Origin of the sequence: Arthrobacter sp. AL12, assembly GCF_029960645.1 — a bacterium.
In the GTDB taxonomy this organism is placed as follows: Bacteria; Actinomycetota; Actinomycetes; order Actinomycetales; family Micrococcaceae; genus Arthrobacter.
In genome coordinates this window covers 1-56606 of sequence record NZ_JASBQY010000012.1, presented here as the reverse complement: position 1 = coordinate 56606, position 56606 = coordinate 1, and the positions used below count along the sequence as shown (strand labels likewise).

The 56606-nt window shown below is 67.7% G+C and carries 52 protein-coding genes and 2 pseudogenes (1 of these 54 running past the window's edge); 30 read left to right on the top strand and 24 right to left on the bottom strand.

The genetic code is table 11. From position 1 onward, the window contains the following. A pseudogene (locus QK291_RS13450) lies at nt 1-1590 on the bottom strand (hypothetical protein) (it extends 96 nt beyond the left edge of the window). Between the two features lie 332 nt (nt 1591-1922). Here QK291_RS13450 and QK291_RS13445 point away from each other — a divergent pair. After that, nucleotides 1923-2282, top strand: a pseudogene (locus tag QK291_RS13445) (deaminase); the annotation flags it as partial. Nucleotides 2283-2803: 521 nt separating this feature from the next. Here the strand turns inward: QK291_RS13445 and QK291_RS13440 are convergent. Then, nucleotides 2804-4783 carry an FAD-binding monooxygenase gene (locus QK291_RS13440; protein WP_282382694.1) on the bottom strand — a complete coding sequence of 660 codons (1980 nt, stop codon included), beginning with the start codon at nt 4781-4783 and terminating at the stop codon, nt 2804-2806. 270 nt (nt 4784-5053) lie between these two features. On the opposite strand from QK291_RS13440, the gene QK291_RS13435 reads away from it, so the two are divergent. From QK291_RS13435 to QK291_RS13410, 6 genes are all read left to right on the top strand, one after another. Beyond that, on the top strand, nt 5054-6586 hold the full coding sequence (locus tag QK291_RS13435) for a fumarylacetoacetate hydrolase family protein (protein WP_282382691.1): 1533 nt from the start codon (nt 5054-5056) through the stop codon (nt 6584-6586). After that, complete coding sequence (locus QK291_RS13430) at nt 6579-7259, top strand: GntR family transcriptional regulator (protein ID WP_282382690.1); 681 nt, start codon at nt 6579-6581, stop codon at nt 7257-7259. The genes QK291_RS13435 and QK291_RS13430 overlap by 8 nt, the downstream gene beginning before the upstream one ends. Nucleotides 7260-7333: 74 nt before the next feature. Further along, nucleotides 7334-8848: a 5-carboxymethyl-2-hydroxymuconate semialdehyde dehydrogenase gene (gene hpaE / locus QK291_RS13425; RefSeq protein ID WP_282382689.1), complete on the top strand. Its 1515-nt coding sequence runs from the start codon at nt 7334-7336 to the stop codon at nt 8846-8848. 130 nt (nt 8849-8978) lie between these two features. Further along, nucleotides 8979-10064, top strand: coding sequence for a 3,4-dihydroxyphenylacetate 2,3-dioxygenase (gene hpaD, locus QK291_RS13420; protein ID WP_282382688.1), 1086 nt, complete (start codon nt 8979-8981; stop codon nt 10062-10064). A gap of 2 nt (nt 10065-10066) precedes the next feature. Next, the gene (gene hpaH / locus QK291_RS13415) at nt 10067-10852 is read left to right on the top strand and encodes a 2-oxo-hept-4-ene-1,7-dioate hydratase (RefSeq protein WP_282382686.1); all 786 of its coding nucleotides are present in this window, start codon (nt 10067-10069) and stop codon (nt 10850-10852) included. After that, the gene (locus tag QK291_RS13410; RefSeq protein WP_282382684.1) at nt 10837-11667 is read left to right on the top strand and encodes an HpcH/HpaI aldolase/citrate lyase family protein; all 831 of its coding nucleotides are present in this window, start codon (nt 10837-10839) and stop codon (nt 11665-11667) included. The genes hpaH and QK291_RS13410 overlap by 16 nt, the downstream gene beginning before the upstream one ends. 54 nt (nt 11668-11721) lie before the next feature. On the opposite strand, the gene QK291_RS13405 is transcribed toward QK291_RS13410, so the two are convergent. From QK291_RS13405 to QK291_RS13390, 4 genes are all read right to left on the bottom strand, one after another. Further along, on the bottom strand, nt 11722-12291 hold the full coding sequence (locus QK291_RS13405) for a GNAT family protein (protein ID WP_282382683.1): 570 nt from the start codon (nt 12289-12291) through the stop codon (nt 11722-11724). A gap of 414 nt (nt 12292-12705) precedes the next feature. Then, the gene (locus QK291_RS13400; protein WP_282382681.1) at nt 12706-13338 is read right to left on the bottom strand and encodes a hypothetical protein; all 633 of its coding nucleotides are present in this window, start codon (nt 13336-13338) and stop codon (nt 12706-12708) included. Nucleotides 13339-13358: 20 nt separating this feature from the next. After that, on the bottom strand, nt 13359-14099 hold the full coding sequence (locus QK291_RS13395; RefSeq protein ID WP_282382680.1) for a hypothetical protein: 741 nt from the start codon (nt 14097-14099) through the stop codon (nt 13359-13361). Between the two features lie 364 nt (nt 14100-14463). Beyond that, nucleotides 14464-15636: an acetate kinase gene (locus QK291_RS13390; RefSeq protein ID WP_282382678.1), complete on the bottom strand. Its 1173-nt coding sequence runs from the start codon at nt 15634-15636 to the stop codon at nt 14464-14466. 209 nt (nt 15637-15845) lie between these two features. Here QK291_RS13390 and QK291_RS13385 point away from each other — a divergent pair, with 209 nt between their 5' ends. Then, the gene (locus QK291_RS13385) at nt 15846-16124 is read left to right on the top strand and encodes a hypothetical protein (RefSeq protein ID WP_282382677.1); all 279 of its coding nucleotides are present in this window, start codon (nt 15846-15848) and stop codon (nt 16122-16124) included. Between the two features lie 33 nt (nt 16125-16157). On the opposite strand, the gene pta is transcribed toward QK291_RS13385, so the two are convergent. Beyond that, a complete protein-coding gene (gene pta, locus QK291_RS13380; RefSeq protein ID WP_282382675.1) occupies nt 16158-18269 on the bottom strand; it encodes a phosphate acetyltransferase in 2112 nt (703 codons plus the stop codon). Nucleotides 18270-18418: 149 nt separating this feature from the next. Here pta and QK291_RS13375 point away from each other — a divergent pair, with 149 nt between their 5' ends. The 5 genes from QK291_RS13375 (at nt 18419) to QK291_RS13355 (ending at nt 22610) form a co-directional block, all read left to right on the top strand. Further along, complete coding sequence (locus QK291_RS13375; RefSeq protein ID WP_282382674.1) at nt 18419-18754, top strand: hypothetical protein; 336 nt, start codon at nt 18419-18421, stop codon at nt 18752-18754. A gap of 181 nt (nt 18755-18935) precedes the next feature. Next, the gene (locus QK291_RS13370; protein WP_282382673.1) at nt 18936-19463 is read left to right on the top strand and encodes a hotdog fold thioesterase; all 528 of its coding nucleotides are present in this window, start codon (nt 18936-18938) and stop codon (nt 19461-19463) included. A gap of 16 nt (nt 19464-19479) precedes the next feature. Continuing rightward, complete coding sequence (gene paaK, locus QK291_RS13365; protein ID WP_282382672.1) at nt 19480-20808, top strand: phenylacetate--CoA ligase PaaK; 1329 nt, start codon at nt 19480-19482, stop codon at nt 20806-20808. Between the two features lie 82 nt (nt 20809-20890). Continuing rightward, a complete protein-coding gene (locus QK291_RS13360; protein ID WP_282382671.1) occupies nt 20891-21496 on the top strand; it encodes a TetR/AcrR family transcriptional regulator in 606 nt (201 codons plus the stop codon). Nucleotides 21497-21752: 256 nt separating this feature from the next. Continuing rightward, nucleotides 21753-22610 (top strand): DUF427 domain-containing protein, encoded by an 858-nt coding sequence (locus tag QK291_RS13355; RefSeq protein WP_282382670.1) that lies wholly within the window; start codon nt 21753-21755, stop codon nt 22608-22610. Nucleotides 22611-22870: 260 nt separating this feature from the next. Here the strand turns inward: QK291_RS13355 and QK291_RS13350 are convergent, their stop codons facing one another. Together QK291_RS13350 and paaZ are read right to left on the bottom strand one after the other, a co-directional pair. After that, nucleotides 22871-23278, bottom strand: coding sequence for a VOC family protein (locus tag QK291_RS13350; RefSeq protein ID WP_282382669.1), 408 nt, complete (start codon nt 23276-23278; stop codon nt 22871-22873). Between the two features lie 173 nt (nt 23279-23451). After that, nucleotides 23452-25563: a phenylacetic acid degradation bifunctional protein PaaZ gene (gene paaZ, locus QK291_RS13345; RefSeq protein WP_282382666.1), complete on the bottom strand. Its 2112-nt coding sequence runs from the start codon at nt 25561-25563 to the stop codon at nt 23452-23454. Nucleotides 25564-25725: 162 nt separating this feature from the next. Here paaZ and QK291_RS13340 point away from each other — a divergent pair, with 162 nt between their 5' ends. The 3 genes from QK291_RS13340 to QK291_RS13330 all read left to right on the top strand — a co-directional run bounded on the left by QK291_RS13340 (nt 25726) and on the right by QK291_RS13330 (nt 28852). Next, a complete protein-coding gene (locus tag QK291_RS13340; RefSeq protein WP_282382665.1) occupies nt 25726-26142 on the top strand; it encodes a hotdog fold thioesterase in 417 nt (138 codons plus the stop codon). Between the two features lie 559 nt (nt 26143-26701). Further along, complete coding sequence (locus QK291_RS13335) at nt 26702-27409, top strand: DUF4397 domain-containing protein (protein ID WP_282382663.1); 708 nt, start codon at nt 26702-26704, stop codon at nt 27407-27409. Nucleotides 27410-27643: 234 nt separating this feature from the next. After that, nucleotides 27644-28852 carry a globin domain-containing protein gene (locus tag QK291_RS13330; RefSeq protein WP_282382661.1) on the top strand — a complete coding sequence of 403 codons (1209 nt, stop codon included), beginning with the start codon at nt 27644-27646 and terminating at the stop codon, nt 28850-28852. A gap of 23 nt (nt 28853-28875) precedes the next feature. On the opposite strand, the gene QK291_RS13325 is transcribed toward QK291_RS13330, so the two are convergent. After that, on the bottom strand, nt 28876-31476 hold the full coding sequence (locus tag QK291_RS13325) for a hypothetical protein (protein ID WP_282382658.1): 2601 nt from the start codon (nt 31474-31476) through the stop codon (nt 28876-28878). Between the two features lie 9 nt (nt 31477-31485). Continuing rightward, nucleotides 31486-32166, bottom strand: a complete 681-nt coding sequence (locus tag QK291_RS13320; protein WP_282382807.1) for a tyrosine-protein phosphatase — start codon at nt 32164-32166, stop codon at nt 31486-31488. 287 nt (nt 32167-32453) lie between these two features. Between QK291_RS13320 and QK291_RS13315 the strand changes: the two genes are divergently transcribed. Continuing rightward, nucleotides 32454-33305, top strand: coding sequence for a GDSL-type esterase/lipase family protein (locus QK291_RS13315; protein WP_282382655.1), 852 nt, complete (start codon nt 32454-32456; stop codon nt 33303-33305). A 37-nt stretch (nt 33306-33342) separates the two neighbouring features. Here QK291_RS13315 and QK291_RS13310 read toward each other — a convergent pair whose 3' ends face one another. Then, on the bottom strand, nt 33343-33966 hold the full coding sequence (locus QK291_RS13310) for a GNAT family protein (RefSeq protein WP_282382653.1): 624 nt from the start codon (nt 33964-33966) through the stop codon (nt 33343-33345). A 96-nt stretch (nt 33967-34062) separates the two neighbouring features. On the opposite strand from QK291_RS13310, the gene QK291_RS13305 reads away from it, so the two are divergent. Beyond that, nucleotides 34063-34503: an SRPBCC family protein gene (locus QK291_RS13305; protein ID WP_282382650.1), complete on the top strand. Its 441-nt coding sequence runs from the start codon at nt 34063-34065 to the stop codon at nt 34501-34503. A 24-nt stretch (nt 34504-34527) separates the two neighbouring features. Then, a complete protein-coding gene (locus QK291_RS13300) occupies nt 34528-34761 on the top strand; it encodes a DUF6480 family protein (RefSeq protein ID WP_282382648.1) in 234 nt (77 codons plus the stop codon). A gap of 12 nt (nt 34762-34773) precedes the next feature. Here QK291_RS13300 and QK291_RS13295 read toward each other — a convergent pair whose 3' ends face one another. The 5 genes from QK291_RS13295 to QK291_RS13275 all read right to left on the bottom strand — a co-directional run bounded on the left by QK291_RS13295 (nt 34774) and on the right by QK291_RS13275 (nt 39092). Then, a complete protein-coding gene (locus tag QK291_RS13295; RefSeq protein WP_282382645.1) occupies nt 34774-35721 on the bottom strand; it encodes a 3-hydroxyacyl-CoA dehydrogenase family protein in 948 nt (315 codons plus the stop codon). 2 nt (nt 35722-35723) lie between these two features. Continuing rightward, on the bottom strand, nt 35724-36542 hold the full coding sequence (locus tag QK291_RS13290; RefSeq protein ID WP_282382642.1) for an enoyl-CoA hydratase/isomerase family protein: 819 nt from the start codon (nt 36540-36542) through the stop codon (nt 35724-35726). After that, a complete protein-coding gene (locus tag QK291_RS13285) occupies nt 36542-37771 on the bottom strand; it encodes an acetyl-CoA C-acyltransferase (RefSeq protein ID WP_282382640.1) in 1230 nt (409 codons plus the stop codon). Before QK291_RS13285 ends, QK291_RS13290 begins: the two co-directional genes overlap by 1 nt. Nucleotides 37772-37959: 188 nt before the next feature. Beyond that, nucleotides 37960-38634 carry a pentapeptide repeat-containing protein gene (locus QK291_RS13280; protein ID WP_282382637.1) on the bottom strand — a complete coding sequence of 225 codons (675 nt, stop codon included), beginning with the start codon at nt 38632-38634 and terminating at the stop codon, nt 37960-37962. Further along, nucleotides 38634-39092 carry an SRPBCC family protein gene (locus tag QK291_RS13275; RefSeq protein ID WP_282382634.1) on the bottom strand — a complete coding sequence of 153 codons (459 nt, stop codon included), beginning with the start codon at nt 39090-39092 and terminating at the stop codon, nt 38634-38636. Before QK291_RS13275 ends, QK291_RS13280 begins: the two co-directional genes overlap by 1 nt. A gap of 144 nt (nt 39093-39236) precedes the next feature. Here QK291_RS13275 and QK291_RS13270 point away from each other — a divergent pair, with 144 nt between their 5' ends. Together QK291_RS13270 and QK291_RS13265 are read left to right on the top strand one after the other, a co-directional pair. Continuing rightward, entirely contained in the window at nt 39237-39413 is a 177-nt protein-coding gene (locus tag QK291_RS13270) for a CsbD family protein (RefSeq protein ID WP_224047463.1), read from the top strand. 191 nt (nt 39414-39604) lie between these two features. Further along, on the top strand, nt 39605-40354 hold the full coding sequence (locus QK291_RS13265) for a dienelactone hydrolase family protein (RefSeq protein ID WP_282382623.1): 750 nt from the start codon (nt 39605-39607) through the stop codon (nt 40352-40354). A gap of 141 nt (nt 40355-40495) precedes the next feature. On the opposite strand, the gene QK291_RS13260 is transcribed toward QK291_RS13265, so the two are convergent. The 5 genes from QK291_RS13260 to QK291_RS13240 form a co-directional block, all read right to left on the bottom strand. Further along, nucleotides 40496-41956 (bottom strand): amino acid permease, encoded by a 1461-nt coding sequence (locus QK291_RS13260; RefSeq protein WP_282382621.1) that lies wholly within the window; start codon nt 41954-41956, stop codon nt 40496-40498. 297 nt (nt 41957-42253) lie between these two features. Then, nucleotides 42254-43909: an ABC-F family ATP-binding cassette domain-containing protein gene (locus QK291_RS13255; protein ID WP_282382619.1), complete on the bottom strand. Its 1656-nt coding sequence runs from the start codon at nt 43907-43909 to the stop codon at nt 42254-42256. Nucleotides 43910-44072: 163 nt separating this feature from the next. Further along, a complete protein-coding gene (locus QK291_RS13250) occupies nt 44073-44948 on the bottom strand; it encodes a metal ABC transporter permease (protein ID WP_282382617.1) in 876 nt (291 codons plus the stop codon). A 3-nt stretch (nt 44949-44951) separates the two neighbouring features. Continuing rightward, nucleotides 44952-45800 (bottom strand): metal ABC transporter ATP-binding protein, encoded by an 849-nt coding sequence (locus tag QK291_RS13245; RefSeq protein ID WP_282382615.1) that lies wholly within the window; start codon nt 45798-45800, stop codon nt 44952-44954. Continuing rightward, entirely contained in the window at nt 45797-46771 is a 975-nt protein-coding gene (locus tag QK291_RS13240; RefSeq protein ID WP_282382613.1) for a metal ABC transporter substrate-binding protein, read from the bottom strand. The genes QK291_RS13245 and QK291_RS13240 overlap by 4 nt, the downstream gene beginning before the upstream one ends. Before the next feature lie 52 nt (nt 46772-46823). Here QK291_RS13240 and QK291_RS13235 point away from each other — a divergent pair, with 52 nt between their 5' ends. The 5 genes from QK291_RS13235 to QK291_RS13215 all read left to right on the top strand — a co-directional run bounded on the left by QK291_RS13235 (nt 46824) and on the right by QK291_RS13215 (nt 51239). Further along, complete coding sequence (locus QK291_RS13235) at nt 46824-47585, top strand: CPBP family intramembrane glutamic endopeptidase (protein ID WP_282382611.1); 762 nt, start codon at nt 46824-46826, stop codon at nt 47583-47585. A 115-nt stretch (nt 47586-47700) separates the two neighbouring features. Beyond that, nucleotides 47701-48141 carry a VOC family protein gene (locus tag QK291_RS13230; protein ID WP_282382609.1) on the top strand — a complete coding sequence of 147 codons (441 nt, stop codon included), beginning with the start codon at nt 47701-47703 and terminating at the stop codon, nt 48139-48141. Between the two features lie 21 nt (nt 48142-48162). Continuing rightward, the gene (locus QK291_RS13225) at nt 48163-49128 is read left to right on the top strand and encodes a 1,4-dihydroxy-2-naphthoyl-CoA synthase (RefSeq protein ID WP_282382607.1); all 966 of its coding nucleotides are present in this window, start codon (nt 48163-48165) and stop codon (nt 49126-49128) included. Nucleotides 49129-49154: 26 nt separating this feature from the next. Further along, nucleotides 49155-50309 carry an AMP-binding protein gene (locus QK291_RS13220; RefSeq protein ID WP_282382606.1) on the top strand — a complete coding sequence of 385 codons (1155 nt, stop codon included), beginning with the start codon at nt 49155-49157 and terminating at the stop codon, nt 50307-50309. A gap of 48 nt (nt 50310-50357) precedes the next feature. Beyond that, nucleotides 50358-51239 (top strand): 1,4-dihydroxy-2-naphthoate polyprenyltransferase, encoded by an 882-nt coding sequence (locus QK291_RS13215; RefSeq protein ID WP_282382604.1) that lies wholly within the window; start codon nt 50358-50360, stop codon nt 51237-51239. A 724-nt stretch (nt 51240-51963) separates the two neighbouring features. Here the strand turns inward: QK291_RS13215 and QK291_RS13210 are convergent. Both QK291_RS13210 and QK291_RS13205 read right to left on the bottom strand, forming a co-directional pair. Then, nucleotides 51964-52719 carry a GAF and ANTAR domain-containing protein gene (locus QK291_RS13210; protein WP_282382602.1) on the bottom strand — a complete coding sequence of 252 codons (756 nt, stop codon included), beginning with the start codon at nt 52717-52719 and terminating at the stop codon, nt 51964-51966. A 307-nt stretch (nt 52720-53026) separates the two neighbouring features. Then, nucleotides 53027-53338, bottom strand: coding sequence for a DUF4229 domain-containing protein (locus tag QK291_RS13205; RefSeq protein ID WP_282382600.1), 312 nt, complete (start codon nt 53336-53338; stop codon nt 53027-53029). Between the two features lie 82 nt (nt 53339-53420). Between QK291_RS13205 and QK291_RS13200 the strand changes: the two genes are divergently transcribed. The 4 genes from QK291_RS13200 (at nt 53421) to QK291_RS13185 (ending at nt 56502) form a co-directional block, all read left to right on the top strand. Next, a complete protein-coding gene (locus QK291_RS13200) occupies nt 53421-53846 on the top strand; it encodes a PLD nuclease N-terminal domain-containing protein (protein WP_282382599.1) in 426 nt (141 codons plus the stop codon). 133 nt (nt 53847-53979) lie between these two features. Next, on the top strand, nt 53980-54477 hold the full coding sequence (locus QK291_RS13195) for a GNAT family N-acetyltransferase (RefSeq protein ID WP_282382597.1): 498 nt from the start codon (nt 53980-53982) through the stop codon (nt 54475-54477). 157 nt (nt 54478-54634) lie between these two features. Beyond that, nucleotides 54635-55456: an MBL fold metallo-hydrolase gene (locus QK291_RS13190; RefSeq protein WP_282382595.1), complete on the top strand. Its 822-nt coding sequence runs from the start codon at nt 54635-54637 to the stop codon at nt 55454-55456. Nucleotides 55457-55587: 131 nt separating this feature from the next. Continuing rightward, complete coding sequence (locus QK291_RS13185) at nt 55588-56502, top strand: hypothetical protein (protein ID WP_282382592.1); 915 nt, start codon at nt 55588-55590, stop codon at nt 56500-56502. Nucleotides 56503-56606 lie beyond the last annotated feature (104 nt).

Sequence of the window (56606 nt, the reverse complement as noted above, 5' to 3'; positions counted from 1 at the left end):
GGAGAGGAGCATGTCCGGCCGCTCAAATTCCATACCGGTAACGTGGCAGAGCAGCTTTGCGCCGGAGGGATTGCCGTCGTCGTCGAGCATTGGCAGGTCAATTCCGTCGTCGGTGCGCCGCAGATAGAACCGGCCGCCGGTCGCGACCGCCATAAGCGGCGTAGCGACGACGGCAATGGCGACGGCGAAGATCGGCGAGAACGGGGCGATCCCGGAACCGAACGCCCCGAAGAACATGGCTATTGAAATACCGGCCGAGAGTGTCAGCGAGACGACGCCGACAGGGTTCCAGTTGTAGAGCATGCCGCGGCGGAATTCAGGCTGCTTGGGCGAGAGCTTCAGGACGTATTTGTTGATGGCAATGTCTGTCGCGACGGTCACGATCCAGGCCATTCCGCAGTTCGCGTAGAAGCCCAGGATGGTGTTCAGGAACTCGAACATGTTGAGTTCCATGAGCGCGAGGGCGATCACCAAGTTGACGATGACGAAGACCAGCCGCCCCGGATAGGTCCTGGTGACTCGGGTGAAGGAGTTCGTCCAGGCCAGCGACCCGGAGTAGGCGTTCGTGACGTTGATCTTGATCTGCGAGATGACCACAAGGATCACGGCCAGGGCCAGTGCGAGCCAGCCCGGCATCATCTGCTCGTACACACCCAGGAACTGATGGACGGGTTCGTTGGCTGTGGCTGATGCCGCAGGATCCAGCGTGGCGATGAGGTAGACGGTGATGAAGAGCCCGACGGCCTGCTTGACGGCGCCGAACACCACCCAGCCGGGGCCGGCCAGGATGACGGCCCTCCACCAGGCCACCCGGTTCTCTGCGGTCTTGGGCGGCATGAAGCGCAGGTAATCGATTTGTTCGGCGATTTGGGCGATGAGCGAGAGGCAGACGCCGGCAGCGAGCATCACGGAGGCGAGGTTTGCGCCCGTGCCTGCCCCGTTCTCGCCCTCGTAGGCGAAGAACGTCCCGATGGAATCGGGGTTCGTGATCACCAGGTAGGCGAAGGGAATGACCATCAGGATGAGCCACAACGGGGTGGTCCAGACCTGCAGCTTCGAGAGCACTTTCATTCCTTAGACCACGAACGGGATGACGATCAGGGTCGATGCGGCGTAGCCGATGGGTTTCGGGACCCCGAGTCCGAGTTCCAGGCCCTGGGCCATGATGGACCCCTCAAGAGCGAAGAAGATGAACGTGAACGTCGCAAAAATGACGTTGGTGATGACGGACCCGTAGTAGCCAAAGCCGGAGCCCCGCGTGATGAGGTCCAGGTCCAGGTTGTAGCGGGCCGCGTAGTACGCGAGCGGAATACCGGTCACGAAGATGATGAGTGCGGCGACAGCGATGCCCAAGAGGGCATTTGTTGTTCCGTGGGCTATGCCGATGTTTGCCCCGATGGAGAAATCGGCAAGGTAGGCGATTCCTCCCAGTGCGCTGGTGGCCACGACCCCGGGGGCCCATTTGCGATACGAGCGTGGGGCGAACCTGAGCGTGTAATCTTCAAGGCTTTCCTTGGTTGCTGCGCGGGCATCGGTATCTGCCGGTGCCGGAAGTGTGGGGGCACTGGTGTGCTGCGTGTCCGTGGACATGGTCCGACCTTTCACGTGGGTGGAGCATCAGAAGGAAGCCGACGGAAGGACGACCATCTCAGCGGGTTCACCGGACCACCCAGGGCGCCCCGATCACCGCTGCAGGCCACACGCCAAATGACGGGCGGCCTGCGGCCCATCCTGCCAAGCCCATGTTTCGGATTCGTTCCCGCCAGCGAACATTCCTGTGTCGGTCCGGAGCCGGAGTGCTCGGACGCGCAGTGGGCGCGTGCCGGGACGTCGCTACCCGTTGCTTCGCAGCGGGTTCGTGTGCCAGCCTCGAAGTGATCCCGTCGCCGGGGCGACGACGGGCGACAGAGGAGGAGTACGGCATGGGACTCATCCATATCGACCTGTTCACCACGCTCGACGGCGTCGCCCAGGCGCCCGGCGGACCGGACGAGGACACTAACGGTGGTTTCGCATTTGGCGGCTGGCAGGCGCCTCTCATCGACGAGGTCGTCGGCGAGCAGGTCACCTTCGGGATGGCGGGGATGGACGCGCTACTGCTTGGGCGCCGGACCTACGACATTTTCTCCGGGTACTGGCCGCACGCAGACGGGGACATCGCGCGGCTTTTCAACCGCATCCCGAAATACGTGGCCTCGCGCCGGACACCGGCCCTCGAGTGGGCCGGCTCCACACTGCTTGGTCCTGAGGTCGTCGCCGCCGTGCGCGAACTGCGCGACCGGCCGTCGACCAGGCGGCCGGGGACCGGGCGGGCTTTCGACCCGCCGGGCTAGCTGCCTTCCCGCTGGCTCCGCGGGTTGTCCCAGGCCGTCTTTAGGCGTTGGGGGCTTTACTCAACGTCGGCCCCGCCCTGTGCGGCCACCGCAATTTTGCTACGCGTCCGGGCCGGCGATGCTCAGAAGACCCAGTGCTACGGAATACCCGTAGCGCAGAGCCGTATCCGTGCCACAGGACGTTTACCGCCGCCGAAGAGCTTGGACGAGCCTTTCGTGGGCTGGATTCGTCCCTACTTCCCGGGCGATGCCGCACCGGAGCAGAAATTCGCTGCGGTTCCGGGCAGGCGACGCGCAAACAGACAAGCGCTGCGGGGATCCCCGTAGCGCTGGTCCGGCCGCGCGTCATGGGACGTTTACCGCAGCGGAATTGGGCACGGAAAGGATCGCATGCGGCGTCCTGGGCGGAAAGCAGGCGCCGGCGTTGATGCACGCCGGCGCCTTTTCGTGGGCGGAGGGGTTTCCGGTGCCTACCCCACCTGGCCCAGGGACTCGGGGACGCGCTGGCCGGCCTGCAGCAGGGGTGCGAAGAACGCGCCGAGTTCCGCCGTTGCCGTCAGCGGCAGAACGTTCGCCACGTACTGGTCCGGGCGCACCACCACGACGACGCCGCCGCGGTCGAGACCGCGCAGCTCGAAGATGTCCGCCGACGGATCGGCGGCGTAGACCTTCTCGTAGTCGGTGAGCTGGAACGGACCCACCGAGGGCTTGAACACGGCCGGCACGGTGCCGATGTCGATGCTCGTGTGCTCCTGCTGGTAGATCACCTTCACGTCGAACCACGTGTCGCGGTCGGCGCCCTCGGGGGTTGCGGCGAGCGGGGAGTCCGGCGTGTTTGCGATCCATTCGGCGAAGTCGGCGAGGGGCGACGCCGAACCCGGCGTCCCGGCGTCGGGCGTTGCGGCTGCAGTGGCTGGCATCCCGGCGGTCCCGGCGGCGGCCGCGTTGGCGTCGGCGAAGACGTAGATGCGCCACCGGCCGTCCGCCGTGGCGTGGTGTCCGAGGTGCAACGGGTTGGTGTCGCAGACCCGCACCACGGGCGCGGACTTGAAGCGCTTGCCGACGGGGAAGCCGGTGGCCAGGTCCTGGTGGTCGGCCTCGGCGATGAGCATCGAGGGGGTGTACTGGGTCATGAACCCGGCCGGGAACTCCGCGGTGCTCACGTAGAAGTCCTCGAGCTCGGAGGGGCTGTTGAACTCCTCCGGCTTCTTCGCCATGAGCGTCGACCACTCCTTGTCGAAGTCGATGAGGTTCTTGGCGATGACCTGGCGCTCGGCCGAATAGGTGGACAGCAGGCTCTCCGGGCTGCGGCCCTCCAACACGTGCCCGAGCTTCCAGCCCAGGTTGAAGCCGTCCTGCATGGAGACGTTCATACCCTGGCCGGCCTTGGCGCTGTGCGTGTGGCAGGCGTCGCCGGTGATGAACACCCGCGGGGTGCGGGTGCCCTGCTGCTCCGGCAGAACGTCGTCGAACCGGTCGGTGAGGCGGTGCGCGACCTCGTACACGCTGTTCCAGGCGACGTTGCGAACGTCGAGCGTGTAGGGGTGCAGGATCTCGTTGGCCTGGGCCATGATCTGCTCGATGGTGGTGCTGCGCACGGCGCCCTTGTCCTCCTTGTCGACCTCGCCGAGATCGACGTACATGCGGAAGAGGTGGCCGCCCTCGCGCGGGATCAGCAGGATGCTGCCGCCGGTGCCGGACTGGATGGCGCACTTGGTGCGGATGTCGGGGAAGTCGGTGACGGCGAGGACGTCCATGACGCCCCAGGCGTGGTTGGCCGCATCGCCCGCGAGGGTGCAGCCGATCGAGTCCCGGACACGGCTCTTGGCGCCGTCCGCGCCGACGACGTACTTCGCCCGGACGGTGCGCTCCCGGCCGGCGTCGGGGCCTGCGGTGTGGACGAGGGTGACGGTGACGGGGTACTCCGCGCCGTCGTCGACCTCCAGGCTGCGGAACTCCAGGCCGTAGTCGGGGGCCATGCGGGTGGGCGCGTTGGCCATGAACTCGGCGAAGTAGTCCAGGACGCGGGCCTGGTTGACGATGAGGTGCGGGAACTCGCTGATGCCGGTGGTGTCGTCCTTGGCGCGGGCGGCGCGGACGATTTTGGCCGGGTCGGCGGGGTCCGGCTTCCAGAAGGCCATCTCGGTGATGCGGTACGCCTCGGCGGTGATCCGCTCGGCGAAGCCGAATGCCTGGAAGGTCTCGACGCTGCGGGCCTGGATACCGTCGGCCTGGCCGATGGGCAGGCGCCCGCCGCGGCGCTCCACGATCCTGGTGGTGATGCCCGGGAACTGGGACAGCTGCGCGGCGGCGACGATGCCCGCGGGGCCGGTGCCCACGATGAGCACGTCGACCTCGTCGGGGAGGTCTGCCGGCCGGTCGATGCCGACGCCGGCCGCGGGCTGGACTCGCGGGTCACCGGATACGTAACCGTGGTGGTGGAACTGCACGGGCTTTCCTCACTTCGTTGTGGGCACTGCGCGGAGTGGCTTCTGCCGGGTGGCACGTCGCCGGGTGGCTTCTTTCGCCGCCGTCGCCGCTGCGTGTTCGATAATAGAACGTGACGTTCAATAATAGAATTTTTGTCTTCTCCAAAACTGTACGCAGATATGACGTGGGTTACAAGCGCCCTCTGGATTCGCCGGAACCGGGGGTTGACGATCCGCGGTTCCTGGGCAATAGTCTTCGTATACGATTTCGTACTCGATGAGGAGTCATTCTTGGAACAGGTCACCGACCAAACCCTGGCAGCGGCCCGCAAGGTCATCGCGGTGCACATCAACTACCCCAGCCGGGCAGCCCAGCGCGGCCGCACTCCCGAACAGCCCTCGTACTTCCTGAAGCCCACCTCGTCCCTGGCCCTAGGCGGCTCGACCGTGGAGCGCCCGGCCGGCTGCGAGCTCCTCGGCTACGAGGGCGAAATTGCCCTGATCATCGGCAAGCCCGCCCGCCGCGTGGCCGTCAAGGACGCCTGGAGCCACGTCGAATGGGTCACCGCGTCCAACGACCTCGGCGTCTACGACCTGCGCTGGGCCGACAAGGGCTCCAACCTCCGGTCCAAGGGCGGCGACGGCTTCACCCCCGTGGGCCCTGGACTGATCGCCGCGGACGCCGTGGACCCCGCCGGCCTGCGGATCCGCACCTGGCACAACGGCGAGCTGGTCCAGGACGACACCACCGGGGACCTGCTCTTCCCCTTCGCCCGCCTGGTCGCCGACCTGTCCCAGCTGCTCACCCTCGAGGCGGGCGACATTATCCTCACCGGCACCCCCGCCGGCGCGTCGGTGGCCAAGCCGGGCGACGTCGTCGAGGTTGAGGTCAGTGCCGGCGAAAGCACCACCGGCCGGCTGGTCACCCTGGTGGCGGAGGGCACGACGCCGTTCGGTGACTTCGGCGCGCAGCCCCGGACCGATGACCTGCAGCGGGAGGAGGCCTACGGTTCCCGCGCGGCGGCCGGTCTTTCCGCCGCTGAGCATGTCCCGTCGGCGGAGGCACCGGCAACGGAGGCGCCGGCAACGGAGGCTCCGGCCGCCGCCGCCGTCGTGCCTGTCCTGACCCCGGAGCTGAAGGCGAAGCTGGAGAGTGTGTGCACGGCCACGCTGTCCTCGCAGCTGCGCAAGCGCGGCCTGAACAACGTCAGCATCGACGGGCTCAGCTCCACGCGGCCGGAGAGGCGGATCGTGGGCCTGGCCCGGACCCTGCGCTACGTGCCCAACCGCGAGGACCTCTTCAAGACCCACGGCGGCGGCTTCAACGCCCAGAAGAAGGCCATCGACTCCGTCAACGAGGGCGAGATCCTGGTCATGGAGGCCCGCGGCGAAAAGGGCACCGGCACCATCGGCGACATCCTGGCCCTCCGCGCGCAGGTCCGCGGCGCCGCCGCCATCATCACCGACGGCGGTGTCCGGGACTTCTCCGCCGTCGCGGCGATGGACATGCCCACCTACTACGCCAACCCGCACCCCGCCGTGCTCGGACGCCGGCACATCCCGTGGGACACGGACATCACGATCGCCTGCGGCGGCACCACCGTGCAGCCCGGGGACATCATCGTGGCCGACGCGGACGGGATCCTGGTGATCCCGCCGGCGCTGGCCGCGGAGCTCGCCGACGATTCCATCGCCCAGGAGCGCGAGGAGGCCTTCATCACCGAGATGGTGCAGCAGGGCCACAGCGTGGACGGCCTCTACCCCTTGAACGCCGAGTGGCGCGCCCGCTACGTGAACTGGGAAGCCGGCAAAGCCAATGAATGACACCGCCAGCGCCAGCGCCAGCAAGTCCGAGCAGGCCTACGCCGCCGTCAAGGCCCGGATCGTCGACGGCTCCTACTCCCCCGGCTACCGGCTGGTGCTCGCGAAGATCGCCGAGGACCTGGGTGTCAGTGTGGTGCCGGTCCGCGAAGCCATCCGCCGGCTCGAAGCGGAGGGCCTGGTGAAGTTCGAACGGAACGTCGGAGCCACCGTCGCAGGCATCGACCCCACCGAATACCTCTACACGATGCAGACCCTCAGCATCGTCGAGGGCGCCGCCACGGCCCTGTCCGCTCCCCTGATCGGGCCGGCTGACGTGGCCCGGGCCCGGGCCGTCAACGCCGAGATGCGCGAATGCCTGGAACACTTCGACCCGGTCCGGTTCACCCGGCTGAACCAGGACTTCCACAGCATCCTGTTCGAGCACTGCCCCAACCCGCACATCCTGGACCTGGTCCACCGGGGCTGGAACCGGCTGGCGTCGCTGCGGTCCTCCACGTTCCGCTTTGTCCCCCGCCGCGCCCACGAATCGGTGGACGAACACGAGGCCCTGCTCCGGCTCATCGAGTCCGCCGCCGACGCCGACGTGATTGAAAAGGCCGCCCGCCTGCACCGCTCCGCCACCCTGGACGCCTACCTCGCCCAGAGCAACGCGGGGTCAGTCAGCGCCCATTAAGGGCCCCGCATGGGCCGCAAGTGTCCCCGCGTTGCACTTGGTAGCGCCGCAATATCAGTTCAGTAAGGAAAACAATGACGTTCACTGCCCCTGAGACCGCCACCCACTACGTTCCGCAGGACCTGACCACGCACATCCAGCACTACATCAACGGCGAATTCGTCGACTCGGTCAGCGGCCAGACCTTCGATGTGCTGGATCCGGTCTCCAACACCACCTACGCCACCGCCGCGGCCGGCCAGAAAGAGGACATCGACCTCGCCGTCGCCGCCGCCCGCGAGGCGTTCACCACCGGCCCCTGGCCGAAGATGAAGCCGCGGGAACGCGCCCGCATCCTGAACAAGATCGCCGACGCCGTCGAGGCCCAGGAGGCACGCCTCGCCGAGCTCGAAACCTTCGACACCGGCCTGCCGATCACCCAGGCCAAGGGCCAGGCGCTCCGGGCGGCTGAGAACTTCCGCTTCTTCGCGGACCTCATTGTGGCCCAGTTCGACGACGCCATGAAGGTCCCCGGTTCCCAGATCAACTACGTGAACCGCAAGCCGATCGGCGTCGCGGGCCTGATCACCCCTTGGAACACCCCGTTCATGCTGGAGTCCTGGAAGCTCGCCCCGGCGCTGGCGACCGGCAACACCGTGGTGCTCAAGCCGGCCGAATTCACCCCGCTCTCGGCATCGCTGTGGGCGCAGATCTTCAAGGACGCCGGCCTGCCGGACGGGGTTTTCAACCTGGTCAACGGTCTCGGCGAGGAGGCCGGCGACGCGCTCGTGAAGCACCCGGACGTGCCGCTGATCTCCTTCACCGGCGAGACCACCACCGGGCAGACGATTTTCCGCAACGCCGCGGAGAACCTCAAAGGCCTGTCCATGGAGCTGGGCGGCAAGTCACCGTGCGTCGTGTTCGCCGACGCCGACCTCGATGCCGCGATCGACTCGGCCCTGTTCGGGGTCTTCTCGCTCAACGGCGAGCGCTGCACCGCCGGGTCCCGGATCCTGGTGGAGCGCGCCGTGTACGAGGACTTCTGCAACAAGTACGCCGCCCGGGCCAAAAACATCGTCGTCGGGGACCCGCACGACCCGAAGACCGAGGTCGGCGCCCTGGTCCACCCGGAACACTACGCCAAGGTGGCCCGGTACGTGGAGATCGGCAAGACCGAGGGCCGGCTGCTCGCCGGCGGCGGCCGCCCGGAGCACTTGCCGGAGGGCAACTACATCGCGCCCACCGTGTTCGCCGACGTCGCCCCCGACGCGCGGATCTTCCAGGAGGAGATCTTCGGCCCCGTCGTCGCGATCACCCCGTTCGACAGCGACGAGGAAGCCCTCGCCCTGGCGAACAACACGAAGTACGGGCTCGCCGCCTACATCTGGACCCAGAACCTCACCCGGGCGCACAACTTCTCGCAGAACGTCGAGGCCGGCATGGTCTGGCTCAACAGCCACAACGTCCGGGACCTGCGCACCCCGTTCGGCGGGGTCAAGGCATCCGGCCTCGGACACGAGGGCGGCTACCGCTCCATCGATTTCTACACCGACCAGCAGGCCGTGCACATCACGCTCGGCACCGTGCACACCCCCAAATTCGGCGCCTGAGCCCGATGCGCTATCACTTACGGCCCCTTCGAGGCCCTGAAAGCAACCACAGCTGATAGCGCAACCGGGGTAACCGGCCCGCCGTCGTCGTACCTCAACCACTGCCCCTCCTCAACGAAGAGAGAACACCATGAGCAACGTCATCCCCAAGCCCTCGGTCCCCGCCCCCGATATTGTCCGCTGCGCCTACATGGAGATTGTGGTCACCGACCTGGCGAAGTCCCGCGCGTTCTACGTGGACCTGCTCGGCCTGCACGTGACCGAGGAGGACGAGAACAACATCTACCTGCGCTCCCTGGAGGAGTTCATCCACCACAACCTGGTGCTGCGCAAGGGACCCATCGCCGCCGTCGCCGCGTTCGCGTACCGGGTGAAGTCCCCGGCCGAGGTCGACGCCGCGGAAGCCTACTACAAGGAACTCGGCTGCCGCACCGAACGCCGCAAGGGCGGTTTCACCAAGGGCATCGGCGACTCCGTCCGCGTCGAGGACCCGCTGGGCTTCCCCTACGAGTTCTTCTACGACGTGGAGCACGTCGAACGCCTCACCCAGCGCTACGACCTGTACTCCGCCGGTGAACTGGTCCGGCTGGACCACTTCAACCAGGTCACCCCGGACGTCCCGCGCGGCCGGAAGTACCTCGAGGACCTGGGCTTCCGGGTCTCCGAGGACATCCAGGATTCCGACGGCGTCACCTACGCGGTCTGGATGCACCGCAAGCAGACCGTGCACGACACCGCGCTGACCGGCGGCAACGGCCCGCGCATGCACCACGTCGCGTTCGCCACGCACGAGAAGCACAACATCATCCAGATCTGCGACAAGATGGGCGCCCTGCGCATCTCGGACCGGATCGAACGCGGCCCCGGACGGCACGGTGTGTCCAACGCCTTCTACCTCTACATCCTGGACCCCGACGGCCACCGCATCGAGATCTACACCCAGGACTACTACACCGGGGACCCGGACAACCCGGTCATCACCTGGGATGTCCACGACAACCAGCGCCGCGACTGGTGGGGCAACCCCGTCGTCCCCTCCTGGTACACCGAGGCCTCCCTGGTCCTGGACCTCGACGGTAACCCGCAGCCCGTCGTCGTCCGCGAGGAAAAGTCCGAGATGGCCGTGACCGTGGGCGCCGACGGGTTCTCCTACACCCGCAAGGACGGGTCCTCCGACGGCGGCCGGACCGGGTTCAAGCTCGGGGCGCAGCTGTAGCCATGCTGGATGCCCAGACGATTGAGGCCATCGCCGATGAGCTGCTGGAGGCCGGCCGGACCCGGACCCCGGTTCCGCTGCTGACCGCACGTTACCCGGGGATGACGGTCGAGGACTCCTACGCCGTGCAGCAGCTGTGGCGGCGCCGGAACGAGGACGCCGGGCGGAAGCTGGTGGGCCGCAAGATCGGCCTCACCTCCAAGGCCATGCAGGCCGCCACCGGCATCACCGAACCGGACTACGGCGCCATCTTCGATGACATGGTGCTGGAGACGGGCTGCTCGGTGGCCTGGGACCAGTACAGCCATCCCCGGGTGGAGGTGGAGCTGGCGTTCGTGCTGAAGAAGGACCTCGCCGGCCCCGGCTGCACCATCTTCGACGTCCTGAACGCCACGGACTACGTCGTTCCGGCCCTGGAGATCCTCGACTCCCGGATTGAAATGGAGGGCCGGACCATCGTGGACACCATCTCGGACAACGCCGCGATGGGGGCCATGGTGATCGGCGGGAACCCGGTCCGCCCGGATGCCGTGGACCTGCGCTGGGTCTCGGCCATCCTCTACAAGAACCAGACCGTGGAGGAAACCGGCGTCGCCGCCGGGGTCCTGGACCACCCCGCCAACGGCGTCCACTGGCTGGCCAACAAGATCGCCGCCCACGGGGACGGCATGAAGGCCGGGGACATCATCCTCGCCGGCTCCTTCACCCGGCCCCTCTGGGTGTACAAGGGCGATACCGTCCACGCCGACTACGGACCCCTGGGGGTTGTCACATGCCGCTTCGAATAGAACTTGCCCGTACCTTCCGGGACGCCCTGGCCAACCAAACCGGCGCTGCGGGCCGTCCGCTGGCCGGGATGTGGGTCTGCTCCGGCAGCCCCCTGGTGGCCGAACTCTGCGCCGGCTCCGGCCTGGACTGGCTGCTGGTCGACGCCGAACACAGCCCCAACGGGCTCGAATCCATCCTGGCCCAGTTGCAGGCCGTCAACGGCTACCCGGTCCATGTTTTGGTGCGGCCGCCGGTGAACGACACCGTGGTGATCAAGCAGTACCTGGACCTGGGCGTGCAGAACCTGCTGATTCCCATGGTGAATTCGGCGGCCGAGGCGGAGGCCGCCGTGGCCGCCACCCGGTATCCGCCCGAAGGCGTGCGGGGCGTCGGGTCCGCTCTGGCGCGCGCCGCACGCTGGAACCGGGTTCCCGATTACCTTGCCCGGGCCTCCGAGACCATCAGCCTCACGGTGCAGATCGAGTCGGTCGCAGCCGTCTCCGTCGTGGAGAACATCCTGGCGGTCGACGGCGTGGACGGCATCTTCCTCGGCCCCTCCGACCTCGCGGCCTCCATGGGGCTGCTGGGCCAGCAGGAACATCCCGAGGTGCGCGCCGCCGTCGAACACTGCCTGGCCGCCGCCGCCGCGGCCGGCAAACCCGCCGGGGTAAACGCCTTCAACCCTGCTACCGCGCACGACTACCTGGCAGCGGGGGCCTCGTTTGTGCTGGTGGGCGCGGATGTGGCGCTGCTGGCCCGCGGCTCCGAGGCGCTCGCCGCCGCGTTCGTCCGGCCCGATGGCGGGGACGGCAGGGACGCGCCGGCCAGCTACTGACTCGCCCCTGCAGTCATCTGACGCATGTGGCCGCTATGGGAACCCGGCCGTGTCCTACGCGGGGTGCCGGGACGTCCATTCGTGCTCGAGCGTGGCGTAGACGACTTCTGTGGCCCACTGGCCCTTGTAGTGCCATTTGTCCACCTGGGTGGATTCCCGCCGCATGCCGAGGCGTTCGCACAGCGCCGCCGAGGCCGTGTTCAGGGCATCGAGCTTGGCGTCGATCCGGTGGAAGTGCAACACCTCGAAGCCCAGCTTCAGCAGGGCCTCGGCGGCCTCCGTCGCGATGCCCTTGCCCCGGGCTTCCGGCGCGAGGCTCCAGCCGATCTCGGCCTGGCCGCAGCCAGGCAGCCATTTCAGCACCACCTCGCCGAGCAGGCCGGGTTTATCCGCGGCCTCGATGGCCAGGCAGATCCAGTCGCCCTCGTTCTGAAAGACGAAGTTGGCGTACTTTCCCACGGACTCCATGGACTTCGTGTAGCTCTTCGCTTCCCCGGGCAGGAACCGGGCGGTCTCGGGCAGCGAATGGTAGGCGTGGTACGCCTCCAGATCCCCGGCCACAAAGCGGCGCAGCACCAGCCGTTCGGTCCGGATCGGAAGCGGGAGGGGCTTAGGTTCCGTCATGCCCCCAACGCTACCCATCGATTGCTCCACAGGCGCCCTTTTGACACCCAAAAGGGCAGTTACGGAGCAACGGATGGGAGGTGTCATTTTCAGGAGTCGCCTGCACTGATGTCAGAAGTCGTCTGCATTGCGATTGTGTGTCCGAATGGGGGATCATCCTCGTACCCTGCCCCGAATGCGGATGAATAGGGCAGCGAGTATCGCCCCGAAGAAGGAGACCGTGAGGATGGCCAAGATCGCCAATGCCGGATTCGTCCACGGCGGCACCAGGTCGCCGGCGAAGACACCTTGGACCGCAACGAGGAGAAAAGACGACAGTGCAGTCAGTTTCAGCCAGAATTCGGCCGGTTTGATTGCCCATTGTCAGTCCCCCATCACTACAGGCCGAGTCTATGGTCCGCTATCCGCCAAGCTTCACGCAGTGGCCCGCCGCAGCGTCTCGCCGGGAATCACCTGAGAGCTTGAGAAGTGCACCCAGTCATCGGTCCGGCCCTCATCGAAAAGGCGGCGTGCCGTCATCTGGCACTCCTGCATGTCTCGTCGTGTGCCGCGCGGGTCGTAGCCGACGGCACCACCCAGAAGAGTTGAATTCACCAGACGGGTCAGGCCAGGCGCGGTCATCACCTCGTACATGGTGTGTCCGCGCAGGAAGGGCCACTTGCCAGTTGGGACCTCGACCAGGCGAAGGTAGGTGTATCCATGGGCGAACATGGTGTTCCCCATCTGCTGGAGCAGCGACAATGACTCATCAGCGCCAAGTGCGAAGTCGGTCATTTTCTGCAGCAGGTCCTGATACTGCTGGCTAAGCACCCTATCCACCGACCCGTCCGTCTTCTGCAGGTACCTGTCGCCGAGTCCACCAGCACCTCCCTGGAGAGTAAGGCGAACCCATGCACGGATTTCCTCAACATCTTCGGCTGCAGGATTGGATAGAAGATACTTCGCCCGTGCCTCATAGTTCTCGGCCACCTGCGGCTGACGGATGATTCGAAGCAGCCCGGAAAACGTCAGCATATCGAGGGCCAGCGAATTTACGTCCGTCGTCATCTCCGACTCCATTTCAGGTGTTATGCGCTGAGGCGCAGGTCGAATGCAATCTCTGCCGTGTCCCACTCCGGACCGAGTGACGCTGCGGTCGGATTCTTCAAGAACTCTTTCAGCGCCTCATCAACGGTCCCAATGTCGCTGACATAGCGGGAGGGAATAGAGCCTTCGATTCGTCCGATCGGGACCTCTACCGATCTGTCCCCTGCTTGCCCGTGGCTTTGCAGGACCGCCCATGAGAAATCATTTTCCGCGTCATGGTTGCGGTGGCACACCAGCTTCGATGGCGGGCTTCCGGCGACTTCGAAACGGGCGGGACCATGTTCCACTACCAAGCGGTGGTGGCGTTCCCCGTCCAAAATATCCAGCTCCTGCTTGGCAACCTTGCGAGCCTCAGTCAGGGTATCGATTCCCCGCCCGTTTACAGTCCACGTGGCTTTCATCTCGGACTTTTTACCCACGAGCCTCCAGGCAACACCGAACTGGGCCCCTGCAAGATAGCCGCCCATCCAAATGAGTCCGGGTTGCCCCAGCAGCATGCCGACGATAACGAACGATACAAGGAACAGGAAGTTCAGCCACTTCCAGGGCAAACCGAAGCGGAATACATAGGTGCTGAGAGCCAGCCCTGCAAGAAGCGGCCCGATGTCCGCTGACACCGACGAGTTCACGCCAAACAGCATGAGGGCCACAGTTCCGGCCAGCACTACCGCACCGAAGATGGAGTAAGACCAGATCTCATTCCGGGTATTCTTCCCCGCCATGCTCAACCCTTTTCCTAGCCCTGATGGTATTTCCCACTCATCGCCCAATCTACTTGGCACTCCAACTCGGACCCCCAAGCCAGGGTGTAAGGCGAGCCCATGTTCTTGAAAACGAAGGATTTCAAGAACAGGTTGATTTGAGAATCGTGGTGTTCGCAGCGAGCTGTTGCAAACGGGCATCATTCTGCGGAAAAACCGCCGTTGGGACGATGTCCAAGAGGGTGGCCCATCGATTGCTCCACAGGCGCCCTTTTGACCCCCCAAAAGGGCGGTTACGGAGCAACCGATGAGAGGGGGCACCATCGATTGCTCCACAGGCGCCCTTTTGACCCCCCAAAAGGGCGGTTACGGAGCAATGGATGGGTTATGGAGCAACCGATGCGGGGTGGCTGACGACGGCGGCCGTGGCCTCGGCGATCGCTCGCTCCTCGTCGGTGGGGACCACGAGGACCGGGATGGCCGAGGAGGATGTGGAGATCACGCGGGGTTCCCTGGATCGCCGGCGGTTCAGGCCGGCGTCGAGCAGCACGCCCAGGGCGCCCAGCCGTTCCGCCACGAGCGCGCGGAACTGGTGCGAGTTCTCCCCGATCCCGGCCGTGAAGACCAGGGCCTTGGCCCCGCCGACCGCCACGTGGTAGCCGCCGATGTACTTCGCGAGCCGGTAGGAGGCGACGGCGAGTGCCATGGCCGCCTTCGCGTTGCCGGCTTCCGCGGCCTCCACCACGGAGCGCATGTCGTTGTTGCCGGCCAGGCCCTTAAGCCCGGACTGGCGGTTGAGCATGGCATCGAGGTCCTCCGGGGACCAGCCGGCCCGGCCGAGGAAGACGAGGATGGACGGGTCCAGGTCCCCGGAGCGGGTGCCCATCACCAGGCCCTCCAGCGGGGTGAAGCCCATCGAGGTGTCCACGGACTCGCCGCCGCGGATCGCCGTGACCGAGGCGCCGTTGCCCAGGTGGGCGATGACGGCGTCGAACTCCTCCAGCGGGACATCCAGCAGCGCCGCCGCCCGGTGCGCGACGTATTCGTGCGAGGTGCCGTGGAAGCCGTAGCGGCGGATCCCGTGGTTCGCGTAGAGCTCCGCCGGCACCGCGTAGCGCCAGGCGTGCTCGGGCAGGGTGCGGTGGAAGGCGGTGTCGAACACGGCGACCTGCGGCATGTCCGGCCACTTCTTGGAGATCGCGCGGATCCCGAGCACGTTCGCCGGGTTGTGCAGCGGCGCCAGCGGGTTGAGCCGCTCGATGGCGCGGGTGATCTCGTTGTTGATCAGGACCGGCTCGGCGAAGCGCTCCCCGCCGTGCACCACGCGGTGCCCGACGGCGTCGAGCACCCGGTTGCCCAGGGCGGTATGGATCTCGGCGTCCACCTGTTCCAGCGCCTCGGCGTGGTCGCGCGGGCCCTCGATCTCGCCGTTGCCCTCGCCGCCGGCGCCCATGCCGATCTTCTCCACGAGCCCTTCGGCGAGCACACTGCCGGCCTCGACGTCGCGGACCTGGTACTTGAGCGAGGACGAGCCTGAGTTGATAACGAGCACGAGCATGGGGCCTCCTACGCCTTGGCTGCTGCGCTGACCCCCGAGGGCGCGCCGGGACGGGCAACACGGAGGAACCTGGCGGGGCGCTCCGTGGGACCCACTATAAATTGCCGGACTATCTTTTGCCGCAGCGGCGAGCGCAGCCATTCGTTGCGTAAGCCGCGGCGGGCGCCTAGAGTCGGCGGAGCAACTTGACCACTCACGAAGGGACTTCCATGACTGACGACACAACGCAGCCCGAGGCCACACAGCCTGTCAGCGCCGAGCCGGAGGGCACGGAGCCGGACAGCGGGTCCGGCAAGACGGATCCGACCGGCGTCGAGGGCGCGAACCCGGCCCTGGACGACACCGGGGACCTCAAGGCCGCCGAGACCGGAGAAGCCCCCGAGGCCCCGGAGAACCTGGAGGACCTGGACCTCACGCCGTCGGGCCTGGCCGATGAGCCCGCCAAGCAGGAAGACCCCGACAGCACGGCGGAGCCGGAAAACAGCTGACCCGGAAAACACTGACTAGACAAGGGCAGCCGACTAGGCAAGGGCGGCCGCGGGTGCCAGCTCGGCGGCGGGCTCCGCGGACTGCGCCTGGATGGCCGTGATGGCCACCGTGTTTACGATGTCCTCCACGGTGCAGCCGCGCGAGAGGTCGTTGACCGGCTTGCGCAGGCCCTGCAGCACCGGCCCGACGGCGACCGCCCCGGAGGACTGCTGGACCGCCTTGTAGGTGTTGTTGCCCGTGTTGAGGTCCGGGAAGATGAACACGGTCGCCTGCCCGGCCACGGACGAGCCCGGCATCTTCGACTCGGCGATGGCGGCATCGACGGCGGCGTCGTACTGAATGGGCCCCTCCACGGCGAGGTCCGGACGGCGTGACCGCACGAGCTCGGTGGCCTGGCGGACCGCGTCCACGGCCTCCCCGGCGCCCGAACCGCCGGTCGAGTAGGACAGCATGGCCACCCGCGGCTCCACGCCGAACTGCGCCGCGGTTTCGGCCGAGGCTACGGCGATGTCCGCGAGCTGCTGCACGTTCGGCTCCGGGTTCACCGCGCAGTCGCCGTAGACCAGCACCCGGTCCGGCATCAGCATCAGGAACACGGACGAGACGATCTTGACGCCGTCGCGCGTTTTGACGAACTCCAGCGCCGGCCGGATGGTGTGCGCGGTGGTGTGGGCGGCGCCGGAGACCATGCCGTCCACCACGCCCAGCTGGACCATCATGGTGCCGAAGTAGCTCCCGTCCAGCATGACCTCCAGGGCCTTGGCCAGGTCCACGCCCTTGTGCGCGCGCAGCTCCGCATATTTCTCCGCGAATCCCTGGCGCAGCTCCGAGGTGGCGGGATCGATGATGTGGATGCCGGAAAGGTCGATGCCCTGGGTGGAGGCGAGCTCCCGGACATCGGATTCGCGGCCCAGCAGTGTCAGCTCGCAGACGTCGCGGCGGTGCAGGATCTCCGCTGCACGCAGGATGCGGACGTCCGTGCCCTCCGGCAGAACAATGTGGCGGCGCTCGGCGCGGGCCCGCTCGATCAGGTCGTGCAGGAACCGCAACGGGGTCATCCGCTCCGGCCGCGGCAGGTGCAGCCGCTCCAGCAGCTCCGCCTCATCCACCCGGCGGGACCAGAGGCCCAGGGCGGAGGCGACCTTGCGGCGGTGCCCGGACCAGATCTCACTGCGGACCTCGGAGACCCGCTTGGCGGTCACGTAGGTGTCGTCCGGGGCGGCGAAGATCGGGAACGGGGCCTGCGCCAGCAGGGAGTAGATGGTGGGGTCCGGGGCCAGGCCGCCGGTGAGGATCAGGGCGGAGGGCACCGGGAACTCCGGCGAGAACGAGGACGCCAGGCAGGCGACGAGCACGTCGGCGCGGTCACCGGGGACGATCACCAGCGCGCCGTCGTCGAGCACGTGCAGGAAGTTGGCGACGCTCATCGCCGCGACCTTCACCGAACGGACGTCGCGTTCCAGGTCCGCGAGGCCGGCCACCTGGCCCATCCCCATGGCGGCGGCAACCTCGCCGGTGGTGGGCCGGGCGATCTCCTCCAGCTCGGGCAGGACGTACACTGGACGGCCGGAGGCGCCCGGGCGGACCGCGGCGGCGATGGCCTCCAGGTCCTCCGGGTCGGCGCGGTTGACCATGATGGCCAGCAGCGTGCACCGCTCGGCGACGAGTTCCTTCCGGGCCACCTCGACGGCGTCGACGGTCTCCGCGACGGTGCGGCCCTTCGCCCCGACGACGGCGACGACCGGGGCGGCGAGGTTGTTCGCCAGCCGGGCATTGAGATCGAACTCGACGGCGGCGTCCTGGCCGGTCAGGTCGGTGCCCTCGATGATCACGACGTCGCAGTGCCGGGACATCTGGGCGAAGATCTCCACGCAGCGGGAATCGATCTCCTCGCGCTTGCCCTCGGCGAGCAGGCTCCGGACCTCGGAGAAGGTCAGCCCGCCGCGGCAGCGTACGTCGTCGAGGTCGAACCGGGCCTTCATCAGCGCCACCATGGGATCCGAGGCGGCGTCGTGGCCGTTGACCACGGGTTTGAAGAAGCCGATCCGGTCCGCGTGCCGGTGCAGGGTGTCCGCCAGCCCGAGGGCTATGAGCGACTTTCCGGAGCCCGGGGTGGTCGCGCTGACGTAGATTCCTTTGGCCATGGTTCGCCCTTAGGTTGTGCCGTGGTGGTGCTCGGTCCCTCCATACTTTCACTTGTTGCCGCCGTTTCTCCACGCGGCGTCCGCAGGCTGGGGCGGGACTTTGGCCCCTTACCGCTCCGGTTGCCCGCCAGCCAGTGTGGGGGGACCCGGTGGTTGGGGTCAGAGCGGAGGAACTTGTGGAAACGCTGCGTATTGAGCTGCAGGACGTCGGCGGCACAGCCTGGTGGGCCCGCATCCTCACCACCCTCGCGTCCCAGACGGGCAGCACGCAGTTCCGGTTCGTGGGCCGCGTGGCCGACGAGGTGCGCTATGCGAGCGCCACCTTCATGTCCCCAACGCCGATCTCGCCGGTTCCGCCGGAGGAAGAATGGGCCCCGGGGATGACCCGCAGCCTGGACGAGGTGGTCAGCGAAATCCGGCACGACGGGTGGACCGAGGCCGGCCGAGGAAACGAGCCCTGGTCGCTGACGTTCGAACGGAACTGACACCGCGCCCGCCAGGGCTGGCCGCGTGCCGGCGGCGGGGTCTTCCGACCGTATCCGGGCGTTTTCCGCACGCTTCGCCGTGTCCTCCGAGGGCTTCATACGCCCGCCCGCTCTTGACAGAGGGCGCCATAATGGGATTACCTAATGAACATTCGGTAAATAAAGCTGGAGGCAATGACGCATGGCTGGATTGACGGTTTCCGGTGACACCCACCCCATCCTAAAAGACGACTACGCCTCGGAGTGGATGGGTATCGAAGTAGTGGCACTGGACGACGGACATGCCACGATCCGCATGCCGCTCCGGCAGGAAATGCTGAACGGCTTCGGCATGGCCCACGGCGGAATGATCTTCGCCTTCGGCGACACCGCCTTCGCGCTGGCCTGTAACCCGGCCAACCCTGACCCTGCCGACGAAGGCAACATCACCGTGGCGTCCGGCGTCGATATCAACTTCCTCAAGCCGGCGTTCCGCGGCCAGGTGCTGACTGCCGTCGCCAACCGCCGCGCCAGCACCGGACGCAGCGGCCTCTACGACATCCAGATCTACGCCGCCGATCCGGTCGCGGGCACCGCGCCGGACACAGCGCCCTCCCCCGCAGCCACGGCGCACGCCGCCACGGTTCCGGGCGAACTCCCCACCGACATCCTCCCGGGCGAACTCGTCGCCGAGTTCCGCGGCCGCAGCCGCACCATCTCCAAGAAATAGAAACAGGGAACCCCAGATGACCCAAGAAACCGTCGCACCCACCAGTGATGCTGTCCTGGACCGCGAAGAAACCATCTCCCGCGACGAGCTCGAGGCCTTGCAGCTCAGCCGTCTGCAGCACACCGTGGCCTACGCCTACGACCGTGTCCCGCTGTACAAGCGCAAGTTCGACGAGGCCGGCATCCACCCCGCGGACCTCCGCGAGCTCTCCGACCTGGGCAAGTTCCCCTTCACCACCAAGGAGGACCTTCGCCTGGAGTACCCCTTCGGCATGTTCGCCGTCCCGCAGCACGAGGTGGCCCGCATCCACGCGAGCTCCGGCACCACCGGCCGCGCCACCGTCGTCGGCTACACCAAAAAGGACCTCGCCGACTGGGCCAAGCTCGTGGCGCGCTCGCTGCGCGCCTCCGGCGTCCGCCCCGGCATGAAGGTCCACAACGCCTACGGCTACGGCCTGTTCACCGGCGGCATGGGCGCCCACGCCGGCGCCGAGGCCCTCGGCTGCACGGTCATCCCGATCTCGGGCGGCCAGACCGAACGCCAGATCACGCTCATCCAGGACTTCAAGCCCGACGCGATCCTGGCCACCCCGACCTACCTGCTGACCATCGCCGACGCGATGATGAAGCAGGGCATCGACCCGGCCTCCACCTCGCTCAAGTACGCCGTGCTGGGTGCCGAGCCGTGGACCGAGGAGATGCGCCACGAGCTCGAAGTGACCATGAACCTCAAGGCCTGCGACATCTACGGGCTCTCCGAGGTCATGGGCCCGGGCGTGGCCGGCGAAGCCGTGGAAACCCAGGACGGCAGCCACATCTGGGAGGACCACTTCCGCCCCGAGATCATCGACGCCTTCGACCCCTCCGTGGTCCTGGACGACGGCGAACACGGCGAGCTGGTCTTCACCTCGCTCACCAAGGAAGCGCTGCCGATCATCCGGTACCGCACCAAGGATCTCACCCGGCTGCTGCCCGGCACCGCCCGCCCCGCGCATCGCCGGATGGGCCGCATCACCGGTCGCAGCGATGACATGATCATCCTGCGCGGCGTGAACCTGTTCCCCTCGCAGATCGAGGAGATCGCGCTGCGCATCCCCGAGCTGAGCCCGCACTTCCAGCTCGAGCTCACCCGCCCCGAGGGCCATCGGATGGACCAGATGACCGTCAAGATTGAACGCCGCGAGTCCGTCACGATCGAGAGCGGCGCGGCCGCGGCCAAGGCCCTGCAGCAGCAGATCAAGATCCACGTCGGCTCCTCCTGCGCCGTCGACGTAGTCGAGCCCGGCTCCCTGGAACGGTCCAACGGCAAGCTCCGCCGGATCTACGACCTGCGTCCCAAGGCCTGACCCGTCATGTCCAGCCCGCCGGCTGGCCCGCCCGGGCCGCCCGCGGGCTGACTGATCTCCTGATCGTGAGAAACTAGCGAGTATGCCCACTACAGCAGCCAACACCAAACGCGGCCGACCCGGTTATGACCAGCAGTCGGTCCTGGTGATCGCTGTGGACGTCTTCAACCGCCACGGCTACGACGCCACGTCCATGGGCATCCTCGCTGAAAACCTGGGCATCTCGAAGTCCGCCATCTACCACCACGTGCCGTCCAAGGGCGACCTCCTGAAGCTCGCGCTGGACCACGCCCTGGGCGGCCTCGAGGCCATCCTGGACCAGCCGCAGGCGCAGACCGGCACCGCCGAGGCCCGGCTGGAGTTCGTCCTGCGCGAGACCATCTCGGTGCTGGTGGAGCGGCTTCCGTTCGTCACCCTGCTGCTGCGGCTGCGGGGCAACACCGAGATCGAACGCGACGCGATGGAACGCCGGCGCACCTTCGACCACAAGGTCGCGGCACTGATTTCCGCCGCCCGCGACGAGGGGTCGCTCCGCCAGGACATCGACCCCCGCACCGTCACCCGCCTGCTGTTCGGCACCATCAACTCCATCGTCGAGTGGTACAAACCCGGCGGTTCCCTCTCCCCCGAGAAACTGGCCGACGACGTCATCACCATGGCCTTCCACGGCCTCCACGTCACGCAATAGCGCCAGCGGTAGGCCCGGGGCTGGGGGCCGGGGACCGGGGGCTCCTCACTGCCGAGCGCCAGCGGTCCGGGGGCACTTTGAAGGCCGCAGAGCGGGCTTCTCCCTTGTCTCCGGGAGTGGCCGTCCCAAAGTGCCCCCGTTCGGCCGACGGCTCGGCGATGCCTCGCCCGCGCCACTGCCACTGCCTCGGCCGCCGCCGTCAACCTGATGAGCGGTCCCATTGACGACGTCGGGTCGCCGGGGCCACGCTGGGGGAATGGCCACGAGATTATCCACAGTGCTCCTGGGCGCCTTTCCCGAGTTGCGGTACGAACCCTCCGCCAAAAGGGTCCGCGCGAGCCTTGACGGGTCCGCCGTCGTCGATACCCTGCGTGCCTATCTGGTCTGGGAACCGCGGCGGATCACCCCCGTCTACGCCGTGCCGGAGCAGGACCTGCTGGCGGAGCTCACGTCACCGGCCCTGCCGGCGGCGTCGGTCGAGGAGCACCCCGTCGCCATACGGAAAGGCACGGCCCCGACGTCGCTCGACCCCTCGACGTCGTTTGGCAAGCACACCGCAGCCGGCGGGGAACTGGACGTCGTGACGGCGGCGGCGACGGCTCCCCGGACCGCGTTCCGCCCCGAGGACCCTGACCTGGCCGGGTATGTCATCCTGGATTTCCGGGCGTTCGACTGGCTCGAGGATGACGAGGAGATAATCGGCCACCCGCGTGATCCGTTCCACCGCGTCGATATCCGCGCTTCGTCCGTGGACGTGCAGGTGGCGCTCGACGGCGTGACTCTCGCCAGCACGAACGGCGCGCAGCTGCTCTACGAGACCCTGCTCCCCGTGCGCTACTACATCCCGCCAACGGATGTGCGGATGGACCTGCTGGAGGAAAGTCCCAAGCGGACGGTGTGCCCGTACAAGGGCCGGGCCAGCTATTGGAGCTACCCGGAGTCCGACGAGGGCAGGAACCTCGCGTGGAGCTATGACCGGAGGTACCGCGACGCCGCCCAGATCCACGGGCTCCTCAGCTTCTTCAACGAGCGGGTGGACCTGACAGTCGACGGCGTGCTCCAGCCGCGCCCGGTGACGCCGTGGTCGCGTCCCAGCGGTCCGGGGACACTTTGACGGCTGCAGCCCTTGGCGAGCTGCGGGCAGGCGTCCGGTTTCCGGTTTTAGGTAGGGGTGGCCATGGCCAGGCGCGCGGAGGGATTCCTCTCCGGCGGTCCGGGGGCACATCGACGGCCGCAGCGCGGATTTCGGCCTTAAAGCTCGGTGGATCCGGGTCAATGTGCCCCCGGACGGCAACCCGGAGCTGCCCGCAGCACGGAAAAGCGCCCCGGCGCGGGCCGGGGCGCTGTCAGTGTTCGACTCCGGGGGTGCGCCGTTTAGAGCTGGTAATCCACGGGCGTGGTGATGTTCTCGTGAACGCAGAGGATGTTGTGCTCGGTGTCCATGAACCAGGCGCACTTCTCGGAATCCGTTGTACAAATGTGGTTCTCGGTCTTGAGATCCGGCAGGTCGTAGTCCTGGAACTGGACGCCCTTGGACTCCAATTCCTGGACGGCCCGTTCGATCTCGGAGACTTCGAAACTCAGGGTGGTGTGCTCGGAGTGCATCCCGTCCCTGACGGGCATCAGCTGCAGCATGGGGCCGCCGTCGGTGCCGAATAGGTCGCTTCCGTCGTCTGCCAATCCACGGTGCGGGAGACCCAAGGCTTCTGCATAGAAACGGTGGGCGCGCTCGACATCATCGACCGGCAGGACTGTTGTGGCTTTGTTCAAAACTAAGGTCATTTCGCCACCTCCTACGTTGAAAATTTTACTCCGGAGCGGGGCCGAAAGAACCTGCCAATCTACGCGTCGAGGTGAGACTTCGCGCCCATGTCCACGCGGACAATGGGCGCGTAATCTCACCTCGGCGGGAGCGTCAGCGCCGGCGCCGCCACACGTGCGGGGGCGTCAGCGGCCTACTTCTCCACGAGGGTGAGGACGTCGTAGGTGGCCACGATCTCGTCGTTCTGGTTGGTCAGGACGGCGTCCCAGGCCACCTCGCCGTACTCGTCGGTTTCGCGCGGGGTGATCTTCTTGGCGGTCAGGGTAACCCGGATGGAGTCGCCGGCGGCCACGGGAGTGACGAAGCGCAGGCTTTCGAGGCCGTAGTTGGCCAGCACGGGACCCGGTGCGGGCTCCACGAACAGCCCGGCGCCCCAGGCCAGCAGCAGATAGCCGTGCGCGACGATGCCCGGGAAGAACGGGTTGGCCTCCGCGGCTGCCTGGTTGGTGTGGGCGTAGAAGGTGTCGCCGGTGGAGTTGGCGAACTTCGTGATCTCATCCAGGGTCACTTCGCGCAGCCCGGAGCGGATCGCGTCCCCGATGTGCAGGGTGCTCAGGTGCTTCCGGAACGGGTGCTGGCCCTCGGTCTCGAGCGTGAAGTTGCGGTCGGCGCCGGTGTGCCAGACGCCGGTAACCGCGGTCAGCATGTTCGGCGAGCCCTGGATGGCGGTGCGCTGCATGTGGTGCAGGACGGAGCGGATGCCGCCGAGCTCCTCGCCGCCGCCGGCCCGGCCCGGGCCGCCGTGGACCAGGTGCGGGACCGGTGAGCCGTGGCCGGTGGAGCTGCGGGCGTCCTCGCGGTTGAGCATGTGCACGCGGCCGTGGTGGGCGGCGATGCCGGTGACGAGTTCGCGGGCGACGTCGGGGTCGTTGGTGCAGACCGAGGCGACGAGCGAGCCGCCACCGCGGGCGGCGAGGCGGACGGCGTCGGGCAGGTCCGTGTAGCCGATCACCGAGGAGACCGGGCCAAAGGCCTCCAGCGAGTGGACCTCGTCGGCCTCGGGATCGGCCCAGCTCAGCAGCACCGGGGACATGAACGCGCCGTCGTCGACGACGCCGACCGTGCCGTCCGCGCTGGTGACCTTCGGCGAATCGAGCGTGCCGTAGGCGAGTTCGCCGCCGGCGTCGAGCATGGACTGGACGGCCGCGCGCACATCGGCGAGCTGCTCCAGGGACGCCAGGGCGCCCATGTTCACGCCCTCGGCGCGCGGGTCGCCGAGGACAATGCGCTGCTGGATCCGCTCCCCGACGGCGGTGATGACGTCCTGCACCAGCTCCTGCGGCACGATGGCCCGGCGGATCGAGGTGCACTTCTGGCCGGCCTTGGCAGTCATCTCGGTGACCAGGGACTTGATGAAGGCCTCAAATTCCGGGGTGCCCTTGACTGCATCCGGGCCCAGGATCGAGGCGTTCAGGGAGTCGGTTTCCGAGGTGAAGCGGACCCCGCCCTTGACCACGTTGGCGTGGGACTTGAGCGTGTTCGCGGTGGAGGCGGACCCGGTGAAGGCCACGATGTCGCGGTAGTCAAGGTGGTCCAGCATGGTGCGGACCGAGCCGGAAATCAGCTGCAGCGAACCCTTGGGCAGGATGCCGGATTCGATGATCGCCCTGACGACGGCGGCAGTGACGTAGCCGGTGGGGGTGGCGGGCTTGACGATCGTGGGCACGCCGGCGATGAACGCGGGGGCCAGCTTTTCAAGCATGCCCCAGACCGGGAAGTTGAAGGCGTTGATCTGCACGGCGACGCCGGGGATGCGGGTGTAGATGTGCTCGCCGGCGAAGGAACCGTCCTTGGAGAGCACCTCCATGGGCCCGTCCACGATCACCTGGGCGTTGGGCAGTTCGCGCCGGCCCTTGGAGCCGAAGGTGAAGAGCACGCCGATGCCGCCGTCGATGTCGACCATCGAGTCGATCTTGGTGGCCCCGGTCTGGGCGGAGAGCGCGTAGAACTCCTCGCGGCGGCCGTTCAGGTACTGCGCGAGCTCCTTGAGCTTGAGCGCGCGCTGGTGGAAGGTCAGCTTGCCGAGTTCCGCCTGGCCGGTGGTGCGTCCGTAATCCACGACGGCGGCGAGGTCCAGTCCCTCGGTGCTCACCTTGGCGAGGAGTTCACCCGTGCTTGCGTCCAGGACGGAGGCAGCGCCGGCCGCGGAGCCGGCGTCGGGGGTCCACCAGGAATCCCGGATGAAGCTGGGAACGATCTCGACAGTGTCTACTGTGGGTTCCGGAGCAGTTGCAGTGGTGGTCATCGTTGACGGGTCCTTCCAACAGGGGCAAGATCAACTCGGCCAGCATTACTGACCGTCCGTTCGGTAATATGTCTACAGTACATGAATGAGGCCTGCCGCACACTAGCTGCGGCGGCACCGACCCGCCGGAACCCCTGGATTTCCGGCCACAGAGGAGACATTATGACGCCCGAGCCCCGCAGTACCGAGCTGTGGAAGATCACCCTCGGCGAGCTCGACGAGAAAATGGGAGTGAAGATCGTTGAGGAGTCGGTCGAACGGGTCGTCGCCACCATGCCGGTGGAGGGCAACCGGCAGTCCTTCGGGCTGCTGCACGGCGGCGCCTCGCTGGCGGTCGGGGAGGCCGTGGGCTCCTGGGCCGCGGTCATCCACGCCAGCACCCTGGGCAAGACCGCCGTCGGCGTGGACGTCTCCGCCACCCACCACAAATCCGCCCGCGAGGGCCTCATCACTATCACGGCGACCCCGATCCACCTCGGCGGCACCCTCACCACCCACGAGGTGCTGATCAGCAACGCCGCGGGCGAACGTCTCTGCACGCTGCGGATCACCAATCTGCTGCTGGACCGCAAAGGCTGAGCGGGCGACGGCGGCGGGTCGGGCTGGGCCCCGGGGCGGCTGGCCGGGCCTACGGAGGCGAAACCGCCGGGCTGACGGGGCCGACCGGGCCGACCGGCTGGACGCACCCACCGGGTCGCCCCAGGGGCTGCGAGTTCGGCTGGACGCCGCGGCACCGCGCCCAATTCGCCCAAGAGCTGCGGAGTCGCCGTAACGCAACGGCGACTGGGCAGCTTTCCGGCGAACCCGGTGAGCGCGGGTCCGGGTCCGGCGCCAGCTCGAGCCGGCGAACCCGGTGAGCGCGAGTCCGGGTCCCGGTCCCGAGCCCGCGAGCCGGCGAACCCGGTGAGCGTGGGGCCCGGTCCGGCGAACCCGGTGAGCGCGAGTCCCGGTCCGGCGAACCCGGTGAGCGCGACGTGCCCCCGGCTCCCCTCGGCCCCCGGCTCCCCGCGAGCCCGGTGAGCGTGGGGCCGGTGCGGCAAAAGTGCCCGCCGGCTGCATCCAAACTGGCGCCCCGGCCGGTAGTAACGGTGTAAGCAAATCACCGCCCGGATCCGGGCAACTCAACGAGGAGTTTGAAATGCGCAAATCCATTTATGCCGCCGGGGCATTGTCCATGCTGGCAGCGCTCACCTTCGCTGCCCCCGCCCAGGCGGGCGGGAAGGACGACGGCGACAGGCACCACAGCGACGATGCCCTCCTGTCCGTCCTGCACGGCGTGCCCGGCCTCACCGTGGACGTGTGGGTGGACGGCAAGCTCACCCTGGACAACTTCGAGCCCGGCCAGCTTGCGGGCCCGCTGAAGCTTGACGACGGCAGCTACAAGATCGCCATCACGGGCGCCGACGCCACCAGCGCGGACCACCCGGTGATCGGCCCGGTCAAGGTCCATCTCAAGGAGGGCCGGAACTACACCGCCGTCGCGCATCTGGATGCCTCCGGGGCGCCCACCGCCACACTGTTCAAGAACGACACCTCGGCCAGCCCCAAGGGCGAGGGCAAGCTGACGGTCAGGCACGTGGCGGCGGCGCCCGCCGTCGACGTCCTTGCAGGGGACACCGCGGTCATCGAGGACCTGAAGAACCCCGAGCAGGAAGTGCTGACGCTGAAGGCAGGAACGGTGTCCGCCGCAGTTGCGGCAGCCGGCACCACCAAGCCCCTGATCGGCCCGGCCGACATTCCGGTCAAGAAGGGCAAGAACACGATTGTGTACGCGTGGGGCAGCCTCGAGAAAGGCACCCTCGACGTTGCGGTCCAGGTGGTCGACTCGGCCAAATGGCGCGACTAGAACGCCGCTGAGCCGCGGAGCCGTCGACAACCGCTGAGCCGTCGGCCCGGCACTGAAGAGGCGGCCGGCAGCGCATCCCGCGAGGGATGCGCTGCCGGCCTCTTTTACACCCATCCCGCAGGTTGGCATTAGTGCCGATGGACCCGGAAGGCCCCGGACCTGGACTGTTAGCTTGGAAGGGCTGATTCACCCGGCACCGCTGGGTATAACCGGTCGCACCGGAAGGGATCCACCATGCTCTCAGACACCTCACTTCCCGTCATCAAGGCAACGCTGCCCGTCGTCGGCGAGCACATCGAGGAGATCGCCAAGCGCTTCTACAAACATATGTTCGAGGCGCGGCCGGACCTCCTGGACGGGCTCTTCAACCGGGGAAACCAGGCGGACGGCCGCCAGCAGCAGGCTCTCGCCGGCTCCATCGCGGCGTTCGCCGGGCTGCTCGTGGACCACGTGGACGAGATCCCGGACCACCTGCTGTCACGGGTCGCGCACAAACACGTCTCGCTGGGGTTGAGCCCTGACCAGTACCAGGTTGTCCACGACCACCTGATGTGGGCCATCGTGGATGTGCTGGGCGACGCCGTCACCCCCGAGGTCGCCGCTGCGTGGGACGAGGTCTACTGGCTGATGGCGAACATGCTCATCAACAAGGAACGCGGGCTGTACAACGCGGTGCACCTGACCCCGGACACGATCTGGCGGACCTGGCGGGTGGTCGAGCGGCTCCAGGAGACGGACGACGTGGTCAGGTTCGTGGTCGAGAGGATTGATGAGCGCGAGGTCAAGCCGTCCCTGCCGGGGCAGTACGTCACGATCAAGATGCGCATGCACGACGGCGTCCACCAGCCCCGGCAGTACAGCCTGACGAAGGCCGACGACGGGCAGCACCGGCAGTTCGCGGTGAAGCGGGTCCACGGGTTGGGGATTCCCGACGGCGAGATGTCCAACCTGCTGCACAATGAGGTCCAGGTGGGCGACGAGGTGGTCCTCTCGGCACCCTTCGGCGATGTGGTCATGGAGTACACCGACCGGCCCCTGGTCCTGGCCAGCGCGGGAATAGGGATCACCCCGATGGCCGGCATGCTCTCCCACCTCGTCAAGTCCGGCTCCCAGCGGCAGGTGATGCTGCTGCACGCGGATGACAGCGAGGAGTCCTTCCCGCTCCGGGGGCAGGTCAGGGAAGATCTGGCCGCCCTGCCGGACGGGACGCTGAAGACCTGGTTTCTGAACACCACCGTGGGCGGAACGGCGTCCGGATCCGAGTTCTCCGGTTTTATGGACGTCGGGGCGGTGGACCTCCCCGACGACGCGGAGTACTACCTCTGCGGTCCCCTGCCGTTCCTGAAGTCCGTCCGAAGCGGGCTGGTGGCCGGCGGCGTTCCGGCGAAGGACATCCAGTACGAGGTGTTCGGCCCGGACCTCTGGCTGGCTGACTTCCAGTAGCGGCGGTGTTCGACGGCGGCAGCCTACAAACGGACCGCCCGGCGCCGGGCGGCGGCCAGCAGTACGCCGCCCAAAAGGATCGCGCCACCGGCGAGTTCCGCCGTCGGGAGCAGCGAACCTGCGCCGGTGTCCGGCAACTGGCCGGAGGCGGCCGGGCGGACCGGGGTCCCGGGCTCCGCCGGGGCAGCCGGGGCAGCCGGGGCGGCCGGGGCAGCCGGCCGGACAGCGAGTCCGGCCGGGGCAACGGGTTCGACGGGGGCGGCGGGTGCGGCGGGGGCGGCGACCGGAGCCTCAACGGTGAAGTTCCGGGTGACGGAGGCGCTGTCCAGCTCGCCGGGGGATGTTTGGACGGCCCGGATGGCGAACCGGCCGGGTGCGGCTGCGTCGACGGTGATGCTCCATTGGCCGTCCGGTGCGACGACAGCGGAGCCGGTGATGTCGCCCGTGACCTTTACCGTGAGCCCGGGGGTCCCGGTGCCGTCGATGCGGGTGACGGTTTTCAGCGTCGCGCCATCTGCCGGGGTGGTGATCACCGGGGCATCCAGGTTTGTGACCTTGACCGCCAGCATAACTGCGCCGGAGCGGCTGAAGCCGTTCACTGTCTCGGCCGTGAATTTCAGCGGGCCGCTGGTCCCGGGTGCGGGGAAGGCCCAGTTGCCAGCGGCGTCGACCGGCACTTCCACCGGTGGCTTGTCGGTTTGTTTGTCAATGGTGATGCGGACCTTTGAGTTGGCGGCAACGGCCGACGCCGGGGCCGCCGGGACCCGGCCCGTGATGGGCTGGCCCGCCACGACGGTCAGGTCGTCCGGGCCGTTAAGTTCGGGCTTGTTCAGGAACAGCTGGAGCTGCACGGGGGCCGGGATCTTGGTGAGGGCGTCCTCGAGTGTCGTGGCGATGGCGAAGTTGTCCCCGGACGTCTCGCCGGCCGAATGCGTGCCCACGGCGAAGTTGCCGCTGATCCATGGTCCGCCGGAGTCTCCCCCGCGGGACTGGACGTTCCTGGAGAGGAACCCGCGGAAGGCCCGCAGATCCGCGGCCGCGGTGGTCCGTCCGCGCACGACGTAGATGCCGGTTTCCTCCACCTGGCCGCAGGACCAGCCCGCGGTCCGCCCGGAGCGGCACACCTCCTGGCCCTGGAACGGGGCAACCACGCCGATGATCTTCACGGCGGTGGCGCCGGGGTTCGCGGCGTCGGCCCAGGTGGTCGCGGCCGGCTGCAGGTTGACACCGCCGTCCAGTGCCTCGATGACGGCGATATCGGTGCCCACGTTGCCGGGGGATTCCTCGCTGCCGGTGATCCAGGAGTTCAGCGGTCCGCCGAACTGGCTGAAGCCGAAGCTGCCGAGCAGGGCGAGCGAGCCGGCCCGGGGCGCCGACCCGCCCGCCGTGGCGGAGGTCGGCGGCTCAAGCTCTGCGATCCGTGCTGCGCCGTCCTCGGCGCAGTGCCCCGCAGTCAGAACGACCGGAAGTCCCGCCGCGTTGAACGCGCCAAATCCCGTCGAGCAGATGGTCCGCCGGTCAATGGCGATTCCCTCACCGCCGAAAACGTCCGCTTCAGTGGTGACCGGGGCGCCCTGCTCCAGCTCGACGTTGGCGTACCGGGCCACGAAGTCAGCCGGGGAAATCTTCCCGGGTTCCGTGGCTGCGGCCGCGGGCTCGGGTGGCGCGGCCGATTGCGCGTCCGGCGCGGAAGCTGGCGCGGCCTGCGGGTCCAGGGCGTTTGCTGGCGCAGTCTGCGGGTCCGGGGTCTGGGACAGGCCGGCTTCGGCCGTGTTCGTGCCGCCGGTGCGGATGATGAAGTTCCCCCCGGAGAAAGCCACCGCCTGCAGCCCGGCCGGCCCGACCTCGCGGACGTAGGCCTGGAACAGCTGCTCGGTGCTGGACGCGAGCAGCTCTGCAGCCGAGGGAGCGGCCGGGGGTGTGACGGGGACAGCCGAAGGGCCAGCCGAGGGGTCGACGGGGTCGGCGGACGGGCCAGCCGAGGGGTCGACGGGGTCGGCGGACGGGCCAGCCGAGGGGTTGACGGGGTCGGCGGACGGGCCAGCCGAAGGGTCAGTGGAGGGCTCGTCCGCCGGAGGAGTTGTGCCGTCAAGGGCAGGAGCAGTGGATGCCTCAACGGCCGGCACGAGGACGAACACTGCCGCGCTTCCGGGTCCGTTCAGTTCTGCCACCCGGGCCTGCAGCTCGGCCCCGCTGCCCTCGACGAGGATCTGGCCATCCCGGAGGCGGATGCCCAGGTAGCCGGGGAGCGCCCGCAGGGACGGAAGGGCGTCGGCGGCGGTCCGGCCCAGCTGGCCGGCGGCGTTGAACTCCTCGAGTGTCATGCCCAGGTCGCGCCGGACGGCTTCCGCGAGTCCGACGTCGCTGATGTTCGGCGCCGCTGCCGGTGCCGCCGACAGAACCGCGCCACCCGACGCCATCGGCTCACCGGCCGCGGCCACACCGGGCGCCGCCAAACCGGGCACTAACGACGCGGCTGACGGCGAGGCCGACGGTGAAGCTGTCGAAACGGGTTCCGGTCCCCCGGCTTCGGCCAGCGCGGGCAGGGCGTGGAACGAGCCCGCGAGCGCGAGGGCGGCAGCCGCTAGCGCCCGCACTGTCAGCTGATACGTCGGAGTCTTCACCCGGTTACTCTAACGCCCCAATCTGGCCAGAATGGCAGCCACCTCCGGCTCCGTCACCCCATTGCGGCGCAGGAACTCCCCCGTCTTCACGTGGCGTACAAACCGCAGCAGGCTTTCCCTGCGCGTTTCGAGCAGCGGCGCGAGAACCTCCTCAGGCAGGTACCGCTCATGCGGATGTGGGACCGCCGACACCCGGTGGTGTTCGTTGATGCCCCGCGCGGCCCGCTCGTAGCCGGCGGCAATGGCGTCTTCACCCGCTCCCGCGAGGTCCTGGAGCATCGCCGCGATCATCCCGCTGCGGTCCCGGCCGGCCGAGCAATGGATCACGACGCCGCCGCGCGCCTCCGCCACCGCTTTGAAGACCCTGGCGAGCTTCTCGGGGAAGATCCGCGCGTTGTCCGCGTACGACGCCGGATCGTTCAGGTAGGGGACGCAGAGCCCCCGAAACTCGCTGTTGCCCGGGTCCTCGGTGGGTGCGTGCACGACGTCGAACGCCGCCAGGATCTCGTCGCTGACCCGGGGATCCGTCTCGCGGCGGCGGATCTCGTCCGGGTTGCGGAGGTCAATCACCGTCCGGATGCCGCCGTCGTACGCCTGCTGCCACCCGGCGTCGGTGAGCCACTCGCGGCGTCCCATCCGGAACACACTGCCGGCGACGTGCCAGGCGTTGACCGCCCCGTCCCATTCCATACGCTTCAAGAACTCATCCACCCTCCCAGCTAAGCACGTAGTCCGGGTAGTCCGCAGCCGTAAACCAACGTAGGACCGGCTCCCGCTCAGACCCGGAAACGGGTAGCCCCTACCGTGTTCCGGCCATGAGGCGGGCGGGTAGCGTTGCACCATGGCCGCCCGGAGCTGAGGGTCGATGCTCCCACAGCCTGTCCCGCCAGCAGGGTGTTCGGGAGGCCCAGCTGGCCGCCACCGCTCGGTGCGCCGGCAGCCCCCTCCCGCCGTGCAAACTCACAAGGGGACTCATCATGAACAACGTGCCAATCGGGCGCTGGTCCGGACGACTGGCGGCGGCGATCGCCGCCATCGCGCTGGTTGCCGGTTTCACCGCCGCGCCTGCCACCGCCGCAAGCCCGGATCCCGTCTACATCGCCCTGGGCGATTCGTACGCGGCCGGTACCGGCGGCGGCCTGTACACCGCTCAGCCCGACAAAATTCCCAGCGACAGCCCATGCCTGCAGACTGCGGCGTCCTATCCCGCGGTGCGCAACGCCACGCTCAACCTCGGCTGCTTCGGCGCCACGACGGAGGACGTCTCTGGCATCGCCACCCTGTACGCATCGGAGCTGGCGGCTGCCACGGTGGTCACGGTGACGGTTGGCGGAAACGACATCGACACCGGCCAGGTTGCCTTTGCCTGCACCGCCTCGGGGAGCTCCCCGGCCTGCCAGACGGCCCTGTACAACTCACTGGTGGTGAAGCTCCGCGCACTGCCGGGCAAGATCAAGGCAATGCTGCAGACCGTCAAGAGCAAGGCCCCAAATGCCAGGGTCGTGCTGACCGGCTATCCCCGGCTCTTCACCGTGAGTGCCGGGCTGACCGCGGAACAGACCCAGGCAGCACGGTCGATGAACTCGGCGGCGGACCTGCTCAACGCCACGATCGCATTTTCGGCCCTGGTGAACAGGGCAGGGTACGTCAGCGTCACCGATAAGTTCGCCGGCCACGGCATTGGGTCCACGAGCCCGTGGATCGTGGGGCCGACGGGTCTTTGCAGCCTGGCGATCAACTGCAGCGCGAGTCCATATGACGCTTTCCACCCCACCGCAACCGGCTATCGGGACGGTTACGCCGCGGCCCTGGGGGCACGGGTCCCCTAGCACTGCCTGGCATGCGACGGGTAAGGCCAGGCAGCGGCTACCGCTGCCTGGCCAGCCTGGACTGCAGGGCGTTGCGGACCATCGGCCACTCGTGTTCCAGGATGGAAAACACCACGGTGTCCCGCAGCGCGCCGTCACTGCTGCGGGTGTGGCTGCGGAGCACACCGTCCTGTTTGGCTCCCAGCCGCGCGATCGCCTCGCGGGACTGGAGGTTGAGCCAGTGGGTCCGGAACTCGACGGCGGGGCAGCCGAGCGCCTCGAAGGCGTGCCGCAGCAGCAACAGCTTAGAGTCCGGGTTGCTGCCGCTGCCGTGCGTTGACGCCGCGTTCCAGGTGGAGCCGATCTCCACCCGGGGCGTGGCTGCGTCGATGTTCATGTAGGTGGTCATGCCGATCACCCGGCCCGGCCCGCCCGTCACGGGGTCAATCAGGCGCGCGGTGAAGGGCAGCATGGAGCCGCCGTCCTGCAGGGCCAGCCGCCGCTCGATCTCGGCGGCCATCTGCTCCGGGGCGGGCACACTGGTGTACCAGAGGCGCCACAGTTCGCCGTCGCGGGACGCTTCGACGAGGCCGTCGTGGTGGTCCGGGCGCAGCGGCTCGAGGACGACGAATTTGCCGGTCAGGGTGATGGGGGCGATCGCGGGCCGGTCCAGGGAAGTCACCGCACCATCCTACGGCGGGGCGATCGCGGGCTGCCCTGCGGCATCCCGGGCCCCGGACCGGTGTGCCGTTGCGGGTGTGCTGGTTAGGCTTGGTCCATGATCACAGTAACCGGCACCGTCCAGTCCGTCCTTGAGCCCGGCAGGGCCTTCGACTATCTCTCAGCGTTCGAGCACACCCCGGAGTGGGACCCCGGGACCCCCGTGGTGGACAAGCTCTCCGAGGGACCGGTCGCCGTCGGGCACCGTTACCACGCGGAGGCCGAGTTCCGCGGCAAGCGCCAGGCGCTGACCTACGAGGTGATTGAACTGACGGCGAACCGCATCACGCTGCGGGGAGAGAACAAGTCGGTCATCTCCGTGGACACCATCCAGGTGTCTCCGTCCGGAACGGGCTCCAAGGTGGACTACACGGCGGAGTTTCAGCTCAAGGGCCTGCTCAAGGTGGCCGAGCCGTTCGTCCGGCCGGCGTTCAACTCCCTCGCCGGCCCCGCCATGGACGGTATGAAAAAGACCCTCGACGCCCAGGCATCGCTGTAGCGGCGCCGTGGACAGGAGAAACCCATGACTTCCCACAATCCGGATCCCCTGGAGAACAACCTCACCGGGCTCGAACCGGGCGGCGGCGTGCCGCCCGGTGAAACACCACCGGCGGAGGGGACCTCTGTGGGACCGCAGGGGCCGCGGATCCCCGAGGACCGGGGCTTCGCCCAGTACCTGTGGATCGTCATGATCGCCGTGGTGGTGCTGTTAGTGATGCTCTTCTTTGTCGGCTACATCGTCGGGATCATCAACTAAGCTGCCTGGAACCTAGTCGGTCCAGTCGAAGAAGCCCTTGCCGGACTTGCGCCCGAGTTCCCCGCGGGCCACCTTGTCGCGCAGGATCTGCGGCGGGGCGAAGCGCTCGCCGAGGGTGGTGGCGAGGTACTCGGCAATGCCGAGGCGGACATCCAGCCCCACAATGTCGGTGGTCCGCAGGGGTCCGGTGGGGTGCTTGTAGCCCAGGACCATGGCGTTGTCGATGTCCTCGGCGGACGCCACGCCCTCTTCCACCATGCGCATCGCCTCGAGGGCGATCGCGACGCCCAACCGTGAGGACGCGAAGCCGGGGGCGTCGTTGACGACGACGGCGGTCTTGCCCAGCGCCTCGACCCAGCCGCGGGCCGCCTGGGCCAGCGGCTCGGAGGTGTGCTCGCCGAGGACGACCTCGATCAGGGTGGACGCGGGCACCGGGTTGAAGAAGTGCAGGCCCAGGAAGTTGTGCGGGCGCTGCAGCTCGCGGGCCAGCGCGTTGACCGAGATGGAGGAGGTGTTGGAGGCGAGGTAGGCACCGTCGTCGAGCCGTTCCTCGATCCCCCGCAGCGAGGCGACCTTCAGGTCCCAGTCCTCCGGGACGGCCTCGATGACCAACTGGCGGTCCTTGAAGTCGTCGTAGTCGACCGTGACCGAGAGCCGGGAGACCATCTCATCGAGGTTGCCGTCGGTGGCGCCGCGCTCGATGCTCTTGGCCGCCGCGGATTCCACCCGCTCGCGGGCCGCCTCGGCCGCCTCCTCATCGCGCTCGACGACGAGGACGTTGGCGCCGTTGATCAGGAACGCGTGCGCGATGCCGGCGCCCATCCGGCCGCCGCCCAGCACCCCGACGAAGTCGGGAAGGCCAGAGTCGGGAAGGCCAGAGTCGGGGAGGCCAGAGTCGGGGAGGCCAGAGTCGGGAAGGCCAGAGTCGGGAAGGTTCGAGGGAAGTACGGAGTTGCTCATCTTCAGTTCTTCTTCCGGTCTGAATCCTGCGCGGACTTCTTGGCTGACTTCTTTTCGGACTTTCGATCGAGGAAAGCCTGCATACGTTCGAACTTGGCCTGGGATTCAAAGAGGATCCCCTGGGCCAGCTGGTCGATCAGCGGGTGCGCCTCGGCGGGGGCGTGGAAAACCGACTTGGTGATCCGGACCGCGAGGGGATCCTGCGCGGCGATCCGGTCGGCCAGGGCGTGGGCGGCCGCTATCAGTTCGGGGGCCTCGTGGATCTCGGTGATGAGGTTGACCGCGAGGGCCCGCTCGGCGCGCAGCACGCTGCCGGCGAGCAGGATTTCCTTGGCCACCGGCTCCCCCACGAGCTCCTTCAGCCGCCAGCTCGCACCGGCGGCGGCGAGGATGCCCAGGCCGGTCTCCGGGTTGCCGATCCGCACCGACGGGGTGCCGATCCGGAAGTCCGCGGCGTACGCCAACTCGGCGCCGCCGCCCAGGCAGAAGCCGTCCAGGGCCGCGATGACGGGCATCGGCAGCTTCGCGATCCGCACGAAAATGGTGGAGTTGATGCCCTGCAGGGCATCGTCGCGGCGGCGTTCGCGCAGCTGCCCGATGTCCGCCCCGGAGGCGAAGACTCCCTCCGTGCCGGCGATGATCAGGACCTTCGGGGTCCGCTCCAGCGCGGCGCAGACGGCATGCAGCTCATCGACCATCTGCTGGTCGATCGCGTTGCGGACCTCGGGCCGGTTGAGGAGCACCACAAGCCGGTCCTCGCGCTCCTCGACCAGCAGGGTGCTGAAATCGTGCTGGTCCAGGCCCGTCGCGGCGGCGGCCATTACACGCGCTCCAGCAGCATCGCGGTGCCCTGGCCGACGCCGATGCACATGGTGGCGAGGCCGATCCTGGCATCCTCGCGCTCCATCCGGCCCAGCAGGGTGATCGCGAGCCGGGACCCGGACGAGCCCAGCGGGTGCCCCAGGGAGATCGCGCCGCCGTCGCGGTTTACGATCTCGGGGTCCAGCCCGAGCCGCCGCATGGTCGCGAGCGACTGGGTCGCGAAGGCTTCGTTGAGTTCGACGGCGCCGAGGTCGCCGACGCTGAGGCCGGTGCGGGCGAGCACCTTCCGGGTGGCCGGGACGGGGCCGATGCCCATGATTTCGGGTTCGCAGCCGGCGGAGGCGCCGTCGATGATCCGGGCGCGCGGGGTGAGGCCGAGGCGCTCGATGGCGGCCTCGGAGGCGACGATGATGGCGGAGGCGCCGTCGTTGAGGGTGGAGGAGTTGCCGGCCGTGACAACGGAACCGCCGGCAACGACGGGGCGGAGGGCCGCGAGGATGTCCATGGTGGTGCCAGCGCGCGGGCCCTCGTCGGTGTCGACGACGGTTTCGCCCTTGCGGCTCTTGACCGTGACCGGGACGATCTCGTCGGCGAAGCGGCCGGCGGCGATGGCCGCGAGGGAGCGTTCGTGCGAGCGGACGGCGAAGGCGTCGGCGTCCTCGCGGGTGATGCCGTCCACGCGGGCGACTTCCTCGGCCGTTTCCGGCATGGAGTAGGTCATCTTCCCGCCCCGGGAGAGTTCGCCCTTCTGGAACAGCGGGTTCACGAAGCGCCAGCCGATGGAGGTGTCGAAGATTTCCCCCGGCTTGGCGAACGCGGTCCGCGGTTTCTCCTGCACCCAGGGGGCGCGGCTCATGGATTCGACGCCGCCGGCGATCACGATGTCCGCGGCGCCGGACTTGATCATGTGGCTGGCCATGATGATGGCGCTCAGGCCGGAGGCGCAGAGCCGGTTCACGGTGATGCCGGGGATGTGCAGCGGCAGGCCGGCCAGGATGGTGGCCATCCGGGCGACGTTGCGGTTTTCCTCGCCGGCGCCGTTGGCGTTGCCGAGGATGACCTCGTCGATGCTCTCGGGGTCCAGCCCGGCCCGGGCCACAGCCTCGCGGACCACCAGGGCGGCCAGGTCATCGGGGCGGACCGCGGAGAGTGCCCCGCCGTAACGGCCCACCGCGGTGCGGGCGCCGCCTACGAGAAATGCCTGTGGTCCTGCTGCTGCTGATGCCATGGGTACACCCTTCACGCGATAAACGTCTCTGTCATCGAATCTGTCATCGAAAGAACTCCCGGCGGCGGCGTCCGCGTCCGACCCGCCGGCGCGCCAATTTACTGACCGTTCGTTCTATAAAGATTACACGGCGCGGCAAGGGGGTCAATCAAACCCCCGCCGGATTACGCAGTAACTCACGCGGTAACTTACGCGACGACGACGCCGAGGTGGCTCGCCATGAGCGGGGCGAGCAGGCCGAGCTGGTAGTCGTCGATCACGAGGCCGGCGAGGCTTTCCAGCCCGCTGATGGTGCGGATGTCGGTGCCGCGGATGTCGAAGTCCGTGAGCCTGGCGCCGGCGACGTCGAGGGTGCCGACGGTGCAGTTCTTCAGCGCCACCCGGGTCGCCGCGCAGGAACCGAGGTCCAGTTCGGCGATGATGCAGTCGCTGATCTGCACGTCCGTGAGCTTGGAACCGCGGAGGTTCACGTAGTCGAGCTTCCCGCCGTCGATCCGCACGGACTGCCAGCCGCTTTCGTAGAGTTCCGCGGAACCCCAGCGGGGGTTGCCGATTTCGACGTCGCGCAGGGTGCTCCGGGCCGCCATGAACACGGGGGCGTAGACCTCGGCCAGGATGCAGTCACGGAAGGTGGCTCCGCGCAGCTGGGTCTCGTTGAAGGACACGCCCTGGAAGTCGCACTCGGCAAAGTCGGTGCCGGCGAGTTCCAGACCGTCGGCGGAGGCCCTGCTGTACCGGACGCCGTCATACCTCTCCCCGGACTGGAAATCCGGGGAGAGGTCGTCCCGAAGCTCCGCCAGCCGGACCGGGCTGAGCCGCGGCGCGGTGACCTTCGGCGCCTTGGACGCGGTGCCCCGGGCCATTAGAGCGACTCGGCCTTGGCCGCGATTTCCGCCAGGTCCTTGGCGAGGGCCTTGCGGGTGATGCCCATGCCCAGTTGTCCGAAGACGGCCATTGCCAGCTTGTGCATCCGGGAGCGGTTCTGGAGTTCGGCGCCGAACGTCATGGTCAGGTCCGTGCCGCCGTCGCGGTCCGCCAGCGTCATGCGCGAGGTGTAGTCCGCCCCGCCCTGCAGCGCTTTCACCGTGGTGCTCCGGGGCGGATCGGCCTGGGACACCCACATCTCCACGGTTTCGGACCTGCCCATCATGGTGCGGGTCTCCTTCCAGCGTGTCCCCTCGCCGTAGGGGCCGTCGCTGAGCATCTGGATCGAGTCGATGCCGGAGAGGGTTGCGGCCGAACCGGGAATGTCGGAAATGACCGCCCAGACCTTGTCCGCCGGGGCGTTGACATGCTGGGTCAGGCTGATTGAGTGATCCATGGCATCGAGCCTAGCCCGGCTCCGCAGCAGAATTCACCCCTGCGGCGCGGGACGATCCCTTGAAACCCCTTGATTTAGTAAGCATGCTTTGTGTTATGGTGAGTGGACGTTGAATTTCAACCGGAAACGAAAGGTGTTTGCACCATGGGTATCGGAGACAAGATTCAGAACGAAGCAGAGCACCTCGGCGGCAAGGCCAAGGAAGCTACTGGCAACGCCACGAACAACGACCAGTTGCGCGCCGAGGGCCAGAAGGACCAGGTCGTCGCAGACGCCAAGAAGGTCGGCGAGAACACCAAGGACGCCTTCAAGAAGGACTAGTCCTATCGAAGCGCGGCGGCGGACATTCCTTTGGGGGATGCCCGCCGCCGCTATTTTGTGCCCGGGAAGAATGCCACGCCGCCGGTCCGGGCGCTGGAGGGCCATTCATATCCCGGCAATGCACCGTTGGTGATGGGGCTGCGTTGTGAGATTCTCGGGGCTACAGCATCCGACGACGGAAGGCCCGCACCATGACGATGATCGACCTCAGCGCGACCGGCAGTGCGGCTGGAGACGGACCGGGCGCCCCCGGATCGCCAAACCTCCGCGGCTACCTGGCACGGCCCGAGGGGACCGGCCCCTTTCCCTCCGTCCTGATGATCCACGAGGCGTTCGGCCTCAACGACATTGCCCGGCGCCAGGCCGACCGGCTGGCACGCGCCGGATATCTGACGCTGGCGGTGGACCTGTTCAGCGACGGCGGAATGCGCCGCTGCCTGGTTTCCACCATGCGCTCGCTGGCGTCCGGCACGGGCAAGGCCTTCACGGACCTGGCCGTGGCACAGGCATGGCTGGAGCGGTCGGGGTGGACCAACGGCAAGATCGGCGTCATCGGCTTTTGCATGGGTGGCGGCTTCGCCCTAATGATCGCCAAAGACGGCTTCGACGCGGCGGCGGTGAATTACGGCAGACTGCCAAAGGACCCCGAAGAGGCCCTGCGGGGCGCCTGTCCCGTGGTGGGCAACTTCGGGAAGGCGGACCGCACTCTGCCGGGGGCCGCCGCCCACCTCGATGCCGTGCTGGACAAGCTGGGCATCGAGCACGACGTCAAGGAATTCGAGGGCGCAGGCCACGCCTTCATGAACGACGCCGAGCTTGGCCCGCGTCCGCTCCGGCCCCTCTTCCGCGTCATGGGCATCAAGCCGGACCCCGACGCGGCGGCGGAGGCCTGGCAGCGGATAGAAGACTACTTCGCCAGGCACCTCGCGCAAAGCCCGTAGGAACGCATCGGCGCTCCCCCGCGCTTGTTGGCCCGCGGCCGGGCCCCCGGGCCGGAACGCAAAGTCCGGTTACGCAAGAACGGCGGGCCCCCGTACTGGAGGCCCGCCGTCGTCGTCCGCTGGAGGTGTTGCCCGCAGCGGTTAGTTGAAGAGTGCGTTCTTCGGTTCGTTGTTCTTGACCTTCTGCCAGCCGAGCCACAGCAGCAGTGTGAAGAACGGGATGGTCGCCAGGGTCCAGAGGCCGAGGTGGAAGACCTCGCCGCTCTTGCTGGTCATGGTGTCGAAGCCAATCAGCACCGTGATGAGCAGCAGGGCGATGAGGCCGGCCCAGCTGGCCCAGACTCCGCCGGGCGCGGGCAGGGATGAGACCTTGCCCTTGGTCTTGCGCAGCGCGATCTGGCTGGCGAAGATGGCGCCCCAGGTGAAGATCACGCCGATCGACGCGGAGTTCAGCGCCAGGTCGAAGGCGTGCGAGCCGCCGAGCCAGATGTTCAGGAGGATGCCGACGAGGTAGACGCCGCCGATGGCCAGGATGGCCGCGTACGGGACGTGGCTCTTGGACATCTTGGTCAGCCACTCGGGAGCATGTCCATTGTTGGCCATGGTGCGGAACACCCGGCCGATCGAGTACAGGCCCGAGTTGCAGGAGGACAGCGCGGCGGTGATGACGATCATGTTCATGACATCGCCCATCCAGCCGAGGCCCATCTGGCCGAACACGGTCACGAACGGCGAGGTGCCGGCGACGTACTGGTCCGAGGGCAGCAGCATGGCCAGCAGGGTCACGGAGCCGACGTAGAACACGACGATGCGGAAGACGACCGCGCGGATGGCCTTGGGCACTTCCTTGGCCGGGTCCTGCATTTCGCCGGCGGTGATGCCGACGAGCTCAATGCCGTTGTAGGCGAAGATGACGGCGTTCAGGACCAGGATCATCACCAGGGCACCCTTGGGGAACATGCCCCCTTCGGCGGCGAAGAGGTTGTTGACCGAGGCGTTGCCGTCGCCGACCTGGGCGTTGGTGACCACCATGAAGGTGCCTACGGCCAGGAAGATGAGGATGGCGCCGACCTTGAGGCAGGAGGCCCAGAATTCGAATTCACCGAACGCCTTGACGCTCATGAGGTTCACGCCCACGAGCAGCAGCAGCGCGGCGATCGCGGACAGCTCGACCGGCACGTTGGGGAAGAAGAACTGGAAGTACAGCCCGATCGCGATGAGCTCGGCGATGCCGGTCATCGCCCAGTTGATGAAGTACATCCAGCCGGACACATAGGCGCCCTTTTTGCCGAACATTTCGCCGGCGTAGCTGACGAAGGAGCCCGAGGTCTGGCGGTACATGATGAGCTCGCCCAAGGCGCGCATCAGCAGGTAGGCGATGACGCCGGCAATGGCGTAGGAGAAGATGAGCGCCGGCCCGGTGGAGGCCAGGCGCCCGCCGGCACCCATGAAGAGGCCGACGCCGATGGCGCCGCCCATTGCGATCATGGTGACCTGGCGGCCACTCAGGGATTTTGCGTAGCCCTCGGCGCTGAGGGTCGAGTCGACGACGGCGGGTTGCGCCGGAGTGCTCTTAAGTTCTGTGGGCGTAGGTGATGGCACAGCTGTTCCTTGTAGGTCGGGGTATGGCCGGGAAGTGACCGTGGATTCAAGTACACAAAATTCGGGCCAGAGCCCCTTGTAGGGACCCAGCCGTGTACCGAACCTCACAAGTGTCGAAGCTCGCGCGGCTCATCCATCCTACTAGCATTTGCGGCCTTGTCGTGACGCGGGCTACACCCTGCGGGCACTATTGCTAATTTATGATGTGATTTGGGCTGGAACGCCGAATGATGTTCGATTTCGGTCCGGCCAGTCCCGGCCTACCCGTCAGTTAGGACGTTGCCAGTTTTTCCGCCGTCAGGCCAGGCCGCCGTCCCGCATCGCATATCGGAGCCAGTTCCCGGTCCCGGCCCCGGCGCGGTTCCCCGTGCTGTTGTCGCGGGCGCAGGCGTCGAACCACTCCCCCAGCGCGCGGTCGTGGCTGACCATTACCAGCGTCCCGGCGAAGTCCGAAAGGGCGGATTCCAGCTGCTCCACCAGGACGGGCGCCAGATGGTTGGTGGGCTCATCGACGAGCATCGTCCCGTAGCCGCCCAGCAGAAGCCGGGCCAGCGCCAGCCGGCGCTGCTGCCCGGCGGACAGGCCTCCCACCGGGACGTGGAATTCGCTGGTCCGGAAGAGCCCCAGGCGCAGCAGCGCCTCCGCGTGCTCATCGATGTTGCCGCCCAGGCCCGCGGCGAAAGCCGGCAGCAGGCGCAGCCCCGGGCGCTGCGGGAGCTCCAGCTCCTGCTGCAGGTAGCCGATCCGGCCGTGCCTCACCACGGTGCCCCGGGCCGGTTCCAGCGTGCCCGCGAGGACGGAGAGCAGCGTGGACTTGCCGGCACCGTTGGGGCCGGTGATGAGGATCTTCTGGCCCGCCTCCACCCGGAGGTCCGTCGGTTCCAGGCGGCCGGGCACCGACACGGCCCGGGCTTCCAGGGCCGGTCCCGCCGCCACGTCCGCACGCAGGTCCGTCGCCAGCTTCAGCGGCACCGGCGGACGGTCGACGGGGTATTCCTCCAGCCGGCGGAGTCGCTCCTGGGCGTTGCGGACCTTGCTGGAGGCTGCCTTCTGCCAGGTGCCGGCCTTGAAGTCGAAGCCCATTTTGTCGTTGTCGCGCTGGCGGGCGTAGCCCATCTTCCCCGCGACCGTGTCCGCCTGGAGCCGTTCGGCCGCCATGGCGTCCAGCCACCCGCTGTACTGCTGCGCCCAGCGCTGGCGTTCGGCGGCCTTCTCCCGCAGGTAGCCTTCGTAGCCGTTGCCGTAGCGGTTGACCGTCCGGCGTTCGGCGTCGACTTCGATCACGGTAGAGGCGACTTTGCGCAGCAGGACGCGGTCGTGGGAGACCACCACCACGGTGCCGCGGTGCGCCGCGAGCCGCGCCTCCAGCCAGGCCGTCCCGCTGGCGTCAAGGTGGTTGGTGGGTTCATCCAGCAGGAGGATGTCCGCGGGATCGGCCATCACGCAGGCCAGCGCCACACGCTCCTGTTCCCCGCCGGAGAGCGAGCCCAGTGTCCTCATCCGGTCCAGCCCGCCCAGGCCCAGCCGGTCCAGCGCCGCCTCCACGCGGGATTCCGCGGCGTAGCCTTCCCTGAGCTGGTATTGCGTCTGCAGGGTGCCGTAGCGCTCCAGTTCGTCGGCTTCGGCGTCGGCAAGCCCGTCCTCCAGACGGTCGAGCTCGGCCTCCAGTTCGCGGAGGGATCCCAGGGCGGCGTCGATCGCGTTGCTTACCGTGAACGCATCCGGCAGTCCGAGGGTCTGGGCAAGATAGCCGACGCGGCCCTGACGGACGGCGGTGCCCTCGTCCGGGGTCTCGAGCCCGGCCAGGATCCGCAGCAGCGTGGATTTGCCCGCGCCGTTTTCGCCGACGATCGCCACATGTTCACCGGCGTTGATGGCCAGTTCGACGTCGGCAAACAGCTGGCGGTCCCCGTAGCCGTGGGATACGCCCGTAAGGCGGAGATGTTCGCTCAAGGAGTCCTCGCAGGTAGATGGCGAGCCGGCGCGGCGGCGGCTTGCGTCGTCAAGTATGACACCGCAGGCTCCGACTGACCCGACCGCCGCCGTCGGGCAGCGGCTCCGACTGACCCGACCGCCGCCGTCGGGCAGCCTCTTGGGGGCGCCCTGGCGGGAAACGTCAGGCGGCGAGCGCGGCCGCTTTCCGGCGCCGGGCCATCGCCAGCCGCGTGCCGATCAGCCCCTGCCGCGGGCTGAACAGGTAGACGGCGGCGAACGCGGCCGCCTGCGTCAGGACCACCATGGCGCCGGAGGCGGTGTCGAGGTAGTAGCTGAAGTAGATCCCGGCGATGGAGCACACCGCGGAAATGGCCGGCGCGATCACCAGCATGCGGGAGAACCGGTCCGTCAGCAGATAGGCCGTGGCCCCGGGAATGATCAGCATGGCCACCACCAGCACCACGCCCACGGTCTGCAGCGCCACCACGGACGTCAGCGCCAGCAGGCCCAGCAGCAGGGCCCCGAGGCGCTTCGGGGACAGCCCGATCGCGTGGGCGTGCGTGGGGTCGAAGGCGTAAAGGGTCAGGTCACGGCGTTTCAGGACCAGGATCGCGAAGGTGACGACACCCAGCACGAGGACCTGGATGAGGTCCGGAATGCTGACGCCGAGCAGGTTGCCGAAGATGATGTGGTTGAGGTCCGTCTGGCTGGGCGTGACGGAGATGAGCACCAGGCCGAGCGCGAACAGGGACGTGAACACGATCCCGATCGCCGCGTCCTCCTTCACCCGGCTGGTGTTGCGGACCACCCCGATCAGGGTCACCGCGATCAGCGCGAACACCAGGGCGCCCAGCGCGAAGGGGGCACCCACGATGTAGGCGAGCACCACCCCGGGCAGCACGGCGTGGGAGACGGCGTCGCCCATCAGCGACCAGCCGATCAGCACGAGCCAGCAGCTCAGCACCGCGCAGACGATGGCAGCGAGCGCCGTGGTGACGATGGCCCGGACCATGAAGTCATAGCCGAGGGGTTCCAGCAGGAGGTCGAAGAGATCCATGGCTCAGTTCCTGCCCGGCCGGTTGGCAACGCCGGGGGCCGGCAGTCCGCGGTCCGGAAGGCCGGGGGCCGGCAGTCCGCGGTCCGGAAGGCCGGGGGCCGGAAGGTCCCGGTCCGGGAGGTCCCGGTTGAGGACGTCGAGGCCGAAGGCCATGGCCAGGTGCTCCGGCTGCAGCACCACCTCGGGCGGGCCGTGCATCAGGACCTTGCGCATCAGGAGCACCGCCTCATCGCAGAGCCGGGGCAGGGCGTGCAGGTCATGGGTCGAGACGAGGATGGTGCAGCCGTCCGCGGCCAGTTCCTTCAGCAGGCGCGTTATCGTCGCCTCGGAGCGCTTGTCCACGCCGGCGAAGGGCTCGTCCAGGAGCATCATGGTGGCGCCCTGGGCGATTCCGCGGGCAACGAAGGCGCGCTTCTTCTGGCCGCCGGAGAGCTGGCCGATCTGCCGGTTGGCGAACTCGGAGAGTTCCACCCGGTCCAGGGCGAGGTCGACGGCGTCGCGGTCCGCCCTGGACGCCCGGCGGGTGAAGCCCTGGTGCCCGTAGCGGCCCATCATCACGACATCGTGCACGGACAGCGGGAACTGCCAGTCCACGTCCTCGCTTTGCGGGACGTAGCCGATGCCGCCCGTCTTGCGGGCCTTGGCCGGTGATTCGCCGTTGATCAGGACGCGGCCGGCGTCGGGCTTGACCATGCCCATGATCGCCTTGAACAGCGTCGACTTTCCGGAGCCGTTCATGCCCACCAGCCCGCAGATCCGGGCCGCCTCCACGGTGAGGGAGGCGGCATCGAGCGCCAGGACCTCCCCGTAATGGACGGTGACGTTTTCCACCAGAATGGCCGGATTGCTCATGATGCCGCTCCCGTCAGGCCTGCAGTGATGAGCTTGGAATCGTGCCGGACCAGGTCCAGGTACGTGGGCACGGGGCCGTCCGCTTCGGAGAGCGAGTCCACGTACAGCACGCCGCCGAAGGTGGCGCCGGTTGCCCCGACCACCTGGCGCATCGGTGCGTCCGAGACCGTGGACTCGCAGAAGACGGCCGGGACCTTGTTGGCCTTGACGAATTCGATGGCCTTGGTGATCTGCTGCGGGGTGGCCTGCTGTTCGGCGTTGACGGCCCAGATGTAAACCTCGCGGAGGCCGGCGTCGCGCGCCAGGTACGAGAAGGCTCCCTCACATGTCACCAGCGCCCGCTGCGCCTCGGGGACGGCGGCGATCTTCTGGACCATTTCATCCTGCACGGACTGCAGCTGGGCCTTGTACGCCGCCCCGTTGGCCTCGAAGGCCGCGGCGTTCCCCGGATCCAGCTTCGAGAACGCCTTCACCATGTTGTCCACGTAAATCTGCACGTTGACCGGCGACATCCAGGCGTGCGGGTTCGGTTTGCCCTGGTAGGAGTCTTCGCCGATGGAGAGCACCTCCACGCCCTCGCTCACGACGGCGTGGGGAACGTCCAGGCCCTCGACGAACTGGGCGAACCAGGCTTCCAGGTTCAGCCCGTTGTCCAGGATCAGGTCGGCTTTGGAGGCCTTGCGGATGTCCCCGGGGGTGGGCTCGTAGCCGTGGATTTCGGCGCCGGCCTTGGTGATGGATTCGACCTGCAGTTTGTCCCCCGCCACGTTCTGCGCGACGTCGGCCAGCACGGTGAAGGTGGTCAGCACCACGGGCTTCTCGGCCGCGGAGCCCGGTCCCTGCCCCGGAACGCCCGCCCCGCACGCGGCCAGGGACAGTCCGAGCAGAACGGCGGCGACGGCGGCTCCGGCAGTACGGCGGCGACGTGTTCGGCCGACAACTTTGGCGGGCCGAAACGAATTTTTAGGCATACCGAACATTATACGGGACCCGACCCTCCGGCCGCGGCGCTAGGCTGTTGTCATGGGCACTGTTCTCCACACTCCACCGGCACCGCGGCCGGAACTTTACCGGTTCTCGCGGCTCGATTTCATCACCGCGGGCCTGTACGTGGCCGTGGCCGCGTTCTTCGCCGTGGCCGGCGGACTGCTGGTCCCGCTGCTGCTCGAGCTGTCCCCGAACCCGGCGGTGGCGTCCTACACCGTCAACCTGGTCTTCTACGGCGTCATCGGCCTCCTGGCCCTGGCCGCCGTCCGGCATGTCGCCGCCCGGGACCTCAGGGTGCTCGCCACCAGGCCCTGGTTCACGGTGCTGATGGTTCCCCTCGCCGTCGTGGCCATGATGATCGTCACCGCGGTCTTGGTCTCCATCACCGGAACGCCGCAGACTTCCGCCAACCAGGCCGGCCTGCAGGCGCTGATGCAGCAGGTCCCGGTCTGGCTGATGGTGCCGCTGCTGGTGATCGTGGGCCCGTTCGTGGAGGAGTACATCTTCCGGCACCTGCTGATCGGCAAACTCAGCCGGCGGGTCAACATCTGGGTGTGCTGCTCACTGTCCGTGGTGCTGTTCGCGGCCCTGCACATCGTGGGCCAGGAGGACCTGAGCCTTCCGGTGCTGATGCCCTACCTCGCGATGGGCGCCGTGCTGGTGTTCGTCTACGTCTGGACCGGCAGGAACGTCATGTTCGCCTACTTCGTCCACGCCTCGAAGAACCTGCTCGCGGTCATCTTCATCTACGCCATCCCGCCCGAACTGATGGAGCAGCTCCAGCAGATGCAGGGCTAACCCAACAAGCAACGCGGGGTCAGCTGCGCATTCCGGAGCCTTATACGGGCGCTAGGTGACCCCGCGTTGCTCTGGGGGCCTACCGCCGGCCGCGCCGACGTCGTAGTTTCTTCCCATGACACTGAACATCCAGATCGCCGTCGACTGCCGGGACCCGCACAAGCTCGCCGACTGGTGGGCCGAAACCCTCCAGTGGGCCGTGGAGCCGCAGGACGAGTCCTTCATCCGCGCGATGATCGCGCAGGGCTTCGCGACGGAGGCGGAAACCACCACGCACCACGGCAGGCTCGTCTGGAGCGTCGGCGCCGCCATCCGCCCGCCGGAGGAACTTGACGCGAAACCGCCCGCCCGCCGCATCCTGTTCCAGACGGTCCCGGAGGATAAGACCATCAAGAACCGGATCCACTGGGACGTCAACCTGGCCGGCGGCGACAAGGACGCGGCGCGTGCGGCCCTCGAGGCCCGCGGCGCCACGTACCTCTGGACCGCCAGCCAGGGGCCGCATTCCTGGCACACCATGGCGGACCCGGAAGGCAATGAGTTCTGCATCAGCTGAGGCGATTACTAGACTCGGACTGTGAGCAACGAAATCCCCGCCAAGGTGTCCGACGTCTTTGACCCCACCCGCTGGCGCACCGTGTCCGGCTTCGACGACTTCCAGGACATGACCTACCACCGGCAGGTGGAGCGTACCGAGGACGGCCGCGCGGTCAAAGACCTCCCGACCGTCCGCATCGCCTTCAACCGGCCCGAGGTGCGCAACGCCTTCCGCCCCGGCACCGTGGACGAGCTCTACCGCGCCATGGACCACGCCCGGATGAGCCCGGACGTGGCCACCGTGCTGCTGACCGGCAACGGCCCCTCCGCCAAGGACGGCGGCCACTCGTTCTGCTCCGGCGGGGACCAGCGGATCCGCGGCCGCGACGGGTACAGGTACGTAGTACAAGACACCGTGGGTGAGACCAAGGAGACCATCGACCCCGCCCGCGCCGGCCGGCTCCACATCCTGGAAGTCCAGCGGCTGATGCGCACCATGCCCAAGGTGGTCATCGCCGTCGTGAACGGCTGGGCCGCCGGCGGCGGGCACTCTCTGCACGTCGTCTCCGACCTGACCATCGCCTCCCGCCAGCACGGCAAGTTCAAGCAGACCGACGCCACGGTGGGCAGTTTCGACGCCGGCTACGGCTCTGCGCTGCTGGCCCGCCAGATCGGCCAGAAGGCGGCCCGGGAGATCTTCTTCCTGGCCCGCGAATATTCCGCCGAGGACATGGTCCGGATGGGGGCCGTGAACGAGGCCGTGGACCATGAGCGGCTCGAGGACGTGGCGCTGGAATACGCCGCCGACATCGCCCGGCAGTCCCCGCAGGCCCTCCGGATGCTCAAGTTCGCCTTCAACCTCGCCGACGACGGCCTGGCCGGGCAGCAGGTCTTCGCCGGCGAAGCGACCCGGCTGGCGTACATGACGGATGAGGCCGTGGAGGGCAAGGAAGCCTTCCTGGAGAAGCGCGATCCGGACTGGTCCAGCTTCCCGTACTACTTCTGAGCCCCGCTTACCCCGAAGGCAGCCACGTGACTTCCCAGCCCCCGAACATCGAACCGGCGCTCAAGGCGCTGGCGGACGCCCTCCACGGGGAGGGTCCCGCCGTCGAACTCTCCGCCGACGCCGGCGGGAACGTGGTGGTCACCGCCGTGGAGACGCCCGGCCATGAGGACGCCGCCGTCGTGGTGCGGACCTCCGGCTCCACCGGCATGCCGAAGTCGACGGTTCTGACCGTGGACGCGCTGGCGGCGTCCTCGGTGGCAACCGCGTTCGCGCTCAAGGGGGAGGGCCAGTGGCTGCTCGCGTTGCCGGTGCAGTACGTGGCCGGGGTGCAGGTCCTGGTGCGCTCGCTGTTCGCCGGCACCCGGCCCTGGGCGATGGACATGTCCGGCGGGTTCACCGCGGAGGCGTTCACCGCCGCGGCCTTGGAGCTCACGGACAAGATCCGCTTCACCTCGCTGGTGCCCACCCAGCTGCAGCGGCTGCTGGACGCGCCGTCGGCCGACACGCTGGCGGTGCTGCGCCGCTTCAACGGCATCCTGCTCGGCGGCGGCCCCGCCTCGCCCGGACTGCTCGCCGCGGCCCGCGACGCCGGCGCCCGCGTGATCACGACCTATGGTTCGGCCGAGACCTGCGGCGGCTGCGTCTACGACGGCTTCCCGCTCGAGGACGTGCTGGCCCGGGTGGAGGGGGACGGCCGGATCCTGCTCGGCGGCGCCACCCTGGCCGCCGGCTACCTCGGCGACCCCGGGCTCACCGCCGGCGCCTTCTTCGAGGAGGACGGTGTCCGCTGGTACCGCACCGGCGACCTCGGCACCATCGACGCCACCGGGAAGCTGACCGTGCTGGGCCGGGCCGACGACGTCGTCATCACCGGCGGCGTGAAGGTCTCCGCCGCGCACGTGCAGGCGGAGCTGGAGAAGCTCGACGGCGTCCGGGCCGCCTTTGTCGCCGGGGTCCCCTCGGCCGAGTGGGGCCAGGCCCTCGCCGCCTACGTGGCGCTGGACGACAGCTCCCCGGACGGCGTCCGGAACTTCACCGCGGGCGCGGCCTGGGCCCCGCCGCTGGGCACGCTGGCGCCGAAGACCGTGCTGGCCGCCGGTGACCTGCTGATGCTGCCGAACGGGAAACCGGACCGCCTGGCGATGACGGTTCGGCTCACCGAGCTGCATCAGGGAAAATAGACAGTCCGGGCACTCCCGGTTTCGCCAAACCAATACGAGGTACTGACCGTGGCAACAGCCGCTCAATGGATCCAAGGCGCCCGACTGCGCACCCTGCCGGCCGCGATCGCGCCTGTCCTGATCGGCACCGCGGCCGCGTACGAGCTGGACGCCTTCCTGCCGCTCCATGCCGTGCTCGCCGCGCTGGTGGCCCTGCTGCTGCAGATCGGCGTGAACTACGCCAACGACTACTCCGACGGCATCCGCGGGACCGATGAGGACCGGGTGGGCCCGCTCCGGCTGGTCGGCTCCGGCGCCGCGAAGCCCGAGCACGTCAAGTACGCCGCGTTTGCCGCTTTCGGGCTGGCAATGGTGTTCGGCCTGGCCCTGGTCATCCTCTCGCAGGCCTGGTGGCTGATCCTGGTGGGCCTGGGCTGCGTCCTCGCGGCCTGGGGCTACACGGGCGGGAAGAACCCCTACGGCTATATGGGCCTGGGCGATTTGTTCGTCTTTGTGTTCTTCGGACTGGTCGCCACCCTCGGCACCACCTATACGCAGGCCGGCCAGATCAGCCTCCCGGCCGTCGTCGGCGCCATCGGCACCGGCCTGATCGCCTGCGCGCTGCTCATGGCCAACAACGTCCGCGATATCCCCACCGACCGGAAGGCCGGAAAGAAGACCCTGGCCGTGCGGCTCGGCGACAAGCATGCCCGGGAAAGCTACGTCCTGATGCTCGCCGTCGCGATCCTGCTGCCGATTGTGCTGGCGCCGACGCGGCCGTGGATGCTGATTGTGCTGCTGCTGATCCCGGCGAGCCTGATGCCGTCCTGGCTGATGATCTCCGGCCGGCGCCGCAAGAGCCTGATTCCGGTGCTCAAGCAGACGGGGCTGATCAACCTCGGCTACGCGGTGCTGTTCTCACTGGGCCTGGTCCTGAGCCACGGGTTCTAGGCGGCAAACACCACCCGTTGCCTCCCACAGGGACCGTGTGACAGCCTCGAAGTGATCCCGTCGCCGGGACGACGTCGGGCGGCAGAGGAATGAGCGCGGCATGGGACTCATCCACATCGACCTGTTCACCATGCTCGACGGCGTCGCGCAGGCGCCCGGCGTGGCGCGCTAACTGTGTCCTGCCCGGCTTTTACGTTCTGCTGGACCTGGACCAGCTCCATATCGGATCCCCGGAAGCGCTTCGCGCCCTCTCCGAGCCTGGTGCCCTAACGCTTCACCGACATCGCTCCCCGCATGCCCGTGGCGGGTACCGTCACGGGCATGCGGGGGGCAGCCGCATGAGGGGACAGTCGACACACGAGCCCGTGGGCGCCGGCCCTGGAAGTTGGCTCCAGGAGTCGGCACCAGGACCGCGGGACCACCAGCCCTGAGGACCGCAAAGCCGCACATAAGCCCAGTTGCGGCCAATTCCAGCCCGAAGACGGGGTACCGGTGACGCATTCCGCCCCCGCAGAGTTTGGCACTTGAATTGAAAAAAGCTCGAGATTAATCTTTTCTTACGCGCCTCCGATGTATCCCCCAATAACATCGGGGGCGCTTCCACCTCCTGAGACGATGTCCAACCCCAGAGAACCGCCGGTCCCAGACGACACAGGTGGCCGGACAGGTGACCGGAAGTTGGTCCACGCGCCAGCCAGGCTGCAGTTCACCGGGGAAGCCTTCATCAAGCCGGTCGTTTTACCCCGGCGATTTCTCCGCTGATCGTCAGATCTTCTGCCACCTCACGAAGTTTCCTGTTGGAGCTGGAGCTTGCGCGGGTAAGGACAAGAAAGGCCTGCTGGGCGCTTAGTTTGTAGCGTTCCATCAGGATGCCCTCGGCCTGGCCGATGAGTTGGCGGGAGATCAGGGCTTCGCTGAGCTGGCTGATTTTTTGGGAGTCGGCGAAAGCCACGGCTGCATGGGCGGCAACGAGCAGCCCAATCTGCTCGGACTCGAGATCGAAAGCGTCCGGGCTGACTCCGAACAGGTTCAACGCACCCAACCGGTCCCCTTCGACGAACAACTGGATTGAGAGCATGCTGCGCGCCCCAAGCTCCACGGCGCCGCTGGAGAATGCCGGCCACCGGGTCTCAGTACTGAGGTCGGGTACCCGCACAATCCGGTCCTCGTAGGCCGCATCCAGGCAGGGCCCCTGCCCGGTGGAACTTTGCAGGGCATCAACCCTGCGGGGAAGCTCCCCCGAAGCGATCCTTGACTCAATCGTCTTCCGACCGGTGACCAGGCTGATGGACGCATCGGCGACGCCGGGGATGAGCTGGACGGCGGCCTGGACTATCCCGGCCATGACGGTGTCAACGTCATCTATCTGCTGCAGTTCCCTGGCCAGCTCACCGAGCTGAGTGGCCAAGTCGCCGCTGACATCCCCGCTCTGTTCTGGCGTCCCGGAGGGCCCGTTCATCTCAGACGTGTCGATGCTCATCGACTCACCTCGGTTCTTTCGTTACCTCTGAGCTTATGCCCACATCCGGCGATAGATCCATCCCGCTCCGGACTCATTCTCGACCGCGGCCGGCACCGTTCCACTGTCCACAAATGGGGACAGTTCTTTCGGGTCATCCACCGCTACAACTGCCGGGGAAGCTACCCCAAAGGCTCCCAAAGTCCAGCCGTGGATAACCCGGTTTGCCCCCAGCCGTGGACACCTCAAGGTCACCTTGAGTGCCGGACGGGCACGCAGAATGGATCGATAGTCTTTGACAATCCCTATCGATGGTCCTTGACAATCCCTATTGAGATTCCTTGCGGTGATTGTCCTTGTGGACGGTGATGTCCGGATGCGCGTCGACCAGGCGGTCTTCGGCGTCGGCGTCGGCCACTTCCCCGGCGGTGCGCAGCGGCTTGGCCTTGCCGGAGAACCGCTGGTGAAGCGAGGCGGCGGCGGCGTTGCGCTGCTTCTGGAAGAAGAGGAAGCTGATCGCGAAAGCCATCATCCCCGCGCAGAGGACGGCCAGCAGCCATCCAAGCTCAAGATAGACGAACAGTGCGAACAGCGGCGCGAAGAGCGCCAGCCGGATCAGGGAGTATTTCAGGAAAGCCACTCTCCCAGTTTAGCCGCCGGCGGCGACCCCGGAGCCGCGATCAGTACAAGCCGGACACTCCCCCGGAGGCTAGACTGATTACATGCTCCGTGTAGTGGTTGTTGTCGCCGTTCTCGTCGTGTTTGTCTACGGACTTGTCGATGTGATCCGCACTGACCCTCGCCAGACCAAAGGCATCTCCAAGCCGGCCTGGATCGTGGTGCAGATCGTCCTTCCGGTGATCGGCGCCATCCTGTGGTTTCTGATTGGCCGGCCGCGCGGGACCAGCCCGGCTCGCACCAATTACAGCCACCCCATCGCGCCCGACGACGACCCGGACTTCCTGCGCAACCTCGAACTCCGCCGCCGCCGGCAGGCCGAAGCAGACCGGCTCAAGAAGCTCAAGGACGAGATGGACGCCAAGGAGCGCAACACCGCCAACGACAAGGGCACACCGGGCACCCACGACTCCGAGTCCGGCGACGCCCGGGGCAGCGGCGACGCGCAGGGCACCGACGAGGTCAAGTAGCACTGGCTCCCCTGCTTTGGGCCACTCCGGTGGCTTTTCCTGCTGAGCGGCGATTTATCGCGGCCTCCAACGGCCGGTAGTCGTTCCTGCGCGGGGCCGAGCAGCCGCGAGCCTGGATCGATATAGTTGCGGCATGCCCGACCTGATCGCACCAACCGAACGGCTGCACGATGCCTGGCTGAAGGCGCATGCCGAGTGGGGCGAGGGCCTCCATGAGGATGGCTTCGGACTGTTGCCAACCGATGAGGTCAATTCAGAGGCCGGGTTCGCGGCTTGGGTGGCCCGGTTGGCCAAAGATTCCCCACATTGCAGCTACCGGTGGATCATCGACGGCGATCAGGTGCTGGGCGGGATCGCACTGCGCCACGAATTCAGCGACTTCGTGCAGTGGGCCGGGCACATCGGCTACGGTATCCGTCCCTCGGCGCGCCGACGCGGGCTTGCCACGTGGGCACTCGGTCGGATGGTGGAAGAGGCGCGGGCGCTCGGCATGGACCGGTTGCTACTTGTCTGCGAGGCCGGCAACGGCGCCTCCAGGAGAACGATCGGGCGCCAGGGCGGCATCCTGGAAGGCGACGGCGGAAACGGCGCCGGCTTGCGCTGTTGGATAAACACCGACCCGGGCAAATAATTCGCCGGCAGCCCGGCGCCACGCCGACTACCCAACCGCCGCGCTGATCGGCCCCTCGACCGCGGCTTGTTCGCCGTGCCCATGGTGCTTGCGATCTGCCACCGCCAGGTAATACCGTCTCGTCAAGCGGTTGCACCCCACAAGCGGAAGGCGCCCCATGCTGAAGCAAGTCGCTGAGGGGGTTCTCGTTCACGAGAGCGAGTTCATCCAGCGTAACTCCGTGGTCGTGCAGGGCCGGGCCGGTGTATTGCTCATCGACCCCGGCATTACGACCGCTGAAATGGCCGCGCTCGCGAACGACCTCCGCGAGTTGGGCCAGCCCGTCGTGGCAGGCTTTTCGACGCATCCTCATTGGGACCACGTGCTCTGGCACGCGGCCTTCGGCGACGTGCCCCGTTACGGTACAGCCCGTTGCGCGGACTCTCTCCAAGACCTGCTGTCGCACACGGACTGGAAGTCCCGCGTGGCCGGGGTACTACCGCCGGAGTTCGCCGGGGAGATCCCGATGGATCTGCTCGGTCTCATTACCGCTGTGCCCGCCGCAGCCGCGCAGATTCCTTGGGATGGCCCCAAAGTCCGGATCATCGAACATCAGGCCCATGCCCCAGGCCATGCGGCGCTTCTGGTCGAGGAACGCGGCGTCCTCGTCGCCGGCGACATGCTTTCTGACATCCTCATTCCGTTCCTCGATCTGGAGGCCGCGAATCCGACCGAGGACTACCTCGCCGCGCTGCTTTTGTTCGAGAGCGTAGCCGACGACGTCGCCGCCGTCGTCCCCGGTCACGGCTCAGTGGGCGGAGCTGAGCAGCTCCGAGCCCGAATAAAACAGGATCACGCGTATGTGCGGGCCCTGCAAGACGGCGGTGAACCCGACGACCCGCGGGTCGGCCCGTCGGCCCCGTTGGAGTGGCTGCCTGATGTGCACAGATGGCAACTACAGCGGCTCGCCCAAAAGGCACGGAACGAGACGCCCGAATAGCGCGTCCTGGTGAGGATGAGCTTCTCCTCCACACTGTGGATAACCTCCGAGCCCCTGCCCGACGGGCGGAGAATGCTCGTATGCACCCGCCCAGCGAGCTTCCCCCGCAGCTTCGAACCCAGCCCTTCACCGTGGCCGAGGCCCGCGCCGCCGGGGTGAGCCGCCGTCGGACCCGGGCTAGGGATCTCGTCAATCCCTGCCACGGAGTGCGCGCCTCGGCGACCGTCGAGGACAGCTTGCTGGAACGTTTGCGCGCCCTGACCGGTGTGACCGGGGCTGTTGTGAGTCACTTGTCTGCGGCAGTGCTGTGGGGCTTCCCGCTGCCGCTCGCCCTGGAAAACCTGGCCGTCGTCCACCTGACGGGTGATCCAGGCCGGCGGGCCGTGCGGTACAAGGGTGTCGTGGGCCATCAGCAGTCACTCGGACCGGACGAGATCGTGGCGGGGGCCTGGGTGAGCTGCACCTCCCCGCTGCGGACGTGGTTCGACCTGGCCGGGATACTCGGCCTCGATGATTTGGTGACTGCCGGCGACTTTCTGCTGCGCCGGCGGAACCCGCTGACTACTGTCGATGCTCTGGACGCATTCCTCGCCGGTAAACGGGGCAGGACTGGCTACCGGCGTGCCATGCGTGCCCGGGCCCTGATACGCGCCAACACGGACTCCCCCAAAGAGACCGAACTCCGGCTGCTCCTGATGCGCCATGGTCTGCCGGAACCCGGAATCAACGTGCCGATTTTCGACGAGACCGGCGTTTGGATCCAGGACCCAGACCTCTCCTATGAGCGGGAGAAGATCGCGATCCAGTACGACGGCGCGCATCACGCCAGTCCGGCGCAACGTCGCAGCGACATTTTTCGAGATGAAAACGCCAGGGATGGCGGTTGGCGCGTTGTCGTGTTGACGCAGACAGACTTGGAACCGCTGGCACGCGGCATGGATCCGACCGCCGTAACCCGCGTGCGGGCGGCGCTCAAGGAGCGCGGCTGGACCCCCGAACCGGGCGGAACTTCAAAGCGCACCTCCCCCTCCCGGCCAGCTAGCTGACTCGAATGGCCGGTTACCGGGTGCACTTGTGCATCCATATGACACGAAGGGCCGCCACGCACGCCGGAATAGCGGCCACTCGTGGCAAATCGACGCAAGGCGGT

Excerpts from the sequence above, each read along its gene's own strand:
- QK291_RS13430 (WP_282382690.1), top strand. The coding sequence starts at position 6,579 with ATGAATGACACCGCCAGCGCCAGCGCCAGCAAGTCCGAGCAGGCCTAC.
- hpaE (WP_282382689.1), top strand. The coding sequence starts at position 7,334 with ATGACGTTCACTGCCCCTGAGACCGCCACCCACTACGTTCCGCAGGAC.
- hpaD (WP_282382688.1), top strand. The coding sequence starts at position 8,979 with ATGAGCAACGTCATCCCCAAGCCCTCGGTCCCCGCCCCCGATATTGTC.
- hpaH (WP_282382686.1), top strand. The coding sequence starts at position 10,067 with ATGCTGGATGCCCAGACGATTGAGGCCATCGCCGATGAGCTGCTGGAG.
- QK291_RS13410 (WP_282382684.1), top strand. The coding sequence starts at position 10,837 with ATGCCGCTTCGAATAGAACTTGCCCGTACCTTCCGGGACGCCCTGGCC.
- QK291_RS13405 (WP_282382683.1), bottom strand. The coding sequence starts at position 12,291 with ATGACGGAACCTAAGCCCCTCCCGCTTCCGATCCGGACCGAACGGCTG.
- QK291_RS13400 (WP_282382681.1), bottom strand. The coding sequence starts at position 13,338 with ATGACGACGGACGTAAATTCGCTGGCCCTCGATATGCTGACGTTTTCC.
- QK291_RS13395 (WP_282382680.1), bottom strand. The coding sequence starts at position 14,099 with ATGGCGGGGAAGAATACCCGGAATGAGATCTGGTCTTACTCCATCTTC.
- QK291_RS13390 (WP_282382678.1), bottom strand. The coding sequence starts at position 15,636 with ATGCTCGTGCTCGTTATCAACTCAGGCTCGTCCTCGCTCAAGTACCAG.
- QK291_RS13385 (WP_282382677.1), top strand. The coding sequence starts at position 15,846 with ATGACTGACGACACAACGCAGCCCGAGGCCACACAGCCTGTCAGCGCC.
- pta (WP_282382675.1), bottom strand. The coding sequence starts at position 18,269 with ATGGCCAAAGGAATCTACGTCAGCGCGACCACCCCGGGCTCCGGAAAG.
- QK291_RS13370 (WP_282382673.1), top strand. The coding sequence starts at position 18,936 with ATGGCTGGATTGACGGTTTCCGGTGACACCCACCCCATCCTAAAAGAC.
- paaK (WP_282382672.1), top strand. The coding sequence starts at position 19,480 with ATGACCCAAGAAACCGTCGCACCCACCAGTGATGCTGTCCTGGACCGC.
- QK291_RS13360 (WP_282382671.1), top strand. The coding sequence starts at position 20,891 with ATGCCCACTACAGCAGCCAACACCAAACGCGGCCGACCCGGTTATGAC.
- QK291_RS13355 (WP_282382670.1), top strand. The coding sequence starts at position 21,753 with ATGGCCACGAGATTATCCACAGTGCTCCTGGGCGCCTTTCCCGAGTTG.
- QK291_RS13350 (WP_282382669.1), bottom strand. The coding sequence starts at position 23,278 with ATGACCTTAGTTTTGAACAAAGCCACAACAGTCCTGCCGGTCGATGAT.
- paaZ (WP_282382666.1), bottom strand. The coding sequence starts at position 25,563 with ATGACCACCACTGCAACTGCTCCGGAACCCACAGTAGACACTGTCGAG.
- QK291_RS13340 (WP_282382665.1), top strand. The coding sequence starts at position 25,726 with ATGACGCCCGAGCCCCGCAGTACCGAGCTGTGGAAGATCACCCTCGGC.
- QK291_RS13335 (WP_282382663.1), top strand. The coding sequence starts at position 26,702 with ATGCGCAAATCCATTTATGCCGCCGGGGCATTGTCCATGCTGGCAGCG.
- QK291_RS13330 (WP_282382661.1), top strand. The coding sequence starts at position 27,644 with ATGCTCTCAGACACCTCACTTCCCGTCATCAAGGCAACGCTGCCCGTC.
- QK291_RS13320 (WP_282382807.1), bottom strand. The coding sequence starts at position 32,166 with ATGGAATGGGACGGGGCGGTCAACGCCTGGCACGTCGCCGGCAGTGTG.
- QK291_RS13315 (WP_282382655.1), top strand. The coding sequence starts at position 32,454 with ATGAACAACGTGCCAATCGGGCGCTGGTCCGGACGACTGGCGGCGGCG.
- QK291_RS13305 (WP_282382650.1), top strand. The coding sequence starts at position 34,063 with ATGATCACAGTAACCGGCACCGTCCAGTCCGTCCTTGAGCCCGGCAGG.
- QK291_RS13300 (WP_282382648.1), top strand. The coding sequence starts at position 34,528 with ATGACTTCCCACAATCCGGATCCCCTGGAGAACAACCTCACCGGGCTC.
- QK291_RS13295 (WP_282382645.1), bottom strand. The coding sequence starts at position 35,721 with ATGAGCAACTCCGTACTTCCCTCGAACCTTCCCGACTCTGGCCTTCCC.
- QK291_RS13290 (WP_282382642.1), bottom strand. The coding sequence starts at position 36,542 with ATGGCCGCCGCCGCGACGGGCCTGGACCAGCACGATTTCAGCACCCTG.
- QK291_RS13285 (WP_282382640.1), bottom strand. The coding sequence starts at position 37,771 with ATGGCATCAGCAGCAGCAGGACCACAGGCATTTCTCGTAGGCGGCGCC.
- QK291_RS13280 (WP_282382637.1), bottom strand. The coding sequence starts at position 38,634 with ATGGCCCGGGGCACCGCGTCCAAGGCGCCGAAGGTCACCGCGCCGCGG.
- QK291_RS13275 (WP_282382634.1), bottom strand. The coding sequence starts at position 39,092 with ATGGATCACTCAATCAGCCTGACCCAGCATGTCAACGCCCCGGCGGAC.
- QK291_RS13270 (WP_224047463.1), top strand. The coding sequence starts at position 39,237 with ATGGGTATCGGAGACAAGATTCAGAACGAAGCAGAGCACCTCGGCGGC.
- QK291_RS13265 (WP_282382623.1), top strand. The coding sequence starts at position 39,605 with ATGACGATGATCGACCTCAGCGCGACCGGCAGTGCGGCTGGAGACGGA.
- QK291_RS13250 (WP_282382617.1), bottom strand. The coding sequence starts at position 44,948 with ATGGATCTCTTCGACCTCCTGCTGGAACCCCTCGGCTATGACTTCATG.
- QK291_RS13245 (WP_282382615.1), bottom strand. The coding sequence starts at position 45,800 with ATGAGCAATCCGGCCATTCTGGTGGAAAACGTCACCGTCCATTACGGG.
- QK291_RS13240 (WP_282382613.1), bottom strand. The coding sequence starts at position 46,771 with ATGCCTAAAAATTCGTTTCGGCCCGCCAAAGTTGTCGGCCGAACACGT.
- QK291_RS13235 (WP_282382611.1), top strand. The coding sequence starts at position 46,824 with ATGGGCACTGTTCTCCACACTCCACCGGCACCGCGGCCGGAACTTTAC.
- QK291_RS13230 (WP_282382609.1), top strand. The coding sequence starts at position 47,701 with ATGACACTGAACATCCAGATCGCCGTCGACTGCCGGGACCCGCACAAG.
- QK291_RS13210 (WP_282382602.1), bottom strand. The coding sequence starts at position 52,719 with ATGAGCATCGACACGTCTGAGATGAACGGGCCCTCCGGGACGCCAGAA.
- QK291_RS13200 (WP_282382599.1), top strand. The coding sequence starts at position 53,421 with ATGCTCCGTGTAGTGGTTGTTGTCGCCGTTCTCGTCGTGTTTGTCTAC.
- QK291_RS13195 (WP_282382597.1), top strand. The coding sequence starts at position 53,980 with ATGCCCGACCTGATCGCACCAACCGAACGGCTGCACGATGCCTGGCTG.
- QK291_RS13190 (WP_282382595.1), top strand. The coding sequence starts at position 54,635 with ATGCTGAAGCAAGTCGCTGAGGGGGTTCTCGTTCACGAGAGCGAGTTC.